The organism is Paenibacillus sp. P2(2022) (assembly GCF_029522175.1).
Taxonomy (GTDB): Bacteria; Bacillota; Bacilli; order Paenibacillales; family Paenibacillaceae; genus Paenibacillus; species Paenibacillus polymyxa.
The window spans coordinates 1-57,671 of the sequence record NZ_JAKWFI010000005.1; the positions used below are offsets into that span (position 1 = coordinate 1).

Genomic DNA, 57,671 nt, shown 5'->3' on the forward strand with positions numbered 1-57,671 from the left:
GACCGGGATGGACGTACCGCTGGTGTACCAGTTGTTCCGCCAGGAGCACCGCTGGGTAGCTATGTACGGAAGGGATAAGCGCTGAAAGCATCTAAGCGTGAAGCCCCCCTCAAGATGAGATTTCCCAATTAGTAAGACCCCTTGAAGACGACGAGGTAGATAGGTTGGGGGTGGAAGTGCAGTAATGCATGGAGCTGACCAATACTAATCGGTCGAGGGCTTATCCTAAAGATAAGGCGCAATGAAGTTTCGGATCCAGTTTTCAGGGTGTAACCTTGAAACAAATGTTAATATTCCCTGATAGCTCAGTTGGTAGAGCACTCGACTGTTAATCGAGTTGTCACAGGTTCGAGTCCTGTTCGGGGAGCCATATGGAGAGGTGTCCGAGTTGGCCGAAGGAGCACGATTGGAAATCGTGTAGGCGCCAAAAGCGTCTCGAGGGTTCGAATCCCTCTCTCTCCGCCAGAATTATTTTATAGTATGGCCCGTTGGTCAAGGGGTTAAGACACCTCCCTTTCACGGAGGTAACAGGGGTTCGAATCCCCTACGGGTCATAAAAAAATAATCACAAAAAGTTGCAATAAAAAGTTTGTTGTGGTATAATATGAAAAGTGTTCCGTTGAGGAGGCTTAGCTCAGCTGGGAGAGCATCTGCCTTACAAGCAGAGGGTCGGGGGTTCGATCCCCTCAGCCTCCACCATTTAAAAAGTAAATACTTATTACTGTCGCGGGGTGGAGCAGTTCGGTAGCTCGTCGGGCTCATAACCCGAAGGTCGCAGGTTCAAATCCTGCCCCCGCAACCAATTTAAATCTATTATGGAACTGTGGTGTAGAGGCCTAACATGCCTGCCTGTCACGCAGGAGATCGCGGGTTCGAATCCCGTCAGTTCCGCCATTAGTAATACATTGCTTGGTAAAGAGTCTTATTGTGAGGCTCGGTAGCTCAGTCGGTAGAGCAGAGGACTGAAAATCCTCGTGTCGGCGGTTCGATTCCGTCCCGAGCCACTTTTAATTGAATAGTTTTTGTGCCGGTGTAGCTCAATTGGTAGAGCAACTGACTTGTAATCAGTAGGTTGGGGGTTCAAGTCCTCTCGCCGGCACCATTTTGGAGGATTAGCGAAGTGGCCAAACGCATCAGACTGTAAATCTGCTCCCTTACGGGTTCGGTGGTTCGAATCCATCATCCTCCACCAGTTTTATAGGGGCATAGTTTAAAGGTAGAACAACGGTCTCCAAAACCGTTGGTGTGGGTTCAATTCCTGCTGCCCCTGCCAATTACTTCTTTTCCTGTGGCGGTCGTGGCGAAGTGGTTAACGCACCGGACTGTGACTCCGGCATTCGTGGGTTCAAGCCCCATCGGCCGCCCTTTCTTATTGGGGATTAGCCAAGCGGTAAGGCAACGGACTTTGACTCCGTCATGCATAGGTTCAAATCCTATATCCCCAGCCATCTTATGCGGACGTGGCTCAGCGGTAGAGCATCGCCTTGCCAAGGCGAGGGTCGCGGGTTCGATTCCCGTCGTCCGCTTAGTTATATTCTGGCGCCATAGCCAAGTGGTAAGGCAAAGCTCTGCAAAAGCTTTATTCCCCAGTTCAAATCTGGGTGGCGCCTCCATAATTAAATATGCCGGCGTGGCGGAATGGCAGACGCGCTCGACTCAAAATCGAGTGGGAAACCGTGGAGGTTCGAGTCCTCTCGCCGGTATTAACTAAAAAAGTTCATTAGAGACATTCTCTAATGAACTTTTTTTATTTGAGCTTTAGTACCCCACTCATTGCTTGAGCTGAAGACACCTTTGAGTTGTATTCCAAATGCGAATAAATATTTGCCGTTGTTGCATAATCGCTGCGGAACCATTCCTGAACTCCTTTCATGCTTACTCCTAATACATCTACATAAATATACTCCAGGTATTCAAGACAATAAGAATTGTCAGAAGATAAGCGATAGGATTCCTGTTATTCCTTCATACGAATCAGAAGCTCATAGAACGTGTCTCACCAATGGCAGTATATGGCGACTGGCTTTATTATTGGTTCGGTCCTTTTCATCATCTCTTGCCATTGAAGCAAAAAGTCTGCGAACAGCCTTTAGCTATTACCGGATGGAGTAGCCGCTTTTACTCTTGCAGCATATCTTCGTTTTCAACCGCGAGTGCTTGTCCTTCCATATGATAATTCTTCCTGGCTTCCTGAAGCAAGATTTCGGCTCTTTTCTTGGTTCCTTTTATCTTAAGCCCCGTAGGGATCCATTTTGGTTATCGTTTACCATTCTCATCTTTACAGTTAGGCGGATGTCCCGTTGCGCTTTCTCCTCTTCCAACAACTCCAGAGGGTGAACCCGCTCCTTTTTCAAATACCAGTTGAGCTTCGGAATGGATTTGCTACAAAAGTGGTAGCTAATCCGCCGATGGATTGCTTTAGCGCCCAGAAGGTGCATTTGATTTTGAACTGGGCGGATAAAGTTCGATGATCTAGGTCATCTCCAGTGTCAGATCGGTGCTGGCTAGAATGGAGCATCGCCTGTTCGGATTCACCAGCAAAAACCACAGTTTTTGGTATACTCTTTGGCCTCATAACATATCCAGACACAGGTAACTGACTGATTATTCATTGCTATACATGCTCACGATAGCGTACTCAAACGCGGCGATACGGCTTTAAAACAGCTCGGCCAAGCACCACCTTTGTCCTCTTTTACGATAGCGCCCCCGGTCTTTGGCAGGTGTACCATGACGTTCATAGGCAACGGTATTGGACTTCTTGGCTTCGGTTACCAGATCCATCCGGGTGCTGCCGAATTGGTTCCATTGTTCAACCCCCGCAAAGCAGGATTGATCAGAGGTATTCAAAACCATTTCCAGAACGTGCCCTAGTCAAAACACAGCCTGAGGCCGATGACAATGACAACAAATCCATGGTGAAAAGTGCCTCCAAAATTGTATCACATTTAACACAATTGATATTGATAATCAATATCAATTGTGTTAATATAACTTTGTTTACTAGTGAACAAAAATAATCTAATGGTGACACTAAACTTGGTCTGCAACTACTACAAAAGAGGGGAGATTGGGAAATTGGAGTTTCAAAATCATTTTAAAGGTCATCTTTACGAGCAATATATTAAAATGCTACATCTGAATGAGCTGTATACTGAACAAGAAATTAACTCGTTTCGGCAACAGGCCAGAAAGTACCAGATTGACATGCTCTCCAACAATATTACTAGTGTACACGTTATTGATTGCATTGGTGATTATGAACCGATAAATCATACCAGGATTGTGGAGAAGATGGGGTTGTCCAAAGCTAGTATTACTAAAATTAGTGCAAAGCTGCTGGAAATGGGCTTCATTATGAAAAGTCAACTGAACAGCAATCGTAAGGAGATTTACTTTAGTTTAACGGATAAGGGAAGACACGTTTATCATTTGCATAAAGAACTGCACAAAGAAAAAGAAGAAAGGTTTTACCAATTCATTGAATCCTATTCAGAGGTTGAGCTGCAGACTATTGGAAAATTTATGAGTGATTTGGTGGCGCGTGCCGAAGAATACTCCGAAGGGAAGTTTATGATAAATGACGACATTAAGGATTGAGGAATTAAGATCCAAGATTGAAGGGAAAGAAATTTTAAAAGGGCTCACACTGGAGATTCATGGCGGAGAGATTCATGCGATTATGGGGCCTAATGGGACGGGGAAAAGTACATTGGCTTCAGCTTTAATGGGCCATCCCAAATATGAGGTTACTGGCGGTAAGGTGACATTGGACAATGAAGACCTTCTGGAGATGGAGGTGGATGAGCGTGCCCAGGCAGGCTTGTTCCTCGCTATGCAATACCCAAGTGAAATTGCTGGCGTGACCAACTCGGATTTTCTCAGAAGTGCCATCAATGCACGGCGTGAAGAAGGCGATGAGATATCCTTAATCCGTTTTATCCGTGAAATGGAGAGCAAAATGAAGGGGCTGGAGATGAACCCGGAATTTGTGCATCGTTATTTGAATGAGGGATTCTCTGGCGGTGAAAAAAAGCGGAATGAGATTTTGCAAATGATGCTACTTGAACCCAAGTTTGTGATCCTGGATGAAGTGGACTCAGGGCTTGATATTGATGCACTGCGTATTGTGGCCAATGGCGTAAATGAGATGCGCAGCCCGGATAGAGGCTTTTTAATCATCACCCATTATCAACGACTGTTGAATTATATTACCCCGGATTTTGTGCATGTCATGATGCAAGGCCAGATAGTTAAATCTGGCGGTCCGGAGCTTGCCCACCGTTTGGAGGCTGAAGGGTACGATTGGGTGAAGGAGGAACTTGGGATTACGGATGAGACGGTAAGGGAAGCTTAAAAGCCGGAGAGGAGGAACAGCACGTGGATATACAAGCTAGAGTTTCAATGAATGTGGACGATTTACGCGCATGGTCAAGTGCTAAGGATGAACCTCGTTGGCTGATTGAACGCCGCGTTCATGCACTCGAACTGGCAGGGACGCTGGAGTTGCCTAAAGTGGAGAAAATCAATCTTGAAAAATGGGATATCTACGAAAGTGGAGATTACAAAGCTGAGAATGCGTGGTCTAGTTTGGAGGAAGCGCCGGAGGTTGTTCGAGGTTTGGTTACTTCTCCGGTGAAAGGCGGACTAATCGTTCAGTTCAACTCGGATGTAGTGTATACGAAATTGTCCGAGAGCTTAGCCGCCCAGGGAGTCATTTTAACGGATCTGCATACTGCGGCAAAAGAGCATGAGGAGCTGGTTCAACGTTATCTCTTTCAGGCAGTAAAGCCAGAAGAACATCGTTTATCTGCTGCACACAGTGCCTTATGGAGTGGTGGCGTTTTTCTATATGTCCCAGACGGTGTAGAGGTTGAAGCACCTATTCAAGCGATCTTTCTTAACGATACAAGCGGTGTGTGTTTTGCTCCTCACGTCTTAATTGTGGCAGGGAGCAACAGCAAGATCACTTATGTGGATAATTGTGTATCGAGTGGTGATGATGTCAAGGTATTGCATAACGGTGTGACGGAGGTCTTCGCGGGGGCGGGCTCAAAGGTGCAAGTAGCTTCGGTTCATCAGCTTGCTGCAACTACAACAGATTTCACCCAGCGACGGGCGGTCGTTCTTGCTGATGGGGGTGTGGAATGGATTATCGGTGAGATGAACAATGGTTATACCGCCAGCGATACCAAGACTTTGCTACAAGGCAACGGGGTGGTCTCCGACAATAAGGTAATTGCTATTGGCACGGGTAATCAAAAATCGAGCTATACAACTCAAGCTCAGCATTTTGGCAGAAGCTCGGTAAGCCAGATGATTACGCGTGCAGTCATGCTTGAAGAAGCTACGGCCATTATCAATGGCATTACAAAGATTGAAAAAGGTGCAACCCATTGTGATGGTCAGCAAACAGAACGCGTGCTTATGCTAAGTCCTAAAGCTCGCGGCGATGCCAATCCGATCCTGCTGATAGATGAGGATGATGTAACCGCGGGTCATGCTGCATCCGTGGGGCAAGTAAATGCAGAGCAAATCTATTATCTGATGTCGCGCGGGATATCAAGGAGTGAAGCCGAACATCTTGTTATTTTCGGATTTCTCGCTCCTGTCATTTCGGAGATCCCGCTGGAAGGTGTTCGTAGTCGCCTAAAAGATTTAGTGGAAAGCAAGCTCGGCAGATCATAGCAAATCAAAATGATTCTTGAAAGGTTAAAAAGGAGTGATACTAATGGCTAAAAAAGCACCAGATATGGGCGAATATAAATATGGGTTTCGCGACAAGCACCAGTCTATTTTTCAATCTGGAAAAGGTCTGACGGAAGAGATTGTCCGGGAAATTTCCCGGATCAAGGAAGAGCCGGAGTGGATGCTCAATTTTCGGTTGAAAGCTTTGAATCAATTCTACAAAATGCCGATGCCTGAATGGGGAGCGGATTTGACCGGGCTAAATCTTGATGACATCCAGTATTACGTTCGCCCTTCTGAAAAACAGGGAAAGACCTGGGAGGAGGTTCCTTCCGAGATCAAAGCAACCTTTGACAAGCTGGGAATCCCTGAAGCGGAGCAAAAGTTCCTGGCGGGCGTATCCGCTCAATATGAGTCGGAAGTAGTTTATCACAGCATGCGGAAAGAACTGGAGGATCAGGGCGTTATTTTCCTTGATACGGATACTGCATTAAAGCAATACCCCGAAGTGTTTAAGCAACATTTTGGGACGATCATCCCTCCCGCAGACAATAAATTTGCGGCGCTTAATAGTGCGGTTTGGTCAGGCGGTAGCTTTGTATACATTCCGAAGGGTGTTCATTGCGAGGTTCCTATACAAGGTTATTTCCGTATTAATTCTGAAAATATGGGTCAATTCGAGCGGACATTAATTATTGCCGAAGAGGGCAGCTTTGTCCATTATGTTGAAGGATGTACAGCACCTATTTATAGTACCAGTTCTTTGCATAGTGGAGTTATTGAAATTATTTGCCGGAAAGATTCCCGTGTCCGTTACACGACCATTCAGAATTGGGCTCCTAATATCTACAACTTGGTAACCCAAAGGGCTGTGGTAGAAGAAAATGCCACAATGGAATGGGTGGACGGCAACATCGGCTCCAAGGTAACAATGAAGTATCCGGCAGTATTATTGAAAGGACGGGGAGCCAAGGGGTCCATCCTGTCTATTGCCGTAGCCGGTAAAGATCAGCATCAAGATGCTGGCGCGAAGGTAATTCACCTTGCTCCCGAGACAACATCTACGATTATATCCAAATCCATCAGCAAGCAGGGCGGAAAAGTAAACTACCGAGGGTTGTCCAGCTTCAGCCGCGATTCCGCAGGGTCTAAGTCCAATATTAAGTGCGATACGTTGATATTGGATAACATGTCAACATCAGATACGATTCCATACAATGAAATTAAAAACGATCAGATTACTTTGGAGCACGAGGCAACAGTATCCAAAGTGTCTGAGGAACAATTGTTTTACTTAATGAGCCGCGGGCTTACAGAACAAGATGCTACACAAATGATTGTAATGGGCTTTATTGAACCGTTTACCAAAGAATTGCCAATGGAATATGCCGTTGAAATGAATCGGTTGATTCAATTTGAGATGGAAGGAAGCATCGGTTGATTCATTAATTTAATAGATCAAACCTTTATCATTCTTTAAAGAGGTGCTAGTAATGAAGAAAAATAAATCGGACGATTCAGAACTAGCTCAAATTACCCGAGAGATACGAAAACTTCAATTCTGCCTCCATATGCTGTCAGGATTGAGCGCAAGTTGTGGTGTGATGATACCTTTAGACTCTATTCATACGCTTATAAGGGAACTTTCGGATCAAGAGGTTACTCTTAGGCAAAAAGCAAAGGATTACTCAGACGATCTAGGATGAAAAAAGGTCTGAATGACGGTTGGTAAAACAATGGGAGGAGTTGACATAATGGATGAAAATGGAGTTTTATTCGATGAAGTATCGGAAGTTCTTCTCAAACTACGTCCTTTCTTACTGCGTGACGGTGGAGATGCTGAACTGGTCGAAGTTGAGAACGGTATAGCAAAATTAAGATTTTTGGGAGCATGCAATGGTTGCCCAAGTGCTACGATTACGTTAAAGGTTGCTATTGAGCGCGCAATTCTTGAGGAAATTGATGATATTAAAGAAGTTGTACAAGTATTCTAAAATTCCTCGATACTGAGCAACTGAGTTAGTCCTGTCGCAGACCATAGCTACGGAAGTTGATCCCGCTGCTCAATACCAAAGTACATCGACAGATTACCTTGCGGGTAGAAATCGACGAACAGCGCTTTTTTCCCTTCGTCAAACAAGGTATTATCAAGATTTAATTCGATATCGAGTGGGAAACCGTGGAGGTTCAGTCCTCTCGCCGGTATACACAAAAGGGTGATAAAATGCTTAAAGGCATTTTATCACCCTTTTTATTAATTGCATTCTCAATTTCGGCTACATAATTAATCGGGTGTCAGATGAATGAAGATAAGAACTTCACATAGTTTCTTTTCTAAATAGTATATTTGACTGTGACTTTGAGGTTGTAGTAGGATAATGGTACTGAAAAAACATTTATAGTTTATTAAGTGTAAAAGAAATGAGGAATGCATATGCAAGAAAGAATTTTGGAAGCTTTCGTAGAGGAAGTTCATGAGAATGGATTGAAATTTACTATGGATGATCTTGCGAAAAGACTTGCCATCAGTAAGCGTACGTTGTATGAAAATTTTTCGTCTAAGACTCTTATTTTAGAGACACTTATTGAGCGTACAAATGATGATATGATTCAAAAGACGGAGCAAATTATCCAAAACAATGAATTATCTTTGTTAGAAAAGATTAAGCAGTCGATTAGGGTTATGCCGCTGTATTATAAGTTTTATGATTTAAGAATTTTGGACCAGATGAAAAAGTATTATCCTGAGCAATGGAAAAGAGTACATGCTGATTTAAATGATTGGTCTCCGATCAGAACATTAATTCAGGAAGGTATTCGAGAAGGAATTATTGTGAATAAAAATGAGGCTCTAATCATGAAGCTAATTATTGATTCAGTGAATTTAACGCTTGATCAGCGTTTCTTTCTGGATAACAGTGTGACGGTAGAGGAAGCAACTTATTCCATTGTAGATATATTGTTATTTGGGTTAGTCGAAAAACAAAAATAGCCTAATAATATGTGTGTATTAAAAGAGGCTATTTTTTTATATGAAAACTAATAAAACAATTAAAGTTTTTTTGTTTTTGAAGCTAGGATACTGAAATTAACTACTGATAAATAAAAGGGGTTCTGAAAAGGAAGGGTGGAAATATGTCTATACTAACAAGAAATCGGGGAGCAATGCTGTTATTGATGCTTAACATTTTTTTAGCATTCATGGGGATTGGATTAGTCGTTCCTGTTTTACCTAAATTTATAAGTGAGCTAGGGATGAACGGTTCTTCAATGGGACTAATGGTTGCAGCCTTTGCGCTGACACAGCTTTTATTATCACCTTTGTCAGGAAAGTTGTCTGACCGTTATGGACGTAAAAAGTTGATTGTTTCTGGGATGTTTATTTTCATGCTGTCAGAGCTTGTTTTTGGATTGGCGAGTTCTGTTCCTACCTTGTTTGTTGCACGAATCATGGGCGGGGTAGGGGCAGCGTTGCTTACACCTTCTATAATGGCCTATGTCGCTGATGTGACCTCGTTTGAGGAAAGAGGCAAGGGTATGGGAATGATCAATGCAGCGATTAACACAGGCTTCATAATCGGGCCAGGGATTGGCGGTTTGCTTGCAGCCTATGGAATACGTATTCCCTTCTTTGCGGCGGCAGGTGCTGCAGGAATAGCGGCTATTTTGTCTCTGTTCGTGCTGCCTGAGTCTTTGAGCAAGGAAAAACAACAGTACAATAGAGAGCTTCCGCGTGAAAAAGAAAACCTTTTACAGCAATTTGCCAAGTCCTATCAATCTCCGTATTTCATGGGCTTGCTCATTGTATTTGTCGTTGCTTTTGGATTGGCGAATTTTGAAACGGTATTTGGACTGTTTGTTGACCATAAATATGGTTTTACACCGATGGATATTGCCATCATTATAACGACAGGGTCTATTTTGGGGGCAGTTGTTCAAGCAACTATATTTGGTTGGATCATTAACCGTTTTGGTGAGAAAAAAGTAATTCACCTTTGCTTGGCTATTGGAGGACTGTTTATTTTCCTAACTTTATTTGCCGAGCAGTACGTGATGATTATGCTGACGACTTTTATCATTTTTCTGGCTATGGATATCCTTCGCCCAGCAGTAAGCACTTCTCTATCGCGGCAGGCTGGGGATGAGCAAGGGTTTGTAGCGGGTATGAACTCGTCCTATACCAGCTTGGGGAATGTAATTGGACCGTTAGTTGCAGGACTGCTGTTTGATGTTCATATTAATTTGCCTTATATGGTGGCAGCGGTAGCCTTATTTGCTTGTCTCGTCCTTTCACTACGCTCTAAGCATGCAGGAAAGCGACACTCAACAACCCTTGCAGCAGAGCAGCGTAGAAGTGGTTAGCCGCAGGTCTATATTCACCCCCGACTTAGGTCTAGGTTCAAAAACCGTCTGGGGTCCGTTTTGTCAAACGTTAGGTCAGCGTACAATAAGGACATAAGCAAGACACAGTGAAAGGCGGTGAGAGATGATGAGAGTTAACAAAGGGAATGGGTTAGCCATTGTACTGATCGTGTTGGGTTCGATTATGCTGCTCGGTAAGTTTACTCCGTTTTTCGGTCACTTTGTAGGACATCTGATTGGTTACTTAATTCCGATAGCGATGATTATGCTGGGGTACTACGGTGTGAAAAGAGGTAATGCGCTCTTCGGTTGGATCGTGCTTGTGCTCGGGGTACTGATTTTACTGGGCAAGCTGTCCTGGCTTATTGGACCACTGCTGGCAATCGGATTAATCATATTTGGTGTATCCATGCTGAGTGACCGTAGAAGACGCTACTGAATGTGACAGTTTGAGGATGAAGAAAAATGTACGAAAGCAAAGAGCAAGAAATGATGAAAATACGAACTTGTGAAAGGAGTAGACGCCAATGAGTGTTTTTCGAAGAATGCGTGATATTACGGTAGCAACCTTCAATGAGCATTTGGAACAAAGTCAAGATCCGGTACAACTCATTGACCAGTTTCTATATAATACCCGTCAGGAAATCGCCGAAGCGGAAAAGCTTCATCAGCAGTATGCAGTGCATACAAGACAAATGAAGCAGCAGTTGGATCATGCATTGTCCATGCAGGCCAAACGGGAGGAACAAGCGCTTCTGGCTTTGAAAGCAGATGAGGAACACGTCGCAAAGCTAGCCCTTCAGGAAAAAATGCTGTATGCAGAAAAAGAAGAGCAGTATAGAGAACTGTGGGAGCAGAGCCGTGAATCATTACGTGAATTGGAGCAACAGCTGGATACATTAAAGACAGAATACCAAACGGTACACAGTAAGCGTCAGTATTACGCTGCACGTGTACAAACGTTGAGACTCCAGCAGCAAATGAACGAACGGGCAGGTACATACGGTGGACGAAATGTTCCCCGAATGTTCAACCGCTTGGAAGACCGGGTAGCCGATATGGAAGCAGAAACGATGAGTCTGCGTGAATTGCGTCGGGGTGAGGAGTATACAAGGGATGCTCACAGCGGTGGATCGCTGCTCGAACAAGAGTGGGCGAGATTGAAAAGCAAGCTGAACAACAGCGGGAAGGAGTAAGTAAATTATGACCCGAATTTACCGATCAAGCCGGGATAGAGTATTAACTGGAGTATGTGGCGGTCTTTCTGACGCAACAGGAATGGACTCAACTTGGATACGTATTCTGGTTGTGATCAGTTTCTTTATTACAGCAGGCACCACATTTATGATTTATGTGATTGCAGCGTTGGTTATTTCCAAGGAACCAAGATCTCCTTACGATGGAGGATTCGGTCCAGATAGCGGTCCCTATACCCAGCAAGATCCGCGCTATTATGGCGGTAGTAATACTAGAACACAGTACGGACAAGGAACTGGTTACAATCAAGGCGGAGCATACGGCAACTCGAACCCGTTTGGTCAGGATGCCCGCTATTCATCCAAATTTAATGCAGGACACAACAGTGATCTGGATTCCATGATGGAAGATATCGAGAAAAAAGCAATGAAAAAGGAACTGGAAGAGTTACGTAAAAAAGTAGAGCAATTCGAGAAGGGAGAACGTAAATAATGGGAATCTTTAAAAGAATGAAGGATATGACAAGAGCATCGGTGAATGAAATGTTGGATAAAGTTGAAGATCCGATTATCATGTTAAATCAGTACTTGCGTGATATGGAGGCAGAAATTCACGAGGCTGAGGTAACAGTCGCCAAGCAAATGGCAAATGAGCGTCGTATGAAACAGCGCTTGGAGGAGGCTGTACGTGTATCCAATGAGCGCGAAAAGCAGGCCGAATCTGCATTGCGAAATGGCCAGGAAGAAGTAGCCCGCAAGCTGCTGGGCGAGAAGATTTATTTTGTGCAAAAGCAGGATGAATACCGTGACTTGCACACTCAAGCTGAGCTTCAAGCGAAAGAACTGGTACAGCAGCTTCATGGAATGAAGGATGAATTCTACAAAATGCGCAATAAGCGTAATGAGCTGGTATCCCGTGCTCAAATGGCAAAAGCCAAAAAGCAAATGTCGCAAATCAATAGCTTGCACACGATTGAAAGCGGGTCTGCTTCGCTGGGCTTCCACCGCATGGAGGAAAAAATCATGCAAATGGAGGCGGAAGCTGACGTACTGCGTGCCCCTTATCGTCAAGCACCGGGAGAGGCATATGTTAATCCCGCAGAAGCTGAAAAACAATTTAAAGTGGATGAGCAGCTTCAACAATTGAAGTCCAAAATTCAGACAGGTGCTAAACCTGTAGATATGAAGAAGGACTAACTACTCGGAACCCAAACATTATGATATGCTGTATAGATGGACACTGACCAATAACAGTGCTCAATCTGTATGGTTCGGGAAGCCATATGGCGATAAATTGCGCCACTATGGCTTTTCCTTCCTGTATAAACAAAAAAGGGGGTGCAGCATGGAGAGAAGAAAATCAGCCTTGGCACTGGCAGGGATTGGCATCGGGATTATCGTTTTATTCGGTCAGTGGATTGGGTTCCTCTCCGTGTTTGCACTGGTCCTAATGTTGGCGGGAATATATAAGATTCGCAATTCCAAAATCAAAAAGGGCTATACGATGCTTGCCATCGGTGCTGGTCTACTGGTGCTGGATCATTTGTTCTTGTTTGTGGTGATCACATTGGCTTCGCTGGCTGTGTTCTATTCACGTTCCAGAAAGCTGCATAAAGGTCAAAGCTCCATATTCAAACACAATTTCATTTCCAATCACAAATGGGATGAAGTGCCGTGGAGCTTGCGCAGCACAAGCATATGGCATGTGGTTGGGGATGTGGATGCTGACCTGACGCTGGCTCTTCCAGAGGAACGTGAGCCCGTCATATTTTTACAGGGGATCTTCGGTGACATTGACATCACGCTGCCGGATAATTACGGTGTAGAGGTGGAGATGTTCGTATTGTTCGGGCAGATTCAGTTCGACCGGGACCATGAGGCAGGGATGCTCAATCGACTGGTGTGGAAGTCTCCTCATTTTGAGCAGAGTGAATATAAAGTGAAGTTTGTCGTTTCGTACCTGGCGGGCGATGTCCGCATTCGATTTTATTGAATCAGGAGGAACCGGGATGAATCATAAAAAAACGTCCAACATGGTAACCCGCAGTATGGGTGAAGGTATCCTCCTGTGTGTTGTTGTGGGCGTAGTTGTCTTTTATATGCTGTATACATATGGATATGTGAAGTCGTTCCCAACCTGGGGAATGATACTGAAAGTAGCAGGAGCCGTTATACTGGTATTGATTGGTACAGGCGCAATGTACGGATTTTATGAAAGCTATCGCTTTAAAAGCAGACTGGAAATGTTAAGAGAGACATTGCTGATGTGGGAAAAGGGCACCCCTGCACGTGAGTTGCCCCCCCTAGGGCATGATGAGCTTGGCAGGCTGGGAGAGCAGTTGGAAAGAATCGGGCGTAAATGGCAGGAACAAGTTACGTCTTTACAACGCTTATCTACAGATAATGCTCAGCTGGCAGAACAGGCACGAATGACTGCGATCGTAGAGGAACGGCAGCGGCTGGCCAGAGAGTTGCATGATGCAGTATCGCAGCAATTGTTTGCTATTTCAATGACAGCGACGGCTGTGGGCAGGACGCTGGACAAGGATTTTGATAAAGCGCAGCGTCAAGTTGCATTAATTGAAGAAATGTCTTCCGTGGCACAATCTGAAATGCGGGCGTTACTCCTTCATCTACGGCCTGTCTATCTGGAAGGGAAACGGCTTGAGCAGGGTTTGCGTGATTTGGTACAGGAATTACAGGCAAAAGTACCAATGGAGATTGATTTTGAGATGGAAAGCGGAGTACAGTTGGTTAAAGGCATTGAGAATCACTTATTTCGCATTGTTCAGGAAGCGATGTCTAATACATTGCGCCATGCCAAAGCAACTCGTATGGAAATTCGTATCGTGCAGCGCCCGGATTCCATTAGGCTGACGATTCGGGATAATGGTATTGGTTTTGAAATGGATGAGAAAAAGCAGACATCATATGGATTATCCACCATGCAGGAGCGGGTCAGTGAAATTGGGGGAGCTATTCAGTATATAACGGCTCCGGGAAAAGGGACACGGATCGAGGTGTCTGTGCCAGTTATTTATGATGAAAGCGGAAGGAACGATGATCATGGAAACGGAATTACCGATTAGCGTACTGCTGGTAGACGACCATGAAATGGTGCGGATCGGGCTTGCGGCAGTGCTGGGGACAGAAGAAGGGATTGAAGTGGTCGGCGAGGCTGGAAGCGGAGAAGAAGGCATACGGTTAGCATCAGAATACAAGCCAAATGTGATTTTAATGGATTTGGTCATGGATGGCATGGATGGTATTGAAACGACACGCCAAGTGACACGCCTGCTTCCAGAGACAAAGGTGATTGTACTGACGAGTTATTTGGATGATGAGAAAATGTACCCGGTCATTGAGGCAGGTGCATTCAGTTATTTGCTCAAAACGTCTCGTGCTTCCGAGATTGCGGATGCGATCCGTGCAGCTGCACGCGGACAGTCCGTACTCGAGTCACAGGTGGCCTCTAAGATGATGAATCGATTCCGCCAGCCACAGGCTGAAGCGCCCGCGCATACAGAGCTAACAGATCGTGAGATGGAGGTTCTTCGCTTGTTGGCACAAGGGAAGTCTAACCAGGATATCGCAGATGAACTGATTATCGGGATTAAGACGGTAAAATTCCATGTCACGAACCTTCTCGCCAAATTAGGAGTGGAGGACCGCACACAGGCGGCAATCTATGCCTATAAGAACGGCTTAGCAGAGTAGATTATAAAACGACGAACACAAAAGAACCGGAGACGATGAATGGTCCTCCGGTTCTTTTGTGTTCTGAAATACGGCGTTTAGATAAGGAGGAATAGAAAGGCGATTAAAGCCAGATCTAATGCAAGCCCTGTCCCGTATCCATATCTGCCGCGATAGCCTGCTCTGCCATTTGCATAATTTCCATTTCCGTTTGAGCCAAATTCGCCTACGTTATAAGGAAAGTATGGATTTAGAAGTTCGTCGGGCGGTCTATTAAAGGCATTTAGCTTGGCAGAAGGGCGAGCTTTGTTTTTGGAATTCCTTTTTTTCTTTTTAGAGGAGATTTTTTTAGCTTTTTGTTTTCCTTTGTTACTGTAGCTTCCGGCATAGAGACTACCAGGAAAGGAGGATGGATATCCGTTCAACATCAGCTTGCCTTTGCTACACCCGCTTAAGATGCCGATGTGTCGTGTACCATCACGCATGACGGCACAAACCATCCGTCCGCCATGAGGTGCCACACTGGCTTCATTTACTGGATAAATGGGAAACATGATTTCACCTCTTTTGGTGTAAGATGCGTTGTGATTATAGTCTATTCTTATAGTGCCTACGGTGTATGGTCGAACACCCAGTAGGCGAATGAATATTTCTGAACGGTTGTGCTGACTTCCTCTGCGTATAAAACCTCTGGCAACGGGCATGCTATTGATAGATTCATAGATTTCAATCGAGCCGAAAAAAGAAGCATTCTATCGTGGATATGCGGAGAACGTATGGTTATGGAGGGGAAGGAACGTCCATGTTAAAAGCAGAGATGATTAAAAAGGGAGTTATTGCGATTTTGGTATTAGGAACGGTGTTGGTACTGGCTGGCTGGCGTTACGGAACTCTTCAGACCAACGGAACTGATTCCCGCGAGGCAGAAACGGCTTTACGCTCGTTGTTATTCCTATCGGATCAAACCCCGGGTACACTGGATAAGCTAGTTGTAAAATGGCAAGGCGATTGGATTCCTAATCATGAAGATCCGGCAGATATAGCGGCACAGATAGCTGATCAACTGAATATACCCACAGCAAGTAAACTCGTGGAAAATGGACATACACTTTATCGTTCTGTTCGTGATCGTGAGGATTTGAAAATTCGTTTAAATGTGATGGAACGTCAAACTGGACAATGGTATGTAGTCGTTCAGCTGGAAAGCAGTGATACAGGACGTGAGCAATTGATTCAGCTTCATAAGCTTTGTGCTGAGCAATTAAATTCTATAGGGGTGCAAGCGCAGTGGAACACCTCCGTTCAGCGTTCGCTGCAAGCAAAGGAAAGCGTGGATCAACTGATGAAACGGACAGAAGCGAGCTTAGCAGGGACCATCTCTATGCAGGCTAAAGAAAGATACACAGATGTAAACACAGTAGCCGTATCTTATGAAGCTCCAGACCTGCCATTAATGGTTCAAAGCGGTGAGCATCAAGTCCAGATGCAGATGGCTGTACATGAAAATAAGGAGCAGCAGGATAAACGTATAACACTCGGTTTTCCGCTTATCACGATTGAATACTGACTTATAAGGTAAATTTATGATTCATCGGATAGCTTATCCATGTAGAATATGTTAAAATGTCATCAAATCTTTAGTTCCATGTTTTTCGAAAATCAAGTATGATCTTGTATAAATATACACAATACTACATGCGGATTTCGAGGATTGTGGATTGCGGAATCTTGACATGGGAAGAATGAGGTACTTCATGGCTGACATACCTGTTAAAGAATCTCTTGTGACACAAGGTGCAGTTCTGTTTATTTTTGGTGCTACGGGTGATTTGGCTCGCCGCAAGTTATTTCCTGCTATCTACAGCTTGTACCGCGAAGGCAAGCTTGCTGAAGATTTTGCTGTTATTGGTGTAGCAAGACGTCCTCGCACAGAAGCAGAATTCCGTAATGACCTGTACGCTTCCATACAGGAGTTTAGTCGCTATAAAGCAGAAAATGATCAAGAATGGCAGGCATTTGCCGAGCATTTTGAATATAAATCGCTGGATATCAACAATGTCGATGGGTTTCATGAGCTGAGACAGCAGACGGAGGCTATAGAAGGTAAGTTTAACATACCGGGAAATCGGTTGTTTTATTTGGCCTTGGCTCCTGAATTATTCGGAAGTGTGTCGAAGAGCTTGAAAGAGGGCGGCATGTTGGAAGGCAAGGGCTGGAATCGTCTGGTTATAGAGAAGCCTTTCGGCTACAACCTCGAATCTGCACAAGAACTGAACATTGAAATTCGTGAAGTATTTGCCGAAGAAGAAATTTATCGGATTGATCACTATCTTGGTAAGGAAATGGTACAAAATATCGAGGTGATCCGCTTCGCTAACGCCTTTTTTGAACCACTATGGAATAACAAGCATATTGCCAATGTGCAAATTACGCTGAGTGAAACGGTAGGGGTAGAGGAACGCGGAGGTTATTATGATCATTCCGGTGCCTTGCGTGATATGGGACAGAACCATATGCTGCAAATGCTTACGATGATCGCGATGGAGCCACCTAGTCGTTTGTTGCCAGAGGATATCCGCGATGAAAAGGTAAAAGTGCTGCGTTCACTACGACCTTTTGGATCATCTGAGGATGTGAAGACCAACGTGGTACGTGGTCAATATACTGAGGGCAGTTATCGCGGTCAGCAGTTGCCAGGGTATCGTCAAGAAGACAAGGTTGATCCACAATCGAATACAGAGACTTATTTTGCTTCACGCGTGTTTGTTGATAACTTCCGTTGGGCTGGCGTACCGTTCTACATTCGTACGGGCAAACGCCTCCCTGTAAAAACTACGGAGATCGTTGTGGAATTTAAGAGCATGCCGACCAATGTATATCTCGGTCAAAAGCATAAGCTCGAACCCAACTTGCTCGTCATTCGGGTTAATCCAATGGAGGGCATATACATTAAAATCAATGCCAAGAAGCCTGGTTCGGAGTCAGATATTGAGCCGCTGGCGATGGATTTTTGCCAAAGCTGTATGGTGGGGATCAACTCACCGGAAGCTTATGAACGGTTGCTGATGGATGCGATCGAGGGTGATTCGACGTACTTCACGCGCTGGGATGAGGTGGCTACAGCGTGGGGATTCGTTGATCGAATCGCCAAAGCATGGCAGCAAACCCCGGATACACTGGAAACCTATGCTGCAGGCTCATGGGGACCTGATGGTGCTCACAAGCTGTTGGAGCAGGATGGCTACAAGTGGTGGCCGGTTAGCGGTCAGGATGAAGATAATGTCATCTGGCGAGTAGGCGGCACTCAGTAATCCCGATTTGTCCAGCATCCCCCTATGTCCTGTTCAGGATGTAAGGGGATGCTTTGCGTTCGGAGTATGCTATAATAGCTTAGTCTCAGGTTTTCAGTTTGCAACTGATTATACGTTAAAGGCAGGCTAAAACATGTAAATAGATCGTATTTATCATGAATATGGTGACGGAGTATGCCGAATACTGGAACTAACGGCAATGAGCCGATGAACTTATGAAAATAGGCGTGCAACATGGCCTTTTTATAATAGCTTGAGCAGAAATGCAATGGATTTGATCATGAAGGGATATGTGAAATGAGTAAAACAACAGATATACTTCAACAGGAAGTCGACAAACGGCGTACGTTTGCGATTATTTCTCACCCGGATGCGGGTAAAACGACACTGACGGAAAAGTTGCTGCTGTTCGGGGGCGCTATTCGTCTTGCAGGTACAGTCAAAGCTCGTAAAGCTAGCAAGCATGCGACGAGTGACTGGATGGAGATTGAAAAACAGCGGGGGATTTCGGTAACATCCTCAGTAATGCAATTTGATTATAATGGGCATCGCGTTAATATTCTGGATACCCCAGGTCACCAGGATTTCAGTGAAGATACGTACCGCACACTGACAGCTGCAGATAGTGCGGTCATGCTGATTGACGTAGCAAAAGGTGTGGAAGCGCAAACGATCAAGCTGTTCCAGGTTTGTGCGAAGCGCGGAATACCGATATTTACCTTCATTAATAAGCTGGACCGTGAGGGACGCAGTCCCTTTGATCTGATGGAAGAGCTGGAACAGGTTCTTGGTATCCGTTCGGTGCCGATGAACTGGCCGATTGGTACTGGGCGTGATCTGTGCGGTGTTTATGATCGTGTCAAAAATCAGGTTGAGTTGTTTCAGGGAGATGACCATTCCACGATCAAAGTACAAAAAGTGGAAGGTTACAATGATCCGATTATTCGCGAGATGGCGGGCGAATATTTGCACGACCAATTATGCCAGGATTTAGAGTTGCTTGATGTCGCAGGTGACCCTTTTGATATGGAAAAAGTACAGCGTGGAGAATTGACGCCTATATTCTTTGGCAGTGCGATTAACAATTTTGGCGTGCAAACATTTTTGGAAAACTTCCTCCAGCTTGCGCCTAAGCCAGAACCGCGCCGCAGTACAGTTGGGGAAATTCAGCCAACGAACGAGAAGTTTACTGGCTATGTATTTAAAATTCAGGCCAATATGAACCCGGCTCACCGTGACCGTATTGCATTTTTGCGTATCGTGTCTGGTAAGTTCCAACGCGGGATGAGTGTTAAACATGTTCGAATGGGTAAAGAGATTAAGCTGTCCCAACCACAGCAGTTCTTGGCACAGGACCGTGATATTGTCGAAGAAGCATTCCCTGGGGATATTATAGGCTTGTTTGACCCAGGTATTTTCCGCATTGGCGATTCACTGAGTCAAGGTGGCGAGGTTGTATTTGATGAACTGCCAACCTTTTCACCTGAGATTTTTGCTAAGGTTACTGTAAAGAATGCTTTAAAGCACAAGCAGTATCTGAAAGGTATCGACCAGTTGACTGAAGAAGGTATGATTCAGGTGTTCCGTACGGTAAGCTTCGATGATACGCTTCTAGGCGTAGTCGGCCAACTGCAATTTGAAGTATTTGAATACCGCATGAAGGGTGAATATGGGGTAGATGTACAGCTTCAGCGTATGCCGTTCCAATTTGCTCGCTGGATTGTGGATGAGCAGATTGATCCGAGCAAGTTCCGTATCAACTCTACGCTTGTGAAAGATAAGAAAGGCAATTATGTCGCCTTGTTCGAAAATGAGTATGCCATGCGTACGGCTATAGAAAAAAATCCGACCGCTAAGTTTTTGGAAATGGCTCCATAAAATTTTATATGCAGAGCAGTCTGATCTCAGTCATTTGATATATACCACGAATAGTCCACTCGACATGAATGCGAGTGGACTATTCTCATTTTCGAATACGGGTAAAAATAATGAGCACAATTAAAGCATAACAGGAAGTTGAGTAGCTAGAGCTAGGTTAAGGGCACGGGTTTGATTTTATCGATTTGTTCATGTGCCAAATGGACGAAGTCATGCTGCTGGTTTGGACTCATATGCTTCCATGCGATTTCAAGAATGACACCCAATCCAGGCAAAGCGGCTTCCGGTCCATCCACTGACCCAATAATCATATCCGTAAGATCAGCCTCTGATTTGCCGTGAACTTTGTGAACAATCGCTTGTCGTAAATCCATTGTAATGGGCATGTGTACCTCCCGTATGTTGTAATAGTGATCGAATGTATTATGGCTTGGGCTGTGGTCCAGTATTCATGGAGAAGCATTTGGAATAAGGATGCCAAAATTTATGTTTGTAGCATGATATGCTATACTATGACGGACAGTATGGTGAGCGGGAGGTAAAGAAGGAATGGCGAAAAAACAGTATGCGGTCATTGGCATGGGGCGCTTTGGCTCCAGTGTTGCCAGCGCGCTGAGTGAGATGGGTTTTGATGTGTTGGCTATCGACTCGGACGAGCAGCGTACACAGGAAATGTCGAATATTGTGACGCATGCGGTGTCTGCCGATTCGACGGATGAGGAAGCACTGCGAGCACTGGGTATCCGCAATTTTGACGTAATTGTAGTCGCAATTGGTGAAGATATACAAGCCAGCATTCTAACAACATTGATTCTCAAGGACATGGGTGTGCCCGCTCTTGTGGTCAAAGCACAAAATGAACTACACGGGAAAGTGCTGCAAAAAATAGGTGCGGATAAAGTGGTTTATCCTGAACGGGATATGGGACTGCGGGTAGCCCATCATCTAACATCTCCCAATATTCTGGACTATATCGAGCTGTCCAAGGACTACAGTATTTTGGAGATGCGAGCCGCTGATTCCATGATCGGCAAAAATCTGAAGGAGCTAGACATACGTGCACGCTTCGGCTGCAATGTAATGGCGATTCGCAGAAACCAGGAGATGAACATTTCACCTTATGCTGAGGATCGTCTTGAAGCGGGTGATGTGCTGGTCATTGTGGGTCACAAGGACGATCTAACCAAGCTGGAGCTGGCTTTTGCAGCTTAGAGAGATTTGATGTTCAAGTACAAGTGATGCATCATTTATTTTTAAAGAAACGGACCATAGAACGGAAGGTTAAACGAATGGAAATCATTTCACCGAATAATGCGCGTGTAAAAGAATGGTCGCAATTGCTGGAGAAAAAGCATCGTACACGGCAGCATAAATATATTGTTGAGGGTATTCATCTAGTGCAGGAAGCGTTGCGTTCGAACGCGGCAGTAGAAAGCGTCGCCTATGATTTGGACAAGGGGATTCCTGCCGAGCTGAATGGTCTGGATTCAGCCGACCAGCCGGTGGAATGGATTCCCGTGTCGACGGCGGTCATTGCCAAATGCACCGATACCAAGACGCCGCAGTCTGTCTTTGCTATCGTGCGTAAGCAGGAGCAGAGCGCATTCGTAGCATTACTTGAGCAGCCAGATGCGCTGGTGATGGTGTTGGACGGGGTACAGGACCCCGGCAATGTAGGCACCATTATCCGCAGCGCGGACGCTGCTGGAGCCGCAGGCGTTATATTGGGTCATGGCTGCGCCGACCTGTACAACCCCAAAACGATCCGTTCCACGATGGGATCGTTATTTCATCTGCCGGTCATCGAAGGCAGTCTGGAGGAGCTTTTGCCGCAGGCCAAAAGTAAAGGGGCCCGCTTGCTCAGCACCTCGCTGGATGCAAGCTTGTCATGCTATGCCGTGGATTTGCGTGTATCCACCTGGCTCGTGATTGGCAACGAGGGCCAAGGTATTTCTGCTGCTACCGCTAGTATGGTGGATGAATCAGTATTCATTCCAATGCAGGGACAAGCAGAGTCACTGAATGCAGCCATGGCCTCTACGGTGTTATTATTCGAGGCGATGAGACAGCGAAGCTAAGAGAATGAACACGGATTTGTCTGGGTTATAACATCAATGAATACTAAAATGAGTCGGGTCATAGAACCCGACTCATTTTTTTAGAGAATGTTATATCTGTCATGATCTTAATCACTTTTAAGGGTAGGTCTTCATTTGGACATAATACATATATTACTGTTGAGCTGTTTTCTATATACCTTACAACAAAGTAAGGTTTTTGTAAGCTTTGACTGTTGTTTGTGATGTATAGGCTAGTTAGTATGTTTAATAGCTAGGCAAGGAAAGATGTGAGCATATGAAGTATTCAAAGAACAAAATAAAAAAGGTAATCAAATCAAAAAAAGACTTCGATGAGACGTTAAAAAAATATAAAGGGATCATTATTACAGTAACGGTTATCGTTATGATGATTATAACGTTAACTGCTCTGGTGCTTGGCACAATGCATATTATTCGAGACTCAATCTATATCACAATTGAATCTTCCTAATTACAATTAAAGAAAATGGATTGTTGTTATTGCTTGGACGATTAAATCAAGGCATTATATAGAGAAAATCATATTATTAAAAATTCAAGCACTAAGAAGGTAGAAAACACAATGCATAAAATATTAATCGTAGAGGATGACCCTCAAATTAGCTCTTTACTCCAGTCCTATCTTGAAAAGTATGGTTATCAAGGAGTTGTCGTTTCAAATTTTGATCAGGTATTGAGTACTTTTCAGGAAGTAAAGCCTGATTTGGTCATACTTGATGTGAATTTACCTCATTTTGATGGATTTTATTGGTGTAGACAAATTCGCACCCAATCTACTTGTCCTATCCTTTTTGTGTCCGCGCGGGATGATAAGATGGATCAGGTCATTGCTTTGCAGAACGGGGCGGATGATTACATTACTAAACCGTTTCATCCCGAAGTACTGTTAGCCAAAATAGAAAGTAATCTGCGACGTGCTTATGGTTTATATGCAGTTGCCCAAAAATCACGCTCCATAACAGTGTCAGGCTTGACTCTATACCCTGACATTATGGAGCTTGTGTTTCATGACAAGCAGGTAGAAATGAGCCATAAAGAAGCTGCGCTACTGGAGCTACTGATGACATATCCTAAGCAGGTTGTAGGGAGAGTTCATCTCTTAGAAGCTTTATGGGATGATTACCAATATGTCGGTGAAAATACACTGAATGTTTATGTTACTCGTGTCCGTAAAAAGCTGGCCGAGTTGGGGTTGGAGGATATCATAGAGACGGTTAGAGGAGCTGGATATCGGCTGCACTTGACTGAGGAGGAAGAACAGTGAAGCTTTTTTGGCGTGATCATTTCTCAATGATCATATTCAATATCGTCCAACTTTTTCTTGTGTTAAGCATTTATTGGATGGATGGTTATCATAACTTGTCTACTGCTCTTTATTCCGTCTTTTTTGGGACCTCCATATTGCTGATCTATTTACTGTTCCGGTACGTCATGTATTCTAGTTTATATCGATTACTTTCCACTGCAAATATTAGAGATCTAGATGAACTCATTCAGATGAAGGTACTTAATCCTCTTGCCTCTTCTTTACAGAATTTGCTTTTACAATTTTACCGATTGTATCAGTCTCGAATTCATCAGTTAGAGCATCAACAGCGTGATCACATTACTTTTATTAACCAGTGGGTTCACCAGATGAAAACTCCCCTCTCTGTTATTCATTTAATTCTCAAAGGAAAAATAGATCCCGAGTCGGATCAGATTCATGATGAGATTGATCGAATGGGAAAAGGACTGGAAATGATCTTATATATGTCACGATTGGAGGCCTTTGAACCTGACTTTCATGTGGAGCCTGTTGTATTACGAAAGCTGGTTAGTGAAGTGATTTATGATAACAAAAGATTATTGATTCGTAACGAAATTTATCCTTCCAATGAAGTGGACGAGCAGTTGAGTGTGATTACCGATGCCAAATGGCTAAGATTTATAATTAATCAATTGGTGACCAATGCGGTGAAATACTCTTCAGGTCATGCCCACAGTCTGAAGTTGATATCTGAGATAAGAGATAAAGTGTTTGTGCTGAAAGTACAGGATGAAGGAATCGGTATCCCTAAAAAAGATATTGAACGGGTATTTGAGGCTTATTACACAGGTGAAAACGGACGGAAGTATAGTGAATCTACCGGAATGGGCCTGTACATGGTGTCAGAAATCTGCAAAAGGCTGAGTCATGACATTCAACTGAAATCGACGGTTGGTGAAGGAACGACGGTTGAGATCTTGTTTTCAATTCACAAATAAGAACCTTACAACACATTTAAGGTTTCTGTAATGTTAATCGATCGCTTCATCCCTCTGGATGAATTATGATCATGACATAGGAAAAAGAAAGGAATGAACGATGGAGATTGTACGAATGGATCAAGTCACCAAAATATACTATGGTAAGGTTCCCTACCGAGCTCTCAACAATATCCATTTAACGATTCAACAAGGTGAGTTTGTAGGCATTATGGGTCCGTCTGGTAGTGGGAAGACAACATTACTAAATATGATTTCCTCCATTGATATGCCGACTTCTGGCGAGGTTAGCATTAATGGGGAAAATCCACATCTGCTCAAGAAGGATAAGCTCGCTTTATTTCGTCGCAAAGAATTGGGGCTTGTATTTCAAGACTATAATTTGCTGGAAACTCTTAGTCTGGGAGAGAACATACTATTTCCTCTGATGCTGAATAAAAAAGGATTAAAGGAAATGGGACACAAACTGGAAGAGGTAGCGAAGAAACTGGATATTGCAGATATTTTAGACAAACGGCCTCTTGAGGTGTCAGGGGGGCAAAAGCAAAGAGCAGCTATAGCCAGAGCTATTATTCATTCTCCTTCACTCCTGTTGGCAGATGAACCAACTGGAAATCTCGATTCCAAATCTTCACGAGTTGTGATGGAAATGTTAGAACTCATCCATCGCGTAGACAATTCCACAATCGTGCTGGTAACACACGGTGCCTTGGAAGCCAGCTATTGTGATCGGGTAATTTTTATTAAAGATGGCGAGTTATTTAATGAAATCCACCGTAGTCACAGTCAGCAATTATTTTTTCAGGAAATCATAGATATGCTCTCCTTTCTGGGGGGAAGTAGACATGCACATGAGCTTTCGTCTGTTAGCATGGAATAATCTCAAGCATAATGCGCGTGCTTATGTACCTTATTATTTAAGTAGCTCCTTGATGATTACAATTTTTTTCGTATATGCGATGTTTATTTTTCACCCGGATGTCTCCAATGCAATCATGGCCTTTAATGTAAAAAAGGGATTACAAGTTGCTGATCTATTGATTTTTGTATTTTCCTTTTTCTTCGTATTATACACAAACAATATTTTTATTGCTGCACGTAAAAAAGAATTCGGTATACTGACCATTTTGGGGACACATCGCAGACAAATTTATTTTTTGGTTGCTTATGAGAATCTGATTATAGGCTTTTTATCCTTGATTACCGGGATTACGGGAGGATTTGTTTCCGCAAAATTCTTTCTACTTTTGGGCTCCAGTGCCACAGGGCTGTATTTAACATTTTATTTTCCTTGGAAAGCACTGGCTTTCACCGTAGTTGGCTTTATGTTTTTGTTTACCTTGATCTCACTTGTATCTGTTTTCTTCATACGCCAATCTAAATTACAGCAGCTTTTTAGCAAGGTTACTCAGCTCAAAAAAGAGCCTAAAGCTTCATGGAGCCTGTCCTTTCTTGCAATAGCGCTAATAGGAGCGGCTGTATATTTAATGAAGCTGGATTTTCCACCATATATTTATCTGGCACCGTATCGTTTGGGGACTCTATCCTTTTATATGTTGCACTATTCAGTTGGAGACACATTTAAATATACGATTGTAATGGGGTTTATTGGAATTTACTTACTATACGCCCAATCAAGTGTTTTGTTCATTCAATTGCTTAGAGCCAACAGGAAATGGTGTTGGAGTGGAACTCGTTTGTTATGGCTATCTGAAATCACATACAAAATGAGGAATAATGCCGGGCTGTTCACATTGGTTACCCTAATTTCTATCGTTTCCTTTCTAGGAGCAGCTTCAACTTTTGACTCCATGCAGCAGCAAAATAGATTTTTTAGGGAGCAGTCTTATTCATTTGCATTTTTTTCTGATGTTGTAAGTTCCATAGATCTTGAAGATGAGATTGATCAAAATCTTTATAAGGCTGGGGTGGATTATTCGAAAAGTGAAGTACTGATCTTTCCCTTTCGTGAACAGTTGGCACCTGTGATGAAACAATCCAACTATGAGCCTCTTGCTTCTAAATTAAAGAAACAAATACAGGTACCTGCGCTTCGAGATGATCAAGGCTTTTTCATTTTTGATTCAAACGGGATGTCATTAGAAGAACAGAAAACCTTTTTTGAAAAAAGGCTAACTTACAATCAAGGGAAATCCCGAATTACGGGTATCCAGATTGTGGATACTCAGAAGATAGACCATAGCATAAAGTTTGATGGAAACATCATTTCTGAACTAGGAAGGTTGCTTGTTGTCTCAGATCAAACTTACGAACATTTAGTTAAACAACAGTATTTCAATGTTCCATTGGCATACAAATCTGTTTATTATTTTGTGCCTAAATGGAAGAGTGGCCAAGTATCATTGGAAACTTCTGAGACCCAAGAAGAGGTGTGGTTGTATTCCCTGCTGGCCAACAAGGTGAATAAAGGATCGCTTAACTCTAGAGCAGTGGATTATCTGACATCGGAGATGGATCTGAATATTAGTAAATTTATTGGCGGATTTATCGCCATCATTATGTTGGCAAGCACAGTAAGCCTGCTTTATTTCAGATTGTATGTAGATCTTAAACGGGATGAGGAAATATACCGGGCTCTATCCAAAATTGGACTAAGCTCAAGGGAAATGAGACGAGCTGCATCCAGACAAATTGCATTCCTATTTCTTCTGCCATTAGTTGTTTCATCCATAGGAATAGTGCTTTGTTTAGTTATGTCAGAACCATCTGTAGTACCCTTTCATCTTACGCTTATTCAAATTATGATTTGCTTTTGGGTAATTCAATTCTTTTCCTTTCTTATTGTACGTTTCCTGTACCTTCGTCAATTGGATTTAAAGATGCTGTAAAGAGCGATAAGCCACATGAAAAAAAGTTGCAGAAGGGTAGGATTAGACTCCTCCTTTCTGGAATTTTCATCAAATACAAAATAAGGTCTCAATGGGCTGAGAGCCTTGACGAGTAGGTGCGGGGCGAATTTGTTCATCAGAAGATATTTAATTCATATAACAACACATTAGTGAATTCTATTCAAGTCGATACCATATTTTAAAAGTGGGGATATCATGAAAAAAAGTTTGTTCATTTTATTGCTGCTCGCCTTGTCGGCCAGTTCTTTATCAGAGTCCTTTGTTCAAGCAGAGGAGGCGCAGCAGCAGGTTACCAAAGCGAGCGTGAAACTAACACTGAGCCAAGCCCAGCAATGGGCGCGGTCTAATAGCTTTAGCTTGAAGGAGGCCCAGCAAGCGATAGATCGTAACCGGATTAACCTAAAAAATGCTGGTAAGAATCTGGATTTTATTCCGGCAGGTACAGGCAACGGTGAAGAGGATGCGGCTAGTAGTTCAGCCTGGAAGGGGTATGCTTCATCGACGGTTTCTTATCTGGAATCCAAGAAGCAAATTGAACTTGCCCAAGATCAGACAGACTACGCTGCAATGAAAAACTATTACGATGTACTTTTGGCTGATAACAAAGTGAAGAGTAGTGAGGATGCACTTTCGCTCGCGTTATTAGAGGAAAAGGCTGCTGAAGCGAAGGCCAACCGTGGGAAAATTTCACCAGGTGACCAGAGCACGATTATTCAGAATCGTATAGAAGCACAAAAGAATGTAGACATTGCAAAGACTGCATTGCGAAAAGCGATGGATTCATTAAATACGCAAATGGGTCAACCTCAAGGTACGGTATATGAACTGGTTGATCGCCCTGTTTACCCCAAAATAGACAACACGAATTTGGATACGTTGGTGACGCGTGCAATCTCGGCGAGTCCTTCGGTGTGGAGACAGGAGGAAGCTGTCAAGCTGGCCAAGATGGAAGTTAAATATTACACCTGGAACTCAGGAACTGATGATTATGAAATTAAGCAGATTGATGTAGATTCAGCAGAAGGCGGACTGGAAAATACCAAGGATCAACTGGCAGAAACCTTGAAGAGCATGTACTTTAACTTACAGCAAAATGTTGAACAATACGAGCAAATGCAAAGTAATCTACAGAACGTCAATAAAGTGTTGGACATTTCTCGTAAAAAAAAGGAACGTGGTTTTGCTACGGGTACGGAAGTCGCTACGAATCAATTAAAAGTGAAGCAAATCGAACGGAATATGGATGAACTGATTGTTCAAATGACGTTGCTGCAACATGCTTTGAACAAGCCGTGGAGCGTATAGGATTTAGAAAAAATACTTTTGAAGGGGATATAACATTGTCAGAAATAGAAAAGAAAGATGCATTGCAGGTAGTAAGAAAGAAAAGAAGGCTGAAAAGAATTATAGGCATTTTTGTCCTGATCATTATAGCGGGGATTGGCGGTACTGTTTATATGAACAGGAGTAAGGAAAAGCCTGTGGAGGGTCCTGCAAACCAGATCGTACAGGTACAGAAGACAAACATGACCGAGTCGCTTAAAGTCACTGGAACCGTTCAGGCTTCCAAGGAAGTAAACATTAATTTTACAAATGTCGAGGGTGCCAAGCTCGTCGCTGTTAATGTCAAAGCAGGAGATAGCGTCAAAGCAGGTCAGGTTCTAGCACGATTAGATGATTCGGATGCCAGGCTGCAAATTAAGGATGCCGAATCGAATGTGGCGATTGCAAGAGCCAAGCTGGAGGAAGCCAAGCGCGGACCCAAAACGAATGATATAGAGTTACAGAAAGCTAATGTCTTAAAGGCACAGATGGCGATTAAAACAGCCAAGAACACGATGGAATTAGAGGAAGCCGCTGCTCAAAAGGAGTCGGCCAAGGTGACTTTGGATAAGGCTCAGAAGGATTATGATGACCAGGCTTATCTGGTTCAGAACGATGCGGCAGCAGAAAGTGACCTGGCGACAGCCAAGCAAAATCTGGATAAGGCAAAATTGGATATGAGCAATGTGGAGCTGCAGTACAAGAAGGCACAGACCAAGCAAACTGAGGCGATCGAAGAGGCGGAAATGGGCTATAAAACAGCTTTAATACAATTAAAGGCTGCACAGTCCCCACCCGAAGCTTCCAACATCCAATCCGCACAGGCTTCTTTATTGCAGGCTGAAACGGCATTAGAGCAGAAGAAAAGTGTCCTGAGTAAATTACAGGTTACGGCGCCGTGGGACGGGATCATTTTGAAGGTCAACGGCGATGTGGGTACCAGTCCTACTGCACCTTTTATTGTAATGAATAATTCAAACACAGGGGCTATGAAGGTTCTTGCCAAGGTTAACGAAAGTGATATTGCTAAATTGAAGACTGGACTTCAGGCGACAATGCACTCGAATTCATTTCCGGACAAACAATTTAAAGGCGAAGTCCTCTTTGTTTCTCCAGAGCCGGTTACCGAATCCAATGTGACTACATACAAAATCGAATTGTCTTTGGATAGCCAAAAGATAAGGCTGCAACCAGGGATGAATATGGATGTATCCCTTCTGTTAGCTGAACACAAAAATGCGTTGTCTGTACCGTTGTTTGCACTGAGATCTGAAGGCGGTGTGGATGGAGTATATGTGGCGAAGAACGCGGCGAATCCGGCGGATTATGAGTTTAGACCAGTGAAACTGGGTGTCTATACAGCAGATCAGGCGGAAATCAAGTCTGGCGTCAAGGACGGTGAGACCATTGTGATCCCACCTCAGGGTGGTAGTGCTGGTTCGAATGGCAGTCCAGAGGGTCAAGACCCTGATGGGGGGCAGGCACAATGAGTGAAACTCAATCCCATAAAGCTGTAATCGAAATTAAAGAACTGAAAAAAATGTATGAGGTAGGCGGACAGAAGATTCAGGCTCTGCGCAGTGTTAATTTATCTATTAGCGAAGGGGAGTTTGTTGCTATCATGGGGCCCTCTGGTTCGGGCAAGTCTACCATGATGAATGTCATTGGCTGCCTGGATCATCCCGATACCGGAGAGTACTACCTGGATGAGTACTCCATATTGGATGCTAGAGAGAACGAGCTTTCGGAGATTAGAAACCAGAAGCTGGGTTTTGTATTTCAGAAATTCTATCTACTTCCCCGAACTACAGCATTAGCAAATGTAGAGCTGCCTATGATGTATGCAGGTGTACCTGCCAAGGAGCGTCGGGAAAGAGCAATAGAGGCGCTTCGGATGGTGGGTCTTGCAGAACGGATGTATAACAAGCCTAATGAGCTCTCTGGTGGTCAGCAGCAGCGGGTTTCCATCGCCCGAGCCTTGGTGAATCATCCGGTCATTCTGCTGGCGGATGAGCCTACGGGCGCCCTGGATACGAAGACGAGTATCGAAATTATGGAATTATTTCAAGGCTTGAATGAGCTGGGAAAAACCATCGTCTTGGTCACGCATGAGCTGGAGATTGCTGAATATGCCAAACGGTTGATCAGCTTTCGGGATGGTAATATTGAACGAGATGAGCCTATTGCAAATAGACGAATTTCATCAAGGAAGGTAAGCCTATGAATGTAATGGAAACCATCCGTGTATCCATGAATAGCTTAATCACTAACAAGCTACGCTCATTTTTAACGATACTCGGTATTATTATCGGGGTGGCAGCAGTTATTGCCATTATGGCGATCGGAAACGGATCTACAGCCCGCATAAAGGCGGAAATTAATAAATTAGGAAATAACGTATTGATGGTTGCGCCGGCTATGACAATGGTCGATGGTGAAATAGATTATGACCACACACCATCATTTACTTGGGCTGATGTCGAGGCGTTGGAACAAAAGAAGTCTATAGATGCATTAATGCCGAATATAACGAGCAATTCAAAAGCTACGTGGGGGCGATATAACTATAACGCCACTATTGTAGGAACATCCGCTTCATTTTATAAGGTCAAAAAGTTTTCCTTTGCCGAGGGTAGAACATTTACCAACGATGAGATGGACAAACGCATGAATGTCGCCATACTTGAAAGCCAAGCGGTTCAACGTCTTTTTGGTGGAGATAGCCAAAATGTATTGGGACGGACGTTTCAAATTAAGCAGATCCCTTTCAAGGTAGTCGGAGTATTGGATACTCAGCCAGTTACGAACTTAAGCTACAGTAGTAATGAACAAATTTACATCCCTGCTACAACCATGATGAACCGTCTGGGTGAGAAGAATATTACCGGATTGGACGTGTCTGCCAAGTCACCAGCCTTGATGGATCAGGCTCGCTTAGACATCTTGGAAAGCTTGCGTGTGACACACCAGCTAAAACCTTCGGAACCAGATCAATTTCAAATTATGAGTCTGTCAGAGGCAGCAGGTGCAGCTTCTGGTGTAGATAGTATTATGACCAGCCTATTGGGTGGGGTAGCCGCGATATCCCTCGTGGTAGGGGGAATCGGAATTATGAATATTATGATGGTCTCAGTTATAGAGCGTACAAAAGAAATCGGTATTCGGAAAGCCATTGGTGCCAAGCCGAGAGATATTATGATTCAATTCCTGTCTGAAGCGATCATTTTTGGTCTGTTAGGAGGCACAATCGGAGTTGTTACAGGTATAGGAGCATCCAAAATACTTGAGGCGGCTGCGCATATGACCATTGAATTTACAATCTCGCCTATCATATATTCGTTTCTTAGCTCTGCGGGCACAGGCATCCTATTCGGAGTATATCCGGCTTATAAAGCAGCAAGTTTGAGGCCAATAGATGCATTGAGATACGAATAATTGAATTGGCACATGGTCGCAACATAAAACGTGAACTGCTTCTAGATTTTGGAGGAACATATACTATGGAAAAAAGCTATGTGCAAAATAGAACCAGAGCTCATCGGATGAAGAGGAAGAGAAGAAGACTACTGTTTATTATTATCATTTGTATTGTTCTAATTATTTTAAAACTCTTTGACATTTTCAGTAGTAAACCACAACCAGTCAAAACGATTGAATTTGCAGAAAAAATAGAATCCGTATCAACCGACAAATTAAATAACGAATCCAAAGGGAGCGAATTCCCTGTAAAAAATGTTTCGGGTGTTGAGGATGCTGCATTTGTTGAAAACTACTTAAATCAGCAAATCCAAGGTCAAAAGCCCGATGGGATAGACGGTAAAAAGGTTGTCTATTTATCTTTTGATGATGGGCCATCAGTAACCGTGACGCCTAAGATTTTAGATGTTCTTAAAGAACAAAATGTAAAAGCGACGTTTTTTGTGGTCGGAAAAGCAGTCGAAGAAAATGAAGGTACTAAACATTTAACCAAAAGAATAGTTAAAGAAGGGCATGCTATCGGAAATCATACCTACTCACATGATTATGGTTATTTATATCCTAATCAGACTGTGAATTCGAGCATTTTTATAAGCGATATTGAAAAAACAAATCAAACTTTAAAGCAAATTTTGGGACAGGATTTTTCCACAAGAGTGATTCGATTTCCAGGTGGCCATGTGACGTGGCAGAGAAAGGATCCCAAAGGCATGGAAGAGTTAGATAAATTTTTACATGATAAGGATTATCATCAGATTGACTGGAATGTGTTGCCTAAAGATGCGGAAGGTACATCTAAGAATGCCGTGGAATTAATACACGAATTTATGAAGAGCATTGGGACTAGAGAAAAAGCAGTGGTACTCATGCATGACACTTACGGGAAGGAAGAAACAGCTAAAGCCTTGCCTGAAATCATAACATATTTAAAAAAGCAGGGATATGAATTTAAGACTATAAAGTAGCTAGTGTATTTAAGTCAAGGGGAACACCGTAACCCATCGAAACAGAAAGGATTAGCAATAACATGGACATTAAAGATCTGGAAGATCTATATTTATCTCATAAATCAGAACTCCTTGGCTATCTTTTGAGAATAGTGCATAACAAACAGGATGCCGAAGATTTGTTGCATGAATGCTTTATTCGGTTTATAAGAGCTTCCCCTGATTTGCCCGAAGATCGTATTCGATTTTATCTTTTGAGAATTGCTAAAAATTTAGCCATAGATATAATAAGAAAGCGAAAAAAGATGGAGGAATATTTCTTGCGTAAGGAGCACGTCTACTATCACTGGGATACCCTAGATTTTGAAATTCAGGATGAGGTCGATCGAATTCTTTTGATGGCAAGTAATACCGAGCAAAGGACGGTACTTAAATTGCGTGTAGTCCAAGGATACTCCATAAAAGAAACGGCTAGAATTTTAAATAAGAGTGAAAATTCAGTGAAATCTTCGCTTCACAGAGCTTCCAAACGTATTAAATTGAGATATATTTCCTGACCACAATGGAGTGCTTGCTTTTTATAACAAGAAGTAAGACAAACAGTCCCGATGAGAAATCTCGATTGCGGGGCTGTTTGTACGTTGTACATAGTAGTTGAAATGATGAAAAAGGCGGTAAGTAATCACGGTTATTTTCTTATGCCAATCAGCAAGACATCAGCTTCAAAATCATGCATCCCAATGATCGTGATTTGCTCTTGCACAGAGATTGAAGCTGTGCCAAAACGACGATTCTCCAGGTCAATGACCGTGAAGTCGTATTCACTCAAATCCACGTTTAGCTTCAGCACCGTGTTGATTGGAACGTAGATGGCGACCTTGGTGTAATCGGTGCATACAGCCGCACGAATTTCTTCCGTATTTTTAAGCACTATGTTCCAAGGCTGCATATCTGTAATTCCATATATCCCGAAGAGCCATTTGGCCAATCCATAATCCCATGCCCCTTCAAACTTAAGTGCAGACTGCCAATCATATGGACTGTCGAATCCCTCCCCAGTTATCCCGAACCTTTTGCCTTTTCGATGCCAGCTCAAAATACCGTGGGCTCCATAGGTTATGCCCGCAGACGCCCCGGACAGAAGACTTTGCCAGGCTGCCTTACGAACATCGGCGCGGCTGAAGCGGCCATAGACTTTTCGACTGTAGCCCATTTGTTCATAACAGGGCTCCGAGTTGAGCACTGGTCGTGTGACAGGCTTATTGCAGAAATCCAGTGCGAGTGTATACGCCGTTGGTTGAAATTGTGAATTATGTCCTGACTGGTACATGTAAAAATCCAAATGGGGATCATCAATAAATTCCTCTGGCAGTGCCGCTAATCTTCCTTGAATATGCAGGGTAGTCAGACACTGCGGGCTGTGCTGTTTTATGGTATGGAGAGCAAGTCGGTAATATTGGTTGGCACGCTCGGAAGGGAAATCAGTGTCGCCACTTATAATATAAATAGGGTAGAATTTGGAGAACCGATCGGCAATGTAACGTACATAAGGTTCCACTGCCCCAAGTGGCATTTTTTTCTCCTCACGAAGCTTGGCAGCCCAGGTATCCGGGATATAATTACACCATAGTAGAACCAGTGCAGGAACAAAGCCTCTGTTCACAGCCATTTCGATCATCGTCTCGGCTCTGGTAAAGTATTCTTCGTTCGGCATATAGAAATTGAAGCTGCCATTCTCGGCATATGCGAAAGGCTCATAGTTCAAATCGCTGCCACTTGCATCCCACTGGCGCAGCAAATTGATTTGCAGGACATTGAAGCCCTGACTTTTACGGTAATCCAGATAATAGGCCCATTCCTCCAGCGTAATGTTGGTAAATGCGCTCCAAACCGTATCCGCCAAATAAAAAAAGGGGTTACCCTCATTCATGAAATATCGTTTGTTCTCAGCGATACTCAGTTGAATCAAAAGCTTCCTCTCCTAACGATTGTAATGGCAGAAGCGGCGAGCGTTTATCCGTCTCGCCGCTTCTACTTTTTTCTATTATAAAATAACGGGACTTGCTGTAGTTTCATTTGCTTGCTTGTCCAGTTGCTCCTGCGCTTCGTGTTCCTTTTTTAGAGCCTGCTTATCCAGCGCTCTAAAGAACGGGTAGTAGATCAGCATACTGATCGGAATGAGTACCAATTGTGCGGCGGCTAGTTTCCAACTGCCCTCAATGAAGCCCAGAGCAAAGATAGGGGTGCCGAAAGGCGGGTAAATTCCGATGGGTGCAGGCAACAAGCCGATGTTGGTGGCAATATAGCCGAGTACCGCACAAATGATGGGAGCAACGATAAACGGAATGGCTAGCAACGGGTTCAATACCATTGGAATTCCGAAGATCAGCGGCTCGTGAATGGAGAAAAAGGTACCCGGAAGACCAAGCTTGCCGATCGTGCGAAGCTGCTTGCTCTTGGCCAGGAAAACCAATAGCAGAGCAAATCCAAGCATCGGTGCATAGTTGCAGTAGATGGACCAGAAGGCCAGACCGATCGTGTTCGGAAGTGGAGCGCCTGCCTGGAAAGCGTCAAGGTTGGCCAGATCCAGACTCATCCAGATGGGCTTAACGATAGCGAGTATAACAATTGCACCGTGAATTCCGAACATCCACAGAGCCTGCATAATGATCAGCGCGATAATTAAAGCGCCGAGTGATCCGCCCAATCCTTCCAGTGGTATTTGGAGATAAGTGTAGATAAAATCGTGAACTGTACCAAATGGGGTCTGCATGAACAAACCAGCAACGATAACAAACACAAGGGCTACTAAGACAGCTGGGATCAAGCCTGAGAAGGTTTTGACAACGGTAGGCGGGACCCCGTCAGGCATTTTAATCGTCCAATTGCGGTCAACAATCCAAATATACAACCGTGCAGCAATCAAACCGACGATCATGGCAACGAACAATCCCTGCGCGCCGAGCCATTGAAGTGGCAAGGCACGAACTTTATCAAAGGTTTGGATCGGTGTAACGATAAGAAAAGAGAGAAGAGCGGTTGCCGCTGGCACAAGGGGGTCCTTGTCAAAAGCTTGCGCCAGTCTGTAGGCGATAAAAAATACCGCATACAGTGCAATGATGCCAGTGGTCATTGTCGATGCCAACCCGATTATAGCCTTTACGGGTGCAATAAGATTCTGGTAAGGCTCCCAAGCAAGTGCAGAGAAGAGGGTTGCAAATGCTCCGATAATCAGAAAAGGAAGGGTGGACATCAGCCCGTTGGAAATTGCGCTCATGTAACGGTTTTGCTGAATTGTACCCGCCACTTTTTGAAGCTTATAAGAGAATTTTTGTTGGTTAGCCATATTTATTCAACTCCTACGATAGGCTTTCATCCGCCTATATAATAACTTAGAGAACGCTTTCATTTGGCGAAACACCATGCAGAATATCATATATCGTTGCCCGATTTGACCAACCTTCTTGTTCGGTCTGGTGATGAGCATCTGACTCTGAGCTTTACAGCTTAAGCGCGTCTCCTAGCACTTTTTCGCCGTTCATCATTCCATAGTCTACTATATTGATAACACTTACCTTAATGCCTTTAGGTTCATATTTTGCCTTGAAATCATCCTGCAGGTAGCCGACCTGTGGTCCAATTAGCAGTATATCTGTCTTGTCGGCATATTCTTTAAACGAACTTTCGGAAGTAGCCCTGATTTCAACCTCAAGGTTTTGTGCTTGTGCCGCCTTTTGCATTTTCTGTACCAGCATACTTGTAGACATTCCTGCAGCACATACGAGTGTAATTTGTTTCATCCGTTGTTCCCTCCATTGGAAGTGTGATTTGTGATATCTTCATAGCGATTCAATCTGTTATAAAGCTCAATCATATGTCCCGCCAGATCTTTAGTTGTGATGGCTGACATAAGGTGATCTTGAGCATGTACCATAAGCAGTGTGACTTCGTGGGCGGTTCCGCCAGCTTCCTGTTGAATCAGTCTCGTTTGTGATTTATGAGCTTTAACCAACTCGGCTTTGCTTTCTTCAAGCCGCTCTGCCGCCAACTGGGTGTTACCCTTTTGAGCAAGAGCGATTGCTTCCATCGCTTTACTCTTGGCAACACCTGAGTTGGTGATAATTCCCATAATGATTTCTTGATACTCCTCCATCTCGTTCACCTCATGCTTTTTTCTCTTTAACTTACAGTTTCAGTGTATAGGTTTACTGCCAAGATCTAAACCCAAGTCTTTTCCGCCAGTAGCGGAAATTCATTCATTGCTGCTACTCTTCCAATTTAAAAAGCTCCGAAGCAGCACCTGTTCTGTGATATCAGCCGGATGCACTGCGGAGCTTGATTCAATACAGCTTATACTTAACGATAATCCTGGAGAATTCCTCGTACGTTTCGCATTTTAACATCTGCTGGACGATATCCGAATTGTCGACCAGTTCCATGAGATGGTTATACATTTTAGCGGGTGGCTCTTTACCGTTTCTTTCAATGCTGAGAAGACAGATGAACTGCACCGGTTTGTCGCCCCACTCGATAGGTTGTTGAAGGGTGCAGACCGCCCATACGGTTTGATTGCTTTGCGGAATGATAGGGTGAGGAATGGCTACCAAATTTCCGTAAGCCGTGGGTGCGGCCTGTTCTCGTTCCAGAACGAGTCCAATAAAACCTTCGGCAGAGCGGATCAGCCCTTCAGCATATATTTTTTGGCCCAGAAATGAGATGACCTCTTCCTTGGTGGTAAAATTTTGTCTCAGAAATACGAGTTCCTTCCGGATGTAGTGAAAATCAAACTCGGCTTCACCAGCCAGCAAACTTTCAATTTTATCCATATCGCTGCCGCCAAGAAGAGTATGCACGACCACGACTGGAACCGATAATGGCAGCTGAATGGGAATGGTGCTCACCACGAAATCAATGTCATGGAGGGGAACCTGCTGAAGCTTGTAATATTCCGTTGTACCCGCCACTTCAAGCGAGCTACCAAAAGTGCTTTGCAGTTTGTACTTGAGCAGCCGGGCGCTTCCGACTCCTGAAGTGCAGACGACCAGACAGCGTTTTGGCCGGGTGTTCATACGCTGTCGTTCGATGGCTGCCCCGATATGAATGGCGAGATAGCCCATCTCTGCTTCCGGGATGGCAATATTCAGCTTGCTCTCGATCAGCTTGGCACCAATAACTCCCGCTTGAAAAGCCAGAGGGTAGTTGCTCTTGACATGATCCAGCATGGGGTTTCGGATGTTCATTCCATACTTTACCCGGTTCAGCGCTGGCTTCAGATGAAGGCAGATGCCTATGAGCAGTTCTGTATCACAGCTGATGTTCAGATTCAAATCCCTGTCGATCTCGGCGAGCATTTCCTTGCCCAGTTCAAAGAGGTTCCAGTCCAGCAGCTTCTCGGGTCCCATGTCCTCTATAGGGTGTCCTTCAATTCTGACAAACCACTTGTTTCCGGCAAGATGCATGGCAATGTAGGCGATTTCATTTTCGGGAAAAGACAACTGCAATTCCTTTTCGATCAGCTCGACAATATGCTCGGCAGCCCGAAATTCATCGGTGCCCCGCAGATCTCCTATTTCCGCCGAGAGCATAGCTACCTGGTTTCCGTCACGGATGCGCTTGCAGGCGATCGCAATATGAATGGACAAATTGCTGAAGGCGATATCGGAGAGTGTTACTTCATATTTCTGAGTCTGTTCCAGAACGATTCCACAAATCAGCGTCATTTCGCGCGGGGTGACGATGCGTAGCGCTGCATGAAGTGTTCCGCCTTGTTCTTCGGAACGGCTCACAATAAACTCGGACAAGCAAAACCGAAGCTGGACTTCATCACCTTTCAGTTTGATTCCGTAATTTGGCCGTTTATCAATGGTGATTCCGTAGCTTTGTAGGGTTTGTTTAACCTCTTTGAAATCATTCTGCACCGTAGACTTGCTTATATATAGCTCATCTGCGAGGTCTTCCAGCTTCACATAATGATCAGCGAGCAGGAGACGCTTGATTAAATACAATTGCCGATAGCCGGGAGAACCTGGATCATCGGGCTCGCCGGACAGGAACAGCTGCTGCAGCAGCGCACGAAAGCTACGATGATCCGTAATTTTTAGTTCATATCCCCTTGAACGAACAGGTTCAATTGCTGCCCCGTGCTTGGATAGAAATTCATCTAGTTCCCGGATATCGCTGCGAATGGTACGTGAAGTAACTTGAATCAATTTGGCCAGATAATCACTTTTGACGGGAGCATCGGCAGCCAGCAAGTACTGAAGAATTGAAACCATGCGTGCATTCAATCAAGGTTTCCCCCTTTCTGTAAAGCGGAATACATGCAGTGTACATAAAAAACCTCCGATTATCCAAGTGTAACACCTGTAAAATAATCGGAAGCTTGTAGTAAGAGCTCAAAAGTAAATGAGGAAGATTCATCAACAATTAGCGGAAGAAGATGGTGTAAGCGGTTGTTCTGAACGTATTACCATTTGCACTGCATTCTGCCAACCTGCATAAAGCCGCTGGCGGCTGACTTCATCCATACTAGGGGTGTAGTGCTCATACAGATTCTGATCAGAGGTATTTCCCGTGATGATGCCTTTAGGATCTGACCAGTATCCGACACCGAGACCGCCCAGATACACAGAACCCATTGCAGACAGCTCAGCACAGGTAGAGCGGGTAACATGGGTACCCAGAATATCTGCCTGAAACTGCATGAGCCAGCTGTTAGATGAGCCCCCGCCATCCGTACGTAAACTAGTAAGGGGCACACCGGATTGTTCACGTATAAATTGAACCGCATCTCTCACTTGATACCCGATGCTCTCCAGCGCTGCGCGTACAATATGTGCTTTGCCGTTTCCACGGGTCATACCCACAATTGCAGCACGTGCAGAGGGATTCCAGTAGGGAGCACCTAAACCGACAAAAGCAGGGACCAGATATACGCCCTCATTGTCCTGCAATTCAGTGATCATGGATTGCATTTCCTCAAATGAAGAGAATAATCCTAAATTATCCCGTGTCCATTTTATACTGTCTCCGGTTGTACGTATAACAGCTTCCAATGCATAAGATACCTTTCCTGAAGCCCCCCAGGCAATCGTTGTAACCAAGCCTTCACCGCCCTGTACGGGTTGCGAACCAATATTCATAAGTACAGATGTTCCAGTCCCATATGTCGCTTTGGCATCACCAGTATCGAAGCAACGATGCCCGTACAGTGCACCCTGTGAATCTCCGATTATCCCTGATATTGCTACTTGTTCGTCCCATAATTCCACTTCCTGTGTATAGCCATACAAGGCATCGGATGCTTTTACCTCAGGGAGCAGGGAGGAAGGAACACCGAATATACTGCACAACTCCATATCCCAAGCCAGAGTATGAATGTTAAAAAGGGAAGTCCGGCTGGCGTTACTGTAATCGGTTGCATGTATTTGACCGCCCGTAAGCTTCCATAGCAGCCAGCTGTCAATAGTCCCTGCAAGTAGTTTACCTTCAGCAAGCAATTGGGGGGCATGAGGTACATGTTCCAAAATCCAATTGAACTTGGCGGCAGAGAAATAAGGATCGAGCATTAGACCTGTCTTGGAGCGTATAATATCTTCATAGCCAGTATTCTTCAACCGTGTGCAGACCTCTGCCGTTCGCTGGCATTGCCATACAATGGCATTATAGATAGGCAAGCCAGTAGAACGGTCCCAGATCAGAGCCGTTTCTCGCTGATTCGTAATGGTTACTGCGGCCAGCGAGGAAGGAGAAAGCCCTGCTTTCTCCAGTACGCCTTTCGCAGCAATAAGTACATTATGATATATCTCAAGCGGGTCGTGTTCAACCCAGCCCGGCTGTGGGTAATATTGTTTGTGCTCCAAAGAATAACGGGTAATCACTTCACCTTGCTGATTAACCAGCAGTGTTTTGGTTCCGGAAGTGCTTTGATCGATCGCTAGAATATAGGTCTCGATATTCATTGCAGCTACAGCTCCTTACTTGTTCATCAATTCGAGCACAATCTTGCTGATATTCTCAGAGGTAAGTCCATAATGTTCAAAGACTTCAGCTGTTTTGCCAGCAATCGCCGGCTCATCCGGTATGCCCAGCATTTTCATAGGAACCGGTTGATGTTGAACCACCACTTCTGCTACAGCGGCACCCAAGCCTCCGAATACACTATGCTCCTCTACGGTGACAATACCTCCCGTTTCCCGGGCTGCGGCGATGATCGCTTCCTCATCAAGTGGCTTGATGGTGTGCATATTGAGAACACGAGCTTTAATACCCATCTGCCCCAGCAACTCAGCCGCATCCAGAATGATACGGACGGTCTCACCAGCGCCAATCAGGGTAATATCTGATCCTTCTTGTAGGGTAACAGCTTTCCCAATCTCAAACGGATAATCATCGGACGGATAGACATCCTCAACAGCATTACGTCCGATCCTTACATATGCGCCTCCTTCATGCTGAACCAGCGCTTCGGTCATTTTCTTGGTTTCATGACGATCGGCGGGGAGTAAGACCATCAAACCAGGAATCGCTCGCGCCACAGCAATATCTTGGACAGAGTGGTGGGACATTCCTAGTGCACCGTAGCTAACACCACCGCTTATCCCAATCAGCTTTACATTGGTTCCGGAATAGGCTACATCTACCTTGATTTGCTCAATACTACGCATGCTCAGGAAGCAGGCAGGAGAGGTGACGAACGGCTTTTTACCGCTGTGTGCGAGTCCAGCAGACATACCGACGATATTTTGCTCGGCAATGCCTACCTCCACAAATTGTTCCGGATAGGCATCGGCAAAGGGAGCCATAGCAGCAGAGCCGCGAGAATCACTAGCCAACACCATAATATCCCGATCCTCTTTGGCAAGGCTAAGCAGCGTTTCACAGATGACCTGACGATTTGGGATTTTGTTCATTGTTTATCTCACCAGTCCTTCCCCGGATAATTCGTCTATTTCTTGTGTCAGTTCCGCCAGTGCGCGTTCAAGTTCATCATCACTTGGAATACGGTGATGCCAGCCTGGAACACCCTCGGCAAAGGATACACCTTTTCCCTTGATCGTGTTTGCCAGCACCAACGTTGGTTTGCCTTCAATTTCAGGGACATTGCGGAATGTATGGATCAGTTCCTCCATGCTGTTGCCGTCAATGGAGATCACGTTCCAGCCGAAAGCGGCCCACTTTTCCTCCAGCGGTTCAAGTCCCATAACCTCCTCGGTTGTACCGCTAATTTGCAGGCCGTTGCGGTCAATGATACCGACAAGATTATCCAGTTTGTAATGGGCACCTGCCATAGCAGCTTCCCAATTGGAGCCTTCCGCTTGCTCCCCGTCACCCATGAGACAGAATACACGGTAGGATCGCCCGTCACGCTTGGCAGCCAGTGCTATACCGACTGAGATGGGGAGGCCATGGCCCAATGCGCCTGTATTCATTTCAATACCGGGAACTTTATTGTTCGGATGCCCAATCAGACGGGTTCCGAACTGGCTATAGGTTTCCAGTTCTTCTTTAGGGAAGAAACCAAGGTCTGCCAGAATACACCATAAAGACTCGACGGAATGTCCCTTGCTGGCGATAAAGCGGTCACGTTCCTCCCATTTAGGATTAGTGATATCAATATTCATGATTTCGTAGTATAGGGCGGTGAGTATATCCGTATTGCTCAGCGAGCCTCCTGTATGCCCTGTTTTGGCACGATGAATAATGGTGAGCAGGTCCTTACGGATTTGTGCGGCTTTGATTTTCAAGTCTAGGATTTCCATAGTGCCCTCCTGAAATAATATAGTTAAACCAGAATACCCGACTTGGTGACAGCGAGATCGGAACCACGCAACCAGCGTTGAATTTCCTGTTCGGTAGGATCTACCGGATCTGCCGTGACACCTGGAAGGTAATTGCAGGCCTCGTACAGAGCCGGGATGACATTAGCATGAATGCCAACAGAGTGATGGACGTAAGGACCTTTGACGAGCTTTTCTTCCCATAACGGCCAGTCGTTGACCTCTACCCAGACATACGAGCCGCGGGTATAAGGTCCCTCAATTCCTTTAGCTTTGCCGAGGAAAATGGAATAATCTCCATGATCACCATCAAAACGGGCGATGGTCATGCCGCCGCCTTTGATTTGTCCTTCATGTGTGCCTGGTGCGTGATCATCGAACAGGAAGTGCTTGCGTAGTTTGGGTTTGTTCTCAATAGACATGGATACTGGAAAGTTCCCGCAGTGGAAAAGAAGCTCTCCATTGTCATTCTCAGGATGACGTACCGTAATATCAGCGAAAAAAGTGGGGAGTTCGTTCATCGCAGCCGCTTGTACCATAACCGAAGTAATTGCTCCGTGAATATCGGTTTCGCAGGTGACCGGAATTTGTTCATCTGTCAAAATGGCATTGGCCAGACAAGGCATAATTCCCATAGCTTCCTGGAGGGAGGACCAGCATTGGATCGCGATGGCTGTACTTCCCGTTTCGATAGCGTAGGATTTCATGGCTACTTTAAGTGCAGCAATGCGTCTGATATCTTCTTCGGTGACTTCACTGTAGTCCAGCTTCTCTTTGATATAATCAATCGCTTCTGAAAGTTCAGCACTGCTCCCGGCTGCAATTTTCTTTGAACGCAGCTGAATATCTACTAGCGTAATTGGATGAATCTCAATACCGAATCGCTCCAACAGCTCCCCTTCATTGCAGATCATAGTCCAAAAGGAAGCAGGACGAGGACCTATCTGGAGAATTCGTAAACTTTTGAACTGTCGTACTACATTGGCAGCCGAGATAAAATTGTTAAAGCCTCGTTCAAATACCGGATCGGCTACACGACTGTTTGTGATATAGGTAAAAGGGACATTAAAGCGGCGAAGCACCTTTCCGCTAGCGAACAATCCACACTGGGTGTCCCGTAATCTCATGCCGTCGGCCAACGGAGCCTCATCACGTGGACCCCACAATAGAACCGGCTTGCCAAGCGCCTTGCCCACACGGGCAACCGTATCCTCGGTACCAAAATTACAGTGGGGGAAGAAAACGGCGTCCACTTCCTCTTCCTTGAAACGTTTGATAATCAAGTCCGCGTTAATATGGTCGTCATACAGCAAACCTTCCTCATTAAGCCCTTCCAAATCCACGATATCAATGTTCATTCCGAAGCTCTCGATTTGTTGGCGAATGGCAACTTTGTAGCGGAATGCATCTTCAGCACTGAAGGTGAATCGTCGAGTAGGCGCATAACCCAGTTTCAGCTTTTTCATGAATAACTCTCCTTGTACTAGAAGTAAACAAATTAAAATTTCACTAAACAAAACTAAATTGTAGTGGATAAATTATATAAATTTTTATTTTCAAAGTCATCGTATCACCTCTGTAAACCGCTGTCAATTAGCTTGTTTATAAAAAATTAGTTGTTTAGTTTAGTTATTTTGCGAAAATAAACTAAAAATTCGTATTTTGTTTAGAGTGAATAACGTATGTATCATATCTATTAAATTTGACAGGCTCCTAAATCTTTGTTAGAGTTTCAATCAAATATGAATAACCTTTTCATGGGATGTTACCGTTAGGGCATAACCTGAATCGGCTTGTTTACACTGCAAGTGTAACCAGGCTGGTTTGGGTTTTTTTATTATTCATCTCCCTTTCTGTACACCCTTTTATCACACATTTGGAAGGAGAACGTTTATGTCCAGTTATATTTTTCCTAAAGACTTTTTATGGGGCGGTGCTCTTGCAGCCAACCAGGCCGAGGGGGCTTATTTGGAAGACGGTAAAGGATTGAGCCTGGTGGATCTGCTGCCTACCGGAGAGAAGAGAAGAAGCATAATGAAAGGGAATGTTCCTTCGCTAACCCCACTTGAAAGCGAATTCTATCCTTCCCATGAAGCCATTGACTTCTATCACCAATATCGCGAGGATATTGCACTATTTGCGGAAATGGGTTTCAAAGCACTGCGTGTTTCCATTGCCTGGGCTCGTATTTTTCCAACTGGAGAAGACGCTACTCCCAATGAGGCGGGGCTGCAATTTTACGATGATTTGTTCGACGAGTTGCATAAACACGGCATTCAGCCGGTTGTAACCCTCGCTCATTTTGACGTGCCGGTAGCTCTGATCGAGAAATACGGAAGCTGGCGCAACCGGAAACTGGTTGGTCTGTTTGAAACCTATGCCAAAACCGTATTCACTCGTTACAAGGATAAAGTGAAATACTGGATGACGTTTAATGAAATCAACATGCTGCTCCACTTGCCGTTTCTCGGTGCCGGGCTTGTATTCCAAGAAGGCGAAAACGTTAAACAAATTCAGTACCAGGCTGCGCATCATCAGCTTGTTGCAAGCGCGCTGGCTGTAAAAGCATGTCACGAGATCATTCCAGATGCGAAAATTGGCTGTATGCTTGCTGCTGGAAGCTTCTATCCGTATACATGTAATCCCGAAGATGTGTATCAGGGGATGGAAAAAGACCGCGAGTCCTACTTCTTCATTGATGTACAGTCACGCGGCGAATATCCTGGTTATGCCAAACGCTTCTTCAAGGACCATGGATTAAACATCGAGATGGAATCCGGCGACGCAGCCATTTTGAAAGACCATACCGTCGACTACATCGGATTTAGCTATTATTCGAGCCGGACAACCAGCACAGACCCAGAGGTTGTCAAAAATATGACTAGCGGTAATGTTTTCGGCTCCGTGGCCAACCCATATTTGGATAAGTCCGAATGGGGCTGGACGATCGATCCAAAAGGATTCCGTATCACAGCCAACCAATTGCATGATCGCTACCAAAAGCCTCTTTTCGTAGTGGAAAATGGCTTTGGTGCCAATGATGTGGTTTCACCTGAAGGAGAAGTGAATGACGATTACCGAATCGACTATCTCAAGCGACATATTGCTGAAATGGGTGAGGCTCTTCAAGACGGCGTCGAAATTATCGGTTACACCAGTTGGGGACCTATTGATATTGTCAGCGCATCCTCTGGAGAAATGAAAAAACGCTATGGTTACATTTATGTAGACCGTGACAATGAAGGCAACGGTACGTTGAAACGTATTAAAAAGAAAAGCTTTGACTGGTATAAAAACGTAATTCATTCCGATGGTGAAAATCTCGGCGAATAGTCGTACGACAAGAAAATAGGATCGGACGTCCTGAATCAACGGGAATTTCCGATCCTCGTTTCTCAATTGAAAGCGTTGACAATCGTTCCTTTTCGGGCTATACTTGACGCAATTCCATCATTTTTAGGATTGTTACTGCAGAGCAGGCAAAACCTAAGCCACGAATAAGCGGATTTTACAGTCTTGTTTATTTGGCGTGCTTCGGTTTTTTTTGTTTGCAATAAAGTGGATGGAGCATGAGTGGCTCTTGCTGGCATATGGAACGGGGGATCGAGATGAATATAGCAAAGGTCATCAACAACAATGTAATTAGTGTTTACCAGACAGACGGTACTGAACTCGTAGTAATGGGTCGGGGGATTGCTTTTAAGAAAAAGCCTGGAGACACAGTAGATGAAACCAGAATTCAGAAGGTATTTGCGCTGAAAAACAAGCAGACATCCGATAACTTCAAAATGCTGCTGCGCGAGGTACCGCTGGATTTGATTGTGATTGTGGAGGAAGTCATTAATGACGCCAAGCATAATCTGAACAGAAAGCTGAACGAAAATATTTATGTTTCTCTGACCGACCATATCAATTTCGCTATTGAAAGGTACCGGGAAGGACTAGAAATCAAAAACGCGTTATTGTGGGAAATCAAGCAGCTGTACAGAGAAGAATTCGCGATTGGTCTAAGAACGCTGGAACAAATTAAACAAAAGCTCGGTATTGAACTGCCTGTGGATGAAGCGGCTTATATTGCCCTTCACATTGTGAATGCTGAAATGAATGAGGAAGTCATTACGACCATGAGCATTACGAAGTTTATCCAGCAAATTATCAATATCGCAAAGTACCACTTTAAGGTTGATTTTGACGAGGATTCTCTAAGTTATTTCCGCTTTATTACGCATCTGAAATTTTTCGCTCAGCGCGTATTTAAGGGAAATCACTATGAAAATAACTATGATCATTTATATGACTTGATTAAGGAAAAGCACAAGGATGCAGCCGCTTGTACGGAGAAAATCGGAACTTTCGTTAAAAAAGAATACAATCATGAATTAACGAACGAAGAAAAGCTGTATTTGACTGTGCATATTGAACGAGTGGTGAACAGATAAGCTAAACTTTTTATTCGAAAAGAATCAAAACAAATGTTTAAATGTTTTTGTTGACAAATATGGTATATTAAATGTATTATGTGAGTAACAGGAATTTAATAAGTTTTAACTGGGATTGTTACTGGTTATGCAGGCAAAACCTAAGTCATGAAAAATCGCGGGACTCAAGTGCCCACCATTTTTCAAGGCTTAGGTTTTTTGTGTGCCTAAATATGTAAAAAGCCCCTTAGAACATGGAGGTGTCCATCATGAGTTATGAAAAACTGGCTAAAGAAATTGTGCACCTGGTAGGCGGGGAAAAAAATGTAGTATCGCTCGTACACTGCGCCACGCGCCTGCGTTTTGTGCTAAAAGATGAGGCGAAAGCAGATAAGGCAAAGCTGGAGAAAACCGATGGAATTATTACGGTCAAGCAGAGCGGTGGCCAGTTCCAGGTTGTGGTCGGCAACAAAGTACCAGAAGTATACAATGCCATCGGCCAAGTATCCAACATTTTGAATGAAACTGGAAAAGAAGAGAACTCAACTAAAGGCAAAAAAGGATTTGGCGCTGTAATTGACGTAATTTCCAGCATTTTCGCACCATTGCTTGGAGTTATGGCGGGGTCCGGTATTTTGAAAGGTCTGCTGCTGATTGCGAGCAACCTCGGCTGGTTGGTTCCGAAAGACACTACTTATATGATTTTGTATGCTGCGGCCGACAGCTTGTTTTATTTCCTGCCGCTCTTGTTAGCGGTTACAACGGCACGGAAATTCGGAGGTAATATCTTCGTTGCTTTGACCATTGCCGGAGGGCTGCTTTACCCGACGATTGTCACGCTGAAAACAGAAGGTACAGCAACAGACTTTTTCGGTATTCCTATTGTGATGATGAGTTATTCATCAACCGTTATCCCGATTATTTTAGCCGTTATCGTCATGAGTAAGCTGGAAAAATGGTGCAATCGACTGATCCATGAGAGCGTCAAAAACTTTATTACACCTTTGATTCTACTTGTAATTATGCTTCCTCTGACTCTGATGGTTTTTGGTCCAGTTGGGGTGTATGTGGGCAATGCAATCGCTACCGCGCTCGTTGCTGCGTTCAGCTTTAGTCCGCTGCTGGCTGGAGCAATTCTTGGTGCTTGCTGGCAGTTGCTCGTTATTTTCGGTGTTCACTGGGGTCTTGTACCTGTATTTATTAATAACATTGCTGTTAACGGCAGAGACGGTATTAAGCCTGCTGCTTCGGCTTCCATCTTTGCTCAAACCGGTGCAGCGTTTGGTGTCATGCTGAAAACGAAAAATAAAAAGCTGAAAACGCTGGCAGGTTCTGCTACACTTACCGCTTTGTTCGGTATTACAGAGCCAGCGGTCTATGGGGTTACGCTGCCACTGAAGCGCCCGTTTATTGCTGGTGTTATCGGCGGTGCTGTCGGTGGTGCCATTATCGGCCAAGCGGGGACGCAAGCATTTGCCTCCGGCGCACCTGGGTTGCTGACTTTGCCGATCTTTTACGGCCCTGGCGGACAAGGCTTCCCAGGATTGATTCTAGGGATTACTGTTTCATTCTTGGTTTCGGCTATCTTGACTTATATTTTAGGCTTCGAAGATCCAGTTGAAGAGGAAGAAACCGCTGACAACTCGGCTAAAGAATCGACTTCTACAGTTACCGTTTCTAACGAAGAGGTGCTAAGCCCGATTGAAGGAACGGTGGTCGCTCTGTCGGAGGTTCCCGATCCTGCGTTTGCTTCGGAAGCTATGGGTAAAGGTATCGCCATCCAGCCGACAACAGGCAGAGTCGTAGCTCCGTTCGACGGAACTATTACTGTAGCGTTCAAGAAAAAGCATGCGTTGGCAGTGGTTTCGCATCATGGCGCAGAAGTTCTAATTCACGTCGGAGTAGATACGGTTAAGCTGGATGGTAAACATTTTACTTCCTATATCAAAGAAGGCGACCAAGTAAAGGCAGGAGATTTGCTACTCGAATTTGATGTTGAGCAAATCAAGGCAGAGGGTTATCCTACGATTACGCCAGTTATCATTACAAATTCTTCTGAATATACGGAAATCCTCCCCATCCCTCAAGGGCAGGTAACGGAGCAAGCACCGTTGTTGAAACTGTCTAGCGCTCCAAATGAGCAAGCAGGCAACGCTTGAAATCTTAAGTAAGGACCAAGCTCTGATGATCCGCATTCACGGATCATCAGAGCTTTTTTTGTCGTCCTATTATGCCGGATAAGTCTATTTGTAATTGACAATATGTCAATTAAATTAGCTTGTACGGTTGTAAAAACTAATCTATAATTTTTTGTAATTATGCAAATTTTCTGAAAACATAGACTAGATGAATTGATGGATCAGGGGGAAATGCAAGGAATGTTAGAGAAGTGGGCAGAGGCAGTAAATGGCGTCATTTGGAGCAATCCTGTGGTATATGTCTGTTTGGGCGTGGGGCTATTATTTTCAATCATGACTCGATTTTTACAAATTAGGCATTTCAAAGAGATGATTCGCCTTGTCTTTAAAGGAAAAAGCTCAGAGGCAGGCGTTTCTTCTTTTCAAGCCTTTACGATGGCGCTATCGGGACGTGTAGGGACGGGGAACATTGCTGGGATTGCATTGGCAGTCGGTATGGGGGGGCCTGGAGCGATATTTTGGATGTGGGTCATGGCCTTTATCGGGTCGGCTACTGCGTTTGTTGAATCTACACTGGCTCAGGTATATAAGGTAAAGCGTGATGGTCAGTACCGAGGCGGCCCGGCTTTTTATATTGAAAAAGGAACAGGCTTAAAATGGTTTGCCGTTATTTTTGCGGTAGTAGCGTTGGTCGCTATGTGTTTGTTGATGCCAGGAACTCAATCGAACTCCATCGCCGTAGCCTTTCATAGTTCGTTTGGTATGGATATGAAGGTTTCTGGGATATTAGTAGTCGTGTTGCTGGCGCTTATCATTTTTGGCGGTGTCAAAAGAATTGCCAATGTGGCTCAGGTTGTCATACCGTTTATGGCACTAGGCTACATCCTTGTCTCTTTCTATATTATGATGACGAACATTACTGCGCTTCCCGAGGTATTTGCCCTGATCTTTCGCAGTGCTTTTGGTGTAGATTCAGTGTTCGGCGGTATAGCAGGGACAGCCATTGCTTGGGGTGTAAAACGAGGCATTTATTCTAATGAAGCGGGACAAGGCTCTGGTGCGCATCCGGCAGCCGCAGCAGAAGTGTCCCATCCGGCAAAACAGGGGCTGGTTCAGGCCTTTTCCGTATATGTAGATACTTTTTTAGTCTGTACGTCTACGGCTTTCATGGTATTGTTTACAAATATGTACAACGTGAAGGGACCAGGTGGGGGTTATATTGTGCAGCATCTCCCGGGTGTTGAAGAAGGAACCCAATATACACAGGCTGCTATTGAATCGGTATTCCCGGGTTTTGGCTCAAGTCTCTTGTCCATAACCTTGTTCTTTTTCGCATTTACCACCATTATTGCGTATTATTACATCGCTGAAACGAATATGGCTTACCTGGTTGCCGACCGTAAAGCCAAATGGCCTATGTTCCTGTTAAAGTTGGTAATTCTGGGTTCGACGTTTTATGGAACGGTCGTCAAAGAATCGGCCTTGGCGTGGACACTAGGGGATATGGGCGTCGGTATTATGCTTTGGGTCAATCTGATTGCTATGATTCTCCTGGCCAAGCCTGCGTTTCTCGTGCTTAAGGATTACGAGCAGCAGCGAAGGCAAGGGCTAGACCCGGTATTTGATCCGAAGCAGGCGGGAATTTCAAATGCAGATTATTGGTCACGGGAATATCAGCTTCCTTCAGATGAGTTGACGATCACGGTTGAACCGGGTAAGATTCAAGCCTAAATAAGATAGATTACTACATTTTAAGATGGCTCCTTGTGGGTCATCTTTTTTCATTATCTTGCCTTTACATTCCAAAAGGGGTACATATGTTCACTGTTTAGTTTATAATTTAGATATGAGATAGGGTACATTGCACAAGAGGGGGGATTGAAATGAGAACATCCGATTTATCCATAACAGATGAGAAGTGGAGAGCTATTATAGAAAATGACAAGTCGTATGACGGGGTATTTTTGTATGCTGTGAAGACAACGAAAATATTTTGTCGTCCCTCCTGCAAATCCCGACCTCCTAAAAGAGAGAACATCCGTTTATTTATATCAGCAGAGCAGGCTTTGGCTGAGCATTTTCGTCCATGCAAAAGATGTAAACCGACAGGACAACGATTGCCTGATCACGACTGGATCACAGGAGTTGCAGAATACGTAGATTCGAACTATATGAAGCAATTAACATTGAACGTCCTGGCAGAGATCAGTCATGGAAGTCCGTACCATTTACATCGTACCTTCAAGCGAATCATGCATGTAACTCCGATGGAATATATACAGCGTACGAGGTTGGAACAAGCGAAGAAGCTGCTTATTTGCTCACAACAATCTGTTGCGGAAGTGGGGGAGAACGTAGGTCTGTCCAATACCCCTTACTTTATTACGTTGTTTAAAAAGAATATAGGCTACACTCCATTGCAATATCGCCAACTCGAATCCATAGCAACTCAAAAAGGAGATACACAGCATGGTATATCAAATGAATAAAACGATCTATTGGTCATTATTGGCACATGAGGATTGGAATTTATACATTGCAGCTACATCGGAAGGATTATGTTATGTTGGTTCGCTTAATCAAACTGTTGAGGAATTGATTGTATGGGCAGGAAGTCGATTTCCCGGCAGTCCTTTAGTTGAAGAGGATACCATTTTACAGCTCTATGCCAAGGAGTTGATTGAATATTTCCAAGGGGAGCGTACACATTTTACATTCCCTTTTGACTTTCATGGAACTGCATTTCAAATAGCTGTGTGGAACGCGCTGTGTAATATTCCGTATGGGGAGACACAATCCTATTCAGACATTGCCAACGCGATTCAAAAGCCGAACTCTGTTCGTGCGGTTGGTACCGCTATCGGTGCTAATCCGATTTTGGTCACCATCCCTTGTCATCGGGTCATTGGTAAGAATGGAGCTTTGACCGGATATCGTGGGGGGCTGGACATGAAGGTGAAGCTTTTGCAGCTTGAAAAGAATCACACACACAAACCAATACAGTAGTGAGGTCAGGTATGAAAAATGAGTATTACAAATCCCCCAAGACTCTTTTGAATAAAGGGACTGGCTTCTTGTCAGGGTATACACACTCGTTGAACCCGTATACCGGCTGTACCTTTGGTTGCTCGTATTGTTATGTACGCCAATTGCCAGTCTCTACGTTTCGGAAGGAAGCTTGGGGAACATGGGTTGATATTAAAAAAGAGGCGGCTGATATTCTTCGTAAGGAGCTTCGTAGGGCCAAATCCAAAGGTAAAGTTACGATTTTTATGTCGTCAAGCACAGATCCTTATCAGCCGGCCGAGTACAAACAAGAGGTGACCCGATCTCTGCTGGAAGTGATGGTGGAAGATCCACCGGATTTTCTCTTTGTACAGACGCGTAGTCCGCTTGTACGACGGGATATTGATTTATTGCTCCAATTGAAGGAACGTGTACGTGTGAGTATCACTGTAGAAACAGACCGCGAGGATATACGCAAACATTTCACCCCGGAGGCTCCTCCCATCCAGGCTCGTCTCCAAACACTGCAACTTTTAAAAGAGGCAGGTGTACCGACGCAAGCTACCATTGCTCCGATGCTGCCAAGCAGTGAGCATTTTGCAAACAAGCTCGTGTCTCTGGTCAACCGTGTCTGTATAGATGATTATTTTATGGGAGACGGCAGCGGGGGAAGGCGGACGCGTAGCTTGAACATTGGTGTGCTGTATGAGTCATTGGGGCTGGAGGAATGGTATCACCCTGCTGCGTATAAGGCGGTTTATGAGCGTTTTCTTCATGTTTTTCCCAAAGAACAGCTCTATGTGAGCAAAGAAGGATTCGAACCCTGATATGAAAGCAACCTATGTCATTAAATGAAGAGTGCACCTTACAAGGGGAGCGGGAGAACCAATGGAAACGGTAATGACCAAAAACTTTGACTATGGTGAAAAGGAAATCAACTACCTGAAGATGGTAGATACCGTACTTGGTACAGCTATAACGCAAATGGGCAAGGTAGAACGCGTAATCATTCCCGACCTGTTTGCAGCGCTTGTTCATGCGATTGTGGGGCAGCTTATTTCCGCCAAGGCGGTTCAGACCATATGGACAAGGATGCAGGAAAAATTAGGAGCGATCACTCCACAAAATATAGCCGTTCAGACAGCTCAGGATATTCAAAACTGTGGCATCACCATGAAAAAGGCAGCATGTATCCTGAATATAGCCCAAACGATCGAGCAGGGATTGTTGGATTTACAGGAATTATATGAGTTTTCCGATACACAGGTGATCCAGAAATTATCCTCGCTGCAAGGGATAGGCCCTTGGACGGCTGAAATGATGCTGATTAATTGCATGGAACGTCCAGACGTCGTCAGTTGGGGCGATATGGCTATTCGGCGGGGAATGATGAAGTTGTACCATTTAGATACACTGACCAAGCAGCAATTTGAGGAGTATCGCCGAGTGTATTCGCCTTATGGTTCAGTGGCCTCCATTTATTTGTGGAGCATTTCATTTCGTTAACAAACAGGGAGTGGAAAATATGGAGAAGACCATCAGAGAACAGATATTGTCACATGTGGATACAGATTTTCAGAAATTTACAGCTGCATTGCTTCCAACGATTAATAATGTGTTGGGTGTGCGTCTGCCAGTGCTGCGTAAGCTAGCTCAAAATATTGCCAAAGGAGATTGGCGCCTCTATCTGGAGACCGCTGAAAGTGAACACTTTGAAGAAGTGATGCTGCAAGGTATGGTGATTGGTTCTGTAAAAGCAGATATTGAGGAAGTCTTGAGTTATACCGCCAAGTTTGTTCCTAAAATTGATAATTGGTCCGTATGTGACAGTTTCTGTGCCGGATTGAAAATTACGAAGCAACATAAAGAAAGAGTATGGGATTTTATTCAGCCTTATCTGTTTTCCAAGAAAGAATATGAGATTCGGTTTGGGGTGGTTATGCTTCTGAATTTTTTTATTGAGGAACAGTATATTAACCGAGTGCTTGCTTTGCTAGATCAGACCCATCGGGAAGATTATTATGTACAAATGGCGGTAGCATGGGCGATATCTATCTGTTATATCAAGCTGCCAGAGGTAACGACGGCGTATTTAAGTCATAATACATTAGACGATTTTACTTTCAATAAAGCTTTGCAAAAAATCACAGAATCATACCGGGTGGATCAGGCGACAAAAACGACCATTCGTAGTATGAAGCGAAAAAGAAATTAGGATGGGTCCCCGCCTGTAAGTGTTATACTGAAAAAACATACGTGTATAAGACCGACAGGAGGGGAGTCTGTGAATTCGATCCCGCTGGGAGTGCTTGTTGTAGATGATGAAACTAGGCAGCGTCGTGGGTTGGCTGCCATGATCCGGGATTTACGTCCAGAATACGAGGTATGGGAAGCCAAGAATGGGAAAGATGCTTTGACCATTTCATTATCCCAGCCGATCCAGATCGTTTTTACAGATATTCAAATGCCGATTATGAATGGGATTGAATATCTACAACAATTGAGAACATCGGGTCAGCATGAGACCAAAGTTATTTTAGTGACAGTCTATCAGGAATTTAGCTATGCACAGCAGGCGGTACGGTACGGAGCGAATGATTATTTGGTGAAACCGGTGCAATCACAGCAGCTTATTGAAGTGATTCAACAAATGGAGAAGATCATTGTAGAAGAGCAGGGAGCACTCGGTGAAAATCGAACAGCGTTGAATCAGATCGAGCAAAGCATGCCTGCCTTTGTGGAGCATTTGTTTAGTAGATGCGTGACAGACAAGTTACAGCCTAACGAGAAAAGCTTATTAAAGAGTCACTTTGGATGGCAGGGGGTAGGAGAAGTCCTCGCGTTGGGGACATCTGCATCCCGCCCCGAGGATATATATGCGTGGGATTCTAAGCTACGAAACGCGGTTGTTGAAATATTGCGACCGTGGGCATCTTCTGTCGTGTTCCCGCTTGAAACCCCTAAAGAGCATATGGTCGTTGTAGTGAATTGGAGGGAAAGGGCTGAAGGCAAGGAGGCCAAAAGCGCACTTCAAGCTGGACTGAAAAAGGTGGAGCAGCAGCAAGCTATCTCCATTTGGTTTGCTTGGGGTCAGCCTTTTGACTTCGATGAAATGCAAATAAGCCAATCTCACGAAAAGGCTGTTCGCCTTATCTCCATGCGATTTTATACACCTCACACCAGATGTTTGAACCTTGTCGTTTTAGATGATGAACAGTCGATACAGGAAATGAGCACTCATGAACAGATAGCCTTTCTGAAATCCATTGAAAGCGCTATCTCTAATCGGAAGCCCGATCAGCTATTGGAACGGGTGCAACATTTCATTGGACGAATGACGCAAGGGTATCCTCCACCTGATGCGCTTAAAGCTAAATTAATACACCTTCTGCTAGTTAGTTTACCACGGTTAAATATAGGGTGGAGTGAGGAAGTCTACTCACGTTACTCGGAACAGTTGAACCGAGCTGTCAAAGAGGCCACATCTCTCCAAAATCTTGAGGATCGTATTGCAGCATGGTTAAAAGAGCTGATTCTTGAGCTTGATGGCAGCTCCAAAGGTGAACCCATCATGAAAAAATGCAAGGAATTTCTGGATACACATCTACATGAAGAACTAAGTCTGGAGATTGTGGCCCGGCGCTTTCACTATAATGCGTCCTATTTTAGCATTCTGTTCAAAAACTATTTTGGGCTCTCGTTCACGGAATATATGGTGAAGCTCAGAATGCAAAAGGCTCAGCACTTACTGCTGCATACAGACGCCAAGGTCGCAGAAATTAGTAGACAGGTTGGTTATAAAGATACCAAGTACTTCTTTAAAGTGTTCAAAAAAAACGTTAAGCACACACCCGAGGAGTTTCGTAGAAAATTCATTTAATCGTTAGGTGAAAGGAAGGTACAATGCGCCAAGTCAAATATATATATCAAAAATTTTTGGACAGTAGCTTTCGTACGAAGTTGATGCTGTCCTATTTTTTGTTGTCTGGTTTTATCGTTTTGATCCTGGGCTTTGTCTACTTCGAAACCAGTGCGCGAAATATTACTGCAAACGTAACAGATAGCGTTACAAGTGTATTGCGTAGCAATAACCAGCTGCTGGATAACAAGCTGACAGCTATTCAAAAAACCGTAGATATGATTCCAATTGATCATGATCTTTTACAGACCATCACAGACGTGGATACTACGGATTCTTCGTCGCTTTTACGAGCTGATCGCAGCATTACGAAAATTTTGTACAGATACTTTGGCAATATAGAGGAAGTATACGCTTCTCAGATTATGACGCCAAAGTATGCATACGGAAGTACAGAGCGGATGTATTTTCCCGTTCTGCCGTTCTATTCTTCTCCCTTGGCGACAACGGCGGTACAAGCAGAGGGGGCTACCAGGTGGATTCCTGCCTATTCGTATGCCGACACCTTTCATCAGCAGGATTTAAAACAAGGTTCCTATGATTTTAGCTCTTTATTTGCTGTGGTTAAGCAGCTTCATTTGACTGCATTAGATGATGCTGGAACCTTCCATACGCTTCCTGAAGGAAAGGAAAAGCCTATACTTATATTGAATTTCCGGCCTGATTTGTTAAAGGATGGTTTTGAAGATTATGCAGCCCGCAGCGGATTTGCACATCTATCCTACGGTATGATTCACGATAACAACGGGATAGTCATGAGCTCAGATCGACAGCAACAAGCGGGGGAGCCCGTGGCGGATTGGCTGAAGAATGCCATTACTTCAGAACAAGGGACAAAAATGGTAAACGTGAAGGGTCAAAGTATACTACTGGTTTACGAAGCGATGAAGACGACGGGCTGGGTATCATATATAGCCATTCCCATGGAAGATGTACTGGGGCATTTGTCAACGATTCGTACCTACACCTTGTTCTTTTTAGGCTTTATGATGCTCATTGCTGTCATCCTTGCTTATTTGCTGTCGGTATACATCAGTAAGCCCATCACGGATATGAAACAGGCGATGAAGGTAATGGAAAAGGGACATTTTGATATTCGAATTCCTGAACGCGGCTATGATGAATTGGGGGATCTGGTGATCCGATTTAATCAAATGAATGAGAAAATTAAAGATTTGATCGAAGAAAATTACAAATCACGTCTGCGAGCCAAAGAATCGGAGTTAATGGCACTTAATTTACAGCTTAATCCCCATTTTTTGTATAACACCTTAACGACAATGTATTGGATCGCATTAGAACATAAACAACAGGAAC

52 protein-coding genes, 15 tRNA genes, 1 rRNA gene and 1 pseudogene (1 of these 69 running past the window's edge) are annotated in these 57,671 nt (G+C 44.3%); 56 read left to right on the plus strand and 13 right to left on the minus strand.

The genetic code is table 11. The features are described 5' to 3' along the window. The 16 genes from MMB75_RS16855 to MMB75_RS16930 form a co-directional block, all read left to right on the plus strand. A 23S ribosomal RNA gene (locus tag MMB75_RS16855) occupies positions 1-228 on the plus strand; the annotation flags it as partial. Between the two features lie 66 nt (positions 229-294). Further along, positions 295-370, plus strand: a tRNA-Asn gene (locus tag MMB75_RS16860). Positions 371-373: 3 nt separating this feature from the next. After that, a tRNA-Ser gene (locus MMB75_RS16865) sits at positions 374-465 on the plus strand. Positions 466-482: 17 nt separating this feature from the next. Continuing rightward, positions 483-554, plus strand: a tRNA-Glu gene (locus MMB75_RS16870). A 69-nt stretch (positions 555-623) separates the two neighbouring features. After that, a tRNA-Val gene (locus tag MMB75_RS16875) sits at positions 624-699 on the plus strand. A gap of 26 nt (positions 700-725) precedes the next feature. Then, positions 726-802, plus strand: a tRNA-Met gene (locus MMB75_RS16880). A gap of 15 nt (positions 803-817) precedes the next feature. Beyond that, a tRNA-Asp gene (locus tag MMB75_RS16885) sits at positions 818-894 on the plus strand. A 37-nt stretch (positions 895-931) separates the two neighbouring features. After that, a tRNA-Phe gene (locus MMB75_RS16890) sits at positions 932-1,004 on the plus strand. Positions 1,005-1,026: 22 nt separating this feature from the next. Beyond that, positions 1,027-1,102, plus strand: a tRNA-Thr gene (locus MMB75_RS16895). Between the two features lie 4 nt (positions 1,103-1,106). Beyond that, positions 1,107-1,192 (plus strand) — tRNA-Tyr (locus MMB75_RS16900). Positions 1,193-1,199: 7 nt separating this feature from the next. Then, positions 1,200-1,273, plus strand: a tRNA-Trp gene (locus tag MMB75_RS16905). Positions 1,274-1,291: 18 nt separating this feature from the next. After that, positions 1,292-1,364: transfer RNA gene (locus MMB75_RS16910), tRNA-His, on the plus strand. Between the two features lie 9 nt (positions 1,365-1,373). Beyond that, a tRNA-Gln gene (locus tag MMB75_RS16915) sits at positions 1,374-1,448 on the plus strand. 6 nt (positions 1,449-1,454) lie between these two features. After that, a tRNA-Gly gene (locus MMB75_RS16920) sits at positions 1,455-1,526 on the plus strand. Between the two features lie 12 nt (positions 1,527-1,538). Further along, positions 1,539-1,613 (plus strand) — tRNA-Cys (locus MMB75_RS16925). Between the two features lie 11 nt (positions 1,614-1,624). Then, positions 1,625-1,703, plus strand: a tRNA-Leu gene (locus MMB75_RS16930). 44 nt (positions 1,704-1,747) lie between these two features. On the opposite strand, the gene MMB75_RS16935 is transcribed toward MMB75_RS16930, so the two are convergent. Together MMB75_RS16935 and MMB75_RS16940 are read right to left on the minus strand one after the other, a co-directional pair. Continuing rightward, the gene (locus MMB75_RS16935) at positions 1,748-1,873 is read right to left on the minus strand and encodes a hypothetical protein (protein WP_263560797.1); all 126 of its coding nucleotides are present in this window, start codon (positions 1,871-1,873) and stop codon (positions 1,748-1,750) included. A 785-nt stretch (positions 1,874-2,658) separates the two neighbouring features. Next, positions 2,659-2,856, minus strand: a complete 198-nt coding sequence (locus MMB75_RS16940) for a hypothetical protein (RefSeq protein WP_045244929.1) — start codon at positions 2,854-2,856, stop codon at positions 2,659-2,661. 222 nt (positions 2,857-3,078) lie between these two features. Here MMB75_RS16940 and MMB75_RS16945 point away from each other — a divergent pair, with 222 nt between their 5' ends. The 14 genes from MMB75_RS16945 (at position 3,079) to MMB75_RS17010 (ending at position 14,963) form a co-directional block, all read left to right on the plus strand. Then, positions 3,079-3,600 (plus strand): MarR family transcriptional regulator, encoded by a 522-nt coding sequence (locus MMB75_RS16945; protein ID WP_045244928.1) that lies wholly within the window; start codon positions 3,079-3,081, stop codon positions 3,598-3,600. Next, complete coding sequence (sufC, locus tag MMB75_RS16950; RefSeq protein ID WP_045244927.1) at positions 3,581-4,357, plus strand: Fe-S cluster assembly ATPase SufC; 777 nt, start codon at positions 3,581-3,583, stop codon at positions 4,355-4,357. Before MMB75_RS16945 ends, sufC begins: the two co-directional genes overlap by 20 nt. A 23-nt stretch (positions 4,358-4,380) precedes the next feature. Then, entirely contained in the window at positions 4,381-5,688 is a 1,308-nt protein-coding gene (gene sufD / locus MMB75_RS16955) for a Fe-S cluster assembly protein SufD (protein ID WP_025365815.1), read from the plus strand. 43 nt (positions 5,689-5,731) lie between these two features. Continuing rightward, positions 5,732-7,129, plus strand: a complete 1,398-nt coding sequence (sufB, locus tag MMB75_RS16960) for a Fe-S cluster assembly protein SufB (RefSeq protein ID WP_025365814.1) — start codon at positions 5,732-5,734, stop codon at positions 7,127-7,129. A 313-nt stretch (positions 7,130-7,442) separates the two neighbouring features. Next, positions 7,443-7,682 (plus strand): NifU family protein, encoded by a 240-nt coding sequence (locus tag MMB75_RS16965; RefSeq protein ID WP_013373004.1) that lies wholly within the window; start codon positions 7,443-7,445, stop codon positions 7,680-7,682. Between the two features lie 440 nt (positions 7,683-8,122). Then, positions 8,123-8,680, plus strand: coding sequence for a TetR/AcrR family transcriptional regulator (locus MMB75_RS16970; RefSeq protein WP_016819928.1), 558 nt, complete (start codon positions 8,123-8,125; stop codon positions 8,678-8,680). A gap of 143 nt (positions 8,681-8,823) precedes the next feature. Continuing rightward, complete coding sequence (locus tag MMB75_RS16975) at positions 8,824-10,050, plus strand: MFS transporter (RefSeq protein ID WP_016819929.1); 1,227 nt, start codon at positions 8,824-8,826, stop codon at positions 10,048-10,050. A 127-nt stretch (positions 10,051-10,177) separates the two neighbouring features. Next, positions 10,178-10,489 carry a LiaF transmembrane domain-containing protein gene (locus MMB75_RS16980; RefSeq protein ID WP_017428655.1) on the plus strand — a complete coding sequence of 104 codons (312 nt, stop codon included), beginning with the start codon at positions 10,178-10,180 and terminating at the stop codon, positions 10,487-10,489. Between the two features lie 88 nt (positions 10,490-10,577). Further along, entirely contained in the window at positions 10,578-11,246 is a 669-nt protein-coding gene (locus tag MMB75_RS16985; RefSeq protein WP_019688580.1) for a PspA/IM30 family protein, read from the plus strand. 7 nt (positions 11,247-11,253) lie between these two features. Next, on the plus strand, positions 11,254-11,739 hold the full coding sequence (locus MMB75_RS16990) for a PspC domain-containing protein (RefSeq protein WP_016819932.1): 486 nt from the start codon (positions 11,254-11,256) through the stop codon (positions 11,737-11,739). Continuing rightward, positions 11,739-12,443 carry a PspA/IM30 family protein gene (locus MMB75_RS16995; RefSeq protein ID WP_016819933.1) on the plus strand — a complete coding sequence of 235 codons (705 nt, stop codon included), beginning with the start codon at positions 11,739-11,741 and terminating at the stop codon, positions 12,441-12,443. Before MMB75_RS16990 ends, MMB75_RS16995 begins: the two co-directional genes overlap by 1 nt. Positions 12,444-12,591: 148 nt before the next feature. Further along, positions 12,592-13,239, plus strand: coding sequence for a cell wall-active antibiotics response protein LiaF (gene liaF, locus MMB75_RS17000; protein ID WP_257126283.1), 648 nt, complete (start codon positions 12,592-12,594; stop codon positions 13,237-13,239). Between the two features lie 16 nt (positions 13,240-13,255). Then, positions 13,256-14,335 carry a sensor histidine kinase gene (locus MMB75_RS17005; protein WP_013372996.1) on the plus strand — a complete coding sequence of 360 codons (1,080 nt, stop codon included), beginning with the start codon at positions 13,256-13,258 and terminating at the stop codon, positions 14,333-14,335. Then, on the plus strand, positions 14,313-14,963 hold the full coding sequence (locus MMB75_RS17010; RefSeq protein ID WP_013372995.1) for a response regulator: 651 nt from the start codon (positions 14,313-14,315) through the stop codon (positions 14,961-14,963). Before MMB75_RS17005 ends, MMB75_RS17010 begins: the two co-directional genes overlap by 23 nt. 77 nt (positions 14,964-15,040) lie before the next feature. On the opposite strand, the gene MMB75_RS17015 is transcribed toward MMB75_RS17010, so the two are convergent. Then, positions 15,041-15,496, minus strand: coding sequence for a hypothetical protein (locus MMB75_RS17015; RefSeq protein ID WP_257126282.1), 456 nt, complete (start codon positions 15,494-15,496; stop codon positions 15,041-15,043). A 248-nt stretch (positions 15,497-15,744) separates the two neighbouring features. On the opposite strand from MMB75_RS17015, the gene MMB75_RS17020 reads away from it, so the two are divergent. The 3 genes from MMB75_RS17020 (at position 15,745) to MMB75_RS17030 (ending at position 20,131) form a co-directional block, all read left to right on the plus strand. Continuing rightward, positions 15,745-16,509 carry a YwmB family TATA-box binding protein gene (locus MMB75_RS17020; protein ID WP_346842756.1) on the plus strand — a complete coding sequence of 255 codons (765 nt, stop codon included), beginning with the start codon at positions 15,745-15,747 and terminating at the stop codon, positions 16,507-16,509. Between the two features lie 187 nt (positions 16,510-16,696). Further along, positions 16,697-18,253: a glucose-6-phosphate dehydrogenase gene (gene zwf, locus MMB75_RS17025; RefSeq protein ID WP_016819937.1), complete on the plus strand. Its 1,557-nt coding sequence runs from the start codon at positions 16,697-16,699 to the stop codon at positions 18,251-18,253. A gap of 297 nt (positions 18,254-18,550) precedes the next feature. Next, on the plus strand, positions 18,551-20,131 hold the full coding sequence (locus MMB75_RS17030) for a peptide chain release factor 3 (protein ID WP_016819938.1): 1,581 nt from the start codon (positions 18,551-18,553) through the stop codon (positions 20,129-20,131). Between the two features lie 152 nt (positions 20,132-20,283). On the opposite strand, the gene MMB75_RS17035 is transcribed toward MMB75_RS17030, so the two are convergent. Continuing rightward, entirely contained in the window at positions 20,284-20,517 is a 234-nt protein-coding gene (locus MMB75_RS17035; protein ID WP_016819939.1) for a small acid-soluble spore protein SspI, read from the minus strand. Between the two features lie 157 nt (positions 20,518-20,674). Between MMB75_RS17035 and MMB75_RS17040 the strand changes: the two are divergent. The 12 genes and pseudogenes from MMB75_RS17040 to MMB75_RS17095 all read left to right on the plus strand — a co-directional run. Next, positions 20,675-21,343: pseudogene (locus tag MMB75_RS17040) on the plus strand (potassium channel family protein); the annotation flags it as partial. A 77-nt stretch (positions 21,344-21,420) separates the two neighbouring features. After that, complete coding sequence (locus MMB75_RS17045) at positions 21,421-22,209, plus strand: TrmH family RNA methyltransferase (RefSeq protein ID WP_016819941.1); 789 nt, start codon at positions 21,421-21,423, stop codon at positions 22,207-22,209. A 583-nt stretch (positions 22,210-22,792) separates the two neighbouring features. Beyond that, positions 22,793-23,494, plus strand: a complete 702-nt coding sequence (locus MMB75_RS17050; RefSeq protein ID WP_031462216.1) for a response regulator transcription factor — start codon at positions 22,793-22,795, stop codon at positions 23,492-23,494. Next, the gene (locus tag MMB75_RS17055; RefSeq protein ID WP_016819944.1) at positions 23,491-24,477 is read left to right on the plus strand and encodes a sensor histidine kinase; all 987 of its coding nucleotides are present in this window, start codon (positions 23,491-23,493) and stop codon (positions 24,475-24,477) included. The genes MMB75_RS17050 and MMB75_RS17055 overlap by 4 nt, the downstream gene beginning before the upstream one ends. Before the next feature lie 100 nt (positions 24,478-24,577). Continuing rightward, on the plus strand, positions 24,578-25,357 hold the full coding sequence (locus MMB75_RS17060; protein WP_025365805.1) for an ABC transporter ATP-binding protein: 780 nt from the start codon (positions 24,578-24,580) through the stop codon (positions 25,355-25,357). Beyond that, positions 25,323-27,326 carry an ABC transporter permease gene (locus MMB75_RS17065; protein ID WP_045244925.1) on the plus strand — a complete coding sequence of 668 codons (2,004 nt, stop codon included), beginning with the start codon at positions 25,323-25,325 and terminating at the stop codon, positions 27,324-27,326. Before MMB75_RS17060 ends, MMB75_RS17065 begins: the two co-directional genes overlap by 35 nt. A 216-nt stretch (positions 27,327-27,542) precedes the next feature. Further along, complete coding sequence (locus tag MMB75_RS17070) at positions 27,543-28,652, plus strand: TolC family protein (RefSeq protein WP_045244924.1); 1,110 nt, start codon at positions 27,543-27,545, stop codon at positions 28,650-28,652. A 35-nt stretch (positions 28,653-28,687) separates the two neighbouring features. Beyond that, positions 28,688-30,160, plus strand: coding sequence for an efflux RND transporter periplasmic adaptor subunit (locus MMB75_RS17075; protein WP_045244923.1), 1,473 nt, complete (start codon positions 28,688-28,690; stop codon positions 30,158-30,160). Next, positions 30,157-30,894, plus strand: coding sequence for an ABC transporter ATP-binding protein (locus tag MMB75_RS17080; protein WP_045244922.1), 738 nt, complete (start codon positions 30,157-30,159; stop codon positions 30,892-30,894). The genes MMB75_RS17075 and MMB75_RS17080 overlap by 4 nt, the downstream gene beginning before the upstream one ends. Beyond that, positions 30,891-32,105: an ABC transporter permease gene (locus tag MMB75_RS17085; protein ID WP_045244921.1), complete on the plus strand. Its 1,215-nt coding sequence runs from the start codon at positions 30,891-30,893 to the stop codon at positions 32,103-32,105. The genes MMB75_RS17080 and MMB75_RS17085 overlap by 4 nt, the downstream gene beginning before the upstream one ends. A 65-nt stretch (positions 32,106-32,170) precedes the next feature. Next, positions 32,171-33,112 carry a polysaccharide deacetylase family protein gene (locus MMB75_RS17090; protein ID WP_045244920.1) on the plus strand — a complete coding sequence of 314 codons (942 nt, stop codon included), beginning with the start codon at positions 32,171-32,173 and terminating at the stop codon, positions 33,110-33,112. Positions 33,113-33,174: 62 nt separating this feature from the next. Next, on the plus strand, positions 33,175-33,651 hold the full coding sequence (locus MMB75_RS17095; RefSeq protein ID WP_031462211.1) for an RNA polymerase sigma factor: 477 nt from the start codon (positions 33,175-33,177) through the stop codon (positions 33,649-33,651). Positions 33,652-33,782: 131 nt separating this feature from the next. Here MMB75_RS17095 and MMB75_RS17100 read toward each other — a convergent pair whose 3' ends face one another. The 9 genes from MMB75_RS17100 to MMB75_RS17140 form a co-directional block, all read right to left on the minus strand. Continuing rightward, positions 33,783-35,063 (minus strand): glycoside hydrolase family 140 protein, encoded by a 1,281-nt coding sequence (locus MMB75_RS17100; RefSeq protein ID WP_019688565.1) that lies wholly within the window; start codon positions 35,061-35,063, stop codon positions 33,783-33,785. Between the two features lie 75 nt (positions 35,064-35,138). Further along, positions 35,139-36,440, minus strand: coding sequence for a PTS sugar transporter subunit IIC (locus MMB75_RS17105; RefSeq protein ID WP_019688564.1), 1,302 nt, complete (start codon positions 36,438-36,440; stop codon positions 35,139-35,141). Positions 36,441-36,594: 154 nt separating this feature from the next. Continuing rightward, positions 36,595-36,894 carry a PTS sugar transporter subunit IIB gene (locus tag MMB75_RS17110; protein ID WP_017428674.1) on the minus strand — a complete coding sequence of 100 codons (300 nt, stop codon included), beginning with the start codon at positions 36,892-36,894 and terminating at the stop codon, positions 36,595-36,597. Continuing rightward, positions 36,891-37,247, minus strand: coding sequence for a PTS sugar transporter subunit IIA (locus tag MMB75_RS17115; protein WP_016819955.1), 357 nt, complete (start codon positions 37,245-37,247; stop codon positions 36,891-36,893). Before MMB75_RS17115 ends, MMB75_RS17110 begins: the two co-directional genes overlap by 4 nt. A 187-nt stretch (positions 37,248-37,434) precedes the next feature. Further along, positions 37,435-39,381 carry a BglG family transcription antiterminator gene (locus tag MMB75_RS17120; RefSeq protein WP_045244919.1) on the minus strand — a complete coding sequence of 649 codons (1,947 nt, stop codon included), beginning with the start codon at positions 39,379-39,381 and terminating at the stop codon, positions 37,435-37,437. A 132-nt stretch (positions 39,382-39,513) separates the two neighbouring features. Continuing rightward, positions 39,514-41,055, minus strand: coding sequence for a glycerol kinase GlpK (gene glpK, locus MMB75_RS17125; protein WP_045244918.1), 1,542 nt, complete (start codon positions 41,053-41,055; stop codon positions 39,514-39,516). 15 nt (positions 41,056-41,070) lie between these two features. Continuing rightward, complete coding sequence (locus tag MMB75_RS17130; protein WP_019688559.1) at positions 41,071-42,006, minus strand: transketolase family protein; 936 nt, start codon at positions 42,004-42,006, stop codon at positions 41,071-41,073. A gap of 3 nt (positions 42,007-42,009) precedes the next feature. After that, the gene (locus MMB75_RS17135; RefSeq protein ID WP_045244917.1) at positions 42,010-42,855 is read right to left on the minus strand and encodes a transketolase; all 846 of its coding nucleotides are present in this window, start codon (positions 42,853-42,855) and stop codon (positions 42,010-42,012) included. 23 nt (positions 42,856-42,878) lie between these two features. Continuing rightward, positions 42,879-44,339: an L-fucose/L-arabinose isomerase family protein gene (locus MMB75_RS17140; protein ID WP_016819960.1), complete on the minus strand. Its 1,461-nt coding sequence runs from the start codon at positions 44,337-44,339 to the stop codon at positions 42,879-42,881. Positions 44,340-44,766: 427 nt separating this feature from the next. On the opposite strand from MMB75_RS17140, the gene MMB75_RS17145 reads away from it, so the two are divergent. From MMB75_RS17145 to MMB75_RS17195, 11 genes are all read left to right on the plus strand, one after another. Continuing rightward, a complete protein-coding gene (locus tag MMB75_RS17145; protein ID WP_017427249.1) occupies positions 44,767-46,206 on the plus strand; it encodes a 6-phospho-beta-glucosidase in 1,440 nt (479 codons plus the stop codon). 275 nt (positions 46,207-46,481) lie between these two features. Continuing rightward, positions 46,482-47,312 carry a BglG family transcription antiterminator LicT gene (gene licT, locus MMB75_RS17150; protein WP_025365791.1) on the plus strand — a complete coding sequence of 277 codons (831 nt, stop codon included), beginning with the start codon at positions 46,482-46,484 and terminating at the stop codon, positions 47,310-47,312. Between the two features lie 248 nt (positions 47,313-47,560). Then, positions 47,561-49,450 (plus strand): beta-glucoside-specific PTS transporter subunit IIABC, encoded by a 1,890-nt coding sequence (locus MMB75_RS17155; RefSeq protein WP_025365790.1) that lies wholly within the window; start codon positions 47,561-47,563, stop codon positions 49,448-49,450. 219 nt (positions 49,451-49,669) lie between these two features. Further along, positions 49,670-51,160, plus strand: coding sequence for an alanine/glycine:cation symporter family protein (locus tag MMB75_RS17160; RefSeq protein WP_045244916.1), 1,491 nt, complete (start codon positions 49,670-49,672; stop codon positions 51,158-51,160). Between the two features lie 152 nt (positions 51,161-51,312). Next, positions 51,313-51,918: a bifunctional transcriptional activator/DNA repair enzyme AdaA gene (locus MMB75_RS17165; protein WP_045244915.1), complete on the plus strand. Its 606-nt coding sequence runs from the start codon at positions 51,313-51,315 to the stop codon at positions 51,916-51,918. Then, the gene (locus tag MMB75_RS17170) at positions 51,899-52,435 is read left to right on the plus strand and encodes a methylated-DNA--[protein]-cysteine S-methyltransferase (protein ID WP_045244914.1); all 537 of its coding nucleotides are present in this window, start codon (positions 51,899-51,901) and stop codon (positions 52,433-52,435) included. The genes MMB75_RS17165 and MMB75_RS17170 overlap by 20 nt, the downstream gene beginning before the upstream one ends. 11 nt (positions 52,436-52,446) lie before the next feature. Next, positions 52,447-53,262, plus strand: coding sequence for an SPL family radical SAM protein (locus MMB75_RS17175; protein ID WP_045244913.1), 816 nt, complete (start codon positions 52,447-52,449; stop codon positions 53,260-53,262). 61 nt (positions 53,263-53,323) lie between these two features. Beyond that, on the plus strand, positions 53,324-53,941 hold the full coding sequence (locus tag MMB75_RS17180; RefSeq protein WP_045244912.1) for a DNA-3-methyladenine glycosylase family protein: 618 nt from the start codon (positions 53,324-53,326) through the stop codon (positions 53,939-53,941). A 19-nt stretch (positions 53,942-53,960) separates the two neighbouring features. Continuing rightward, positions 53,961-54,650: a DNA alkylation repair protein gene (locus MMB75_RS17185; protein WP_277509270.1), complete on the plus strand. Its 690-nt coding sequence runs from the start codon at positions 53,961-53,963 to the stop codon at positions 54,648-54,650. A gap of 69 nt (positions 54,651-54,719) precedes the next feature. After that, positions 54,720-56,315 (plus strand): response regulator transcription factor, encoded by a 1,596-nt coding sequence (locus tag MMB75_RS17190; RefSeq protein WP_277509272.1) that lies wholly within the window; start codon positions 54,720-54,722, stop codon positions 56,313-56,315. 23 nt (positions 56,316-56,338) lie between these two features. Next, positions 56,339-57,671 carry the 5' portion of a sensor histidine kinase gene (locus MMB75_RS17195; protein WP_277509274.1) on the plus strand. It continues 524 nt past the right edge of the window, so 1,333 of the gene's 1,857 nt are visible here — the first part of the coding sequence; the start codon lies at positions 56,339-56,341; its stop codon lies off the right edge, out of view.

What these genes read in the sequence shown, in the direction of transcription:
- MMB75_RS17135 (WP_045244917.1), bottom strand. Translation starts at nt 42,855, where the DNA reads ATGGAAATCCTAGACTTGAAAATCAAAGCCGCACAAATCCGTAAGGAC.
- MMB75_RS17130 (WP_019688559.1), bottom strand. Translation starts at nt 42,006, where the DNA reads ATGAACAAAATCCCAAATCGTCAGGTCATCTGTGAAACGCTGCTTAGC.
- MMB75_RS17050 (WP_031462216.1), top strand. Translation starts at nt 22,793, where the DNA reads ATGCATAAAATATTAATCGTAGAGGATGACCCTCAAATTAGCTCTTTA.
- MMB75_RS17045 (WP_016819941.1), top strand. Translation starts at nt 21,421, where the DNA reads ATGGAAATCATTTCACCGAATAATGCGCGTGTAAAAGAATGGTCGCAA.
- MMB75_RS17185 (WP_277509270.1), top strand. Translation starts at nt 53,961, where the DNA reads ATGGAGAAGACCATCAGAGAACAGATATTGTCACATGTGGATACAGAT.
- MMB75_RS17030 (WP_016819938.1), top strand. Translation starts at nt 18,551, where the DNA reads ATGAGTAAAACAACAGATATACTTCAACAGGAAGTCGACAAACGGCGT.
- MMB75_RS16980 (WP_017428655.1), top strand. Translation starts at nt 10,178, where the DNA reads ATGAGAGTTAACAAAGGGAATGGGTTAGCCATTGTACTGATCGTGTTG.
- MMB75_RS17070 (WP_045244924.1), top strand. Translation starts at nt 27,543, where the DNA reads ATGAAAAAAAGTTTGTTCATTTTATTGCTGCTCGCCTTGTCGGCCAGT.
- MMB75_RS17160 (WP_045244916.1), top strand. Translation starts at nt 49,670, where the DNA reads ATGTTAGAGAAGTGGGCAGAGGCAGTAAATGGCGTCATTTGGAGCAAT.
- licT (WP_025365791.1), top strand. Translation starts at nt 46,482, where the DNA reads ATGAATATAGCAAAGGTCATCAACAACAATGTAATTAGTGTTTACCAG.
- sufC (WP_045244927.1), top strand. Translation starts at nt 3,581, where the DNA reads ATGACGACATTAAGGATTGAGGAATTAAGATCCAAGATTGAAGGGAAA.
- MMB75_RS17035 (WP_016819939.1), bottom strand. Translation starts at nt 20,517, where the DNA reads ATGCCCATTACAATGGATTTACGACAAGCGATTGTTCACAAAGTTCAC.
- MMB75_RS16935 (WP_263560797.1), bottom strand. Translation starts at nt 1,873, where the DNA reads ATGAAAGGAGTTCAGGAATGGTTCCGCAGCGATTATGCAACAACGGCA.
- MMB75_RS16985 (WP_019688580.1), top strand. Translation starts at nt 10,578, where the DNA reads ATGAGTGTTTTTCGAAGAATGCGTGATATTACGGTAGCAACCTTCAAT.
- MMB75_RS17105 (WP_019688564.1), bottom strand. Translation starts at nt 36,440, where the DNA reads ATGGCTAACCAACAAAAATTCTCTTATAAGCTTCAAAAAGTGGCGGGT.
- MMB75_RS17140 (WP_016819960.1), bottom strand. Translation starts at nt 44,339, where the DNA reads ATGAAAAAGCTGAAACTGGGTTATGCGCCTACTCGACGATTCACCTTC.
- MMB75_RS16975 (WP_016819929.1), top strand. Translation starts at nt 8,824, where the DNA reads ATGTCTATACTAACAAGAAATCGGGGAGCAATGCTGTTATTGATGCTT.
- MMB75_RS17005 (WP_013372996.1), top strand. Translation starts at nt 13,256, where the DNA reads ATGAATCATAAAAAAACGTCCAACATGGTAACCCGCAGTATGGGTGAA.
- MMB75_RS17015 (WP_257126282.1), bottom strand. Translation starts at nt 15,496, where the DNA reads ATGTTTCCCATTTATCCAGTAAATGAAGCCAGTGTGGCACCTCATGGC.
- MMB75_RS17170 (WP_045244914.1), top strand. Translation starts at nt 51,899, where the DNA reads ATGGTATATCAAATGAATAAAACGATCTATTGGTCATTATTGGCACAT.
- MMB75_RS17080 (WP_045244922.1), top strand. Translation starts at nt 30,157, where the DNA reads ATGAGTGAAACTCAATCCCATAAAGCTGTAATCGAAATTAAAGAACTG.
- MMB75_RS16995 (WP_016819933.1), top strand. Translation starts at nt 11,739, where the DNA reads ATGGGAATCTTTAAAAGAATGAAGGATATGACAAGAGCATCGGTGAAT.
- MMB75_RS17180 (WP_045244912.1), top strand. Translation starts at nt 53,324, where the DNA reads ATGGAAACGGTAATGACCAAAAACTTTGACTATGGTGAAAAGGAAATC.
- glpK (WP_045244918.1), bottom strand. Translation starts at nt 41,055, where the DNA reads ATGAATATCGAGACCTATATTCTAGCGATCGATCAAAGCACTTCCGGA.
- MMB75_RS17155 (WP_025365790.1), top strand. Translation starts at nt 47,561, where the DNA reads ATGAGTTATGAAAAACTGGCTAAAGAAATTGTGCACCTGGTAGGCGGG.
- MMB75_RS17175 (WP_045244913.1), top strand. Translation starts at nt 52,447, where the DNA reads ATGAAAAATGAGTATTACAAATCCCCCAAGACTCTTTTGAATAAAGGG.
- MMB75_RS17110 (WP_017428674.1), bottom strand. Translation starts at nt 36,894, where the DNA reads ATGAAACAAATTACACTCGTATGTGCTGCAGGAATGTCTACAAGTATG.
- MMB75_RS16940 (WP_045244929.1), bottom strand. Translation starts at nt 2,856, where the DNA reads ATGGTTTTGAATACCTCTGATCAATCCTGCTTTGCGGGGGTTGAACAA.
- MMB75_RS17115 (WP_016819955.1), bottom strand. Translation starts at nt 37,247, where the DNA reads ATGGAGGAGTATCAAGAAATCATTATGGGAATTATCACCAACTCAGGT.
- MMB75_RS17145 (WP_017427249.1), top strand. Translation starts at nt 44,767, where the DNA reads ATGTCCAGTTATATTTTTCCTAAAGACTTTTTATGGGGCGGTGCTCTT.
- MMB75_RS16965 (WP_013373004.1), top strand. Translation starts at nt 7,443, where the DNA reads ATGGATGAAAATGGAGTTTTATTCGATGAAGTATCGGAAGTTCTTCTC.
- MMB75_RS17165 (WP_045244915.1), top strand. Translation starts at nt 51,313, where the DNA reads ATGAGAACATCCGATTTATCCATAACAGATGAGAAGTGGAGAGCTATT.
- MMB75_RS17085 (WP_045244921.1), top strand. Translation starts at nt 30,891, where the DNA reads ATGAATGTAATGGAAACCATCCGTGTATCCATGAATAGCTTAATCACT.
- sufB (WP_025365814.1), top strand. Translation starts at nt 5,732, where the DNA reads ATGGCTAAAAAAGCACCAGATATGGGCGAATATAAATATGGGTTTCGC.
- MMB75_RS17065 (WP_045244925.1), top strand. Translation starts at nt 25,323, where the DNA reads ATGCACATGAGCTTTCGTCTGTTAGCATGGAATAATCTCAAGCATAAT.
- liaF (WP_257126283.1), top strand. Translation starts at nt 12,592, where the DNA reads ATGGAGAGAAGAAAATCAGCCTTGGCACTGGCAGGGATTGGCATCGGG.
- MMB75_RS17095 (WP_031462211.1), top strand. Translation starts at nt 33,175, where the DNA reads ATGGACATTAAAGATCTGGAAGATCTATATTTATCTCATAAATCAGAA.
- MMB75_RS17060 (WP_025365805.1), top strand. Translation starts at nt 24,578, where the DNA reads ATGGAGATTGTACGAATGGATCAAGTCACCAAAATATACTATGGTAAG.
- MMB75_RS17090 (WP_045244920.1), top strand. Translation starts at nt 32,171, where the DNA reads ATGGAAAAAAGCTATGTGCAAAATAGAACCAGAGCTCATCGGATGAAG.
- MMB75_RS16970 (WP_016819928.1), top strand. Translation starts at nt 8,123, where the DNA reads ATGCAAGAAAGAATTTTGGAAGCTTTCGTAGAGGAAGTTCATGAGAAT.
- MMB75_RS16990 (WP_016819932.1), top strand. Translation starts at nt 11,254, where the DNA reads ATGACCCGAATTTACCGATCAAGCCGGGATAGAGTATTAACTGGAGTA.
- MMB75_RS17010 (WP_013372995.1), top strand. Translation starts at nt 14,313, where the DNA reads ATGGAAACGGAATTACCGATTAGCGTACTGCTGGTAGACGACCATGAA.
- MMB75_RS17020 (WP_346842756.1), top strand. Translation starts at nt 15,745, where the DNA reads ATGTTAAAAGCAGAGATGATTAAAAAGGGAGTTATTGCGATTTTGGTA.
- zwf (WP_016819937.1), top strand. Translation starts at nt 16,697, where the DNA reads ATGGCTGACATACCTGTTAAAGAATCTCTTGTGACACAAGGTGCAGTT.